Annotated in this window: 48 protein-coding genes and 2 tRNA genes (2 of these 50 cut by a window edge); 21 read left to right on the top strand and 29 right to left on the bottom strand. The window is 33.6% G+C overall.

Features of this window, described 5'->3' with window-relative positions; genetic code table 11:
- A protein-coding gene (locus TD18_RS11935; RefSeq protein ID WP_040252843.1) for a toxin-antitoxin system YwqK family antitoxin crosses the window boundary here: on the bottom strand, window positions 1-584 show its 5' portion. 505 nt of this gene lie to the left of the window's left edge; the window shows 584 of its 1089 coding nt (coding positions 1-584); it begins with the start codon at window positions 582-584; its stop codon lies off the left edge, out of view.
- A 355-nt stretch (window positions 585-939) separates the two neighbouring features.
- Between TD18_RS11935 and gltX the strand changes: the two genes are divergently transcribed.
- Window positions 940-2451, top strand: a complete 1512-nt coding sequence (gltX, locus tag TD18_RS11930) for a glutamate--tRNA ligase (RefSeq protein ID WP_040252842.1) — start codon at window positions 940-942, stop codon at window positions 2449-2451.
- A gap of 113 nt (window positions 2452-2564) precedes the next feature.
- Here the strand turns inward: gltX and TD18_RS11925 are convergent, their stop codons facing one another.
- Window positions 2565-3245: a porin family protein gene (locus TD18_RS11925; protein WP_040252839.1), complete on the bottom strand. Its 681-nt coding sequence runs from the start codon at window positions 3243-3245 to the stop codon at window positions 2565-2567.
- A gap of 77 nt (window positions 3246-3322) precedes the next feature.
- Here TD18_RS11925 and TD18_RS11920 point away from each other — a divergent pair, with 77 nt between their 5' ends.
- On the top strand, window positions 3323-4249 hold the full coding sequence (locus TD18_RS11920; protein ID WP_040252836.1) for an SPFH domain-containing protein: 927 nt from the start codon (window positions 3323-3325) through the stop codon (window positions 4247-4249).
- A 52-nt stretch (window positions 4250-4301) separates the two neighbouring features.
- On the opposite strand, the gene TD18_RS11915 is transcribed toward TD18_RS11920, so the two are convergent.
- The 4 genes from TD18_RS11915 to TD18_RS11900 form a co-directional block, all read right to left on the bottom strand.
- The gene (locus TD18_RS11915; protein ID WP_040252834.1) at window positions 4302-4505 is read right to left on the bottom strand and encodes a hypothetical protein; all 204 of its coding nucleotides are present in this window, start codon (window positions 4503-4505) and stop codon (window positions 4302-4304) included.
- An 85-nt stretch (window positions 4506-4590) separates the two neighbouring features.
- Complete coding sequence (locus TD18_RS11910; protein ID WP_040252831.1) at window positions 4591-5745, bottom strand: hypothetical protein; 1155 nt, start codon at window positions 5743-5745, stop codon at window positions 4591-4593.
- A gap of 67 nt (window positions 5746-5812) precedes the next feature.
- Window positions 5813-6301 carry a DUF1761 domain-containing protein gene (locus tag TD18_RS11905; protein WP_040252830.1) on the bottom strand — a complete coding sequence of 163 codons (489 nt, stop codon included), beginning with the start codon at window positions 6299-6301 and terminating at the stop codon, window positions 5813-5815.
- 92 nt (window positions 6302-6393) lie between these two features.
- Window positions 6394-8397, bottom strand: coding sequence for a glutamine--tRNA ligase/YqeY domain fusion protein (locus TD18_RS11900; RefSeq protein WP_040252828.1), 2004 nt, complete (start codon window positions 8395-8397; stop codon window positions 6394-6396).
- A gap of 65 nt (window positions 8398-8462) precedes the next feature.
- Here TD18_RS11900 and folB point away from each other — a divergent pair, with 65 nt between their 5' ends.
- Window positions 8463-8825: a dihydroneopterin aldolase gene (gene folB / locus TD18_RS11895; protein ID WP_040252826.1), complete on the top strand. Its 363-nt coding sequence runs from the start codon at window positions 8463-8465 to the stop codon at window positions 8823-8825.
- 69 nt (window positions 8826-8894) lie between these two features.
- Window positions 8895-8965, top strand: a tRNA-Cys gene (locus TD18_RS11890).
- Window positions 8966-9386: 421 nt separating this feature from the next.
- Here TD18_RS11890 and TD18_RS11885 read toward each other — a convergent pair.
- The 7 genes from TD18_RS11885 to TD18_RS16745 form a co-directional block, all read right to left on the bottom strand.
- The gene (locus tag TD18_RS11885) at window positions 9387-9737 is read right to left on the bottom strand and encodes a GIY-YIG nuclease family protein (RefSeq protein WP_040252824.1); all 351 of its coding nucleotides are present in this window, start codon (window positions 9735-9737) and stop codon (window positions 9387-9389) included.
- Between the two features lie 4 nt (window positions 9738-9741).
- Window positions 9742-10416: a LysE family translocator gene (locus TD18_RS11880; RefSeq protein WP_040252821.1), complete on the bottom strand. Its 675-nt coding sequence runs from the start codon at window positions 10414-10416 to the stop codon at window positions 9742-9744.
- A 67-nt stretch (window positions 10417-10483) separates the two neighbouring features.
- Window positions 10484-11158, bottom strand: a complete 675-nt coding sequence (locus TD18_RS11875; RefSeq protein ID WP_040252819.1) for a head GIN domain-containing protein — start codon at window positions 11156-11158, stop codon at window positions 10484-10486.
- Between the two features lie 90 nt (window positions 11159-11248).
- The gene (locus TD18_RS11870) at window positions 11249-11545 is read right to left on the bottom strand and encodes a YbjQ family protein (protein ID WP_040252817.1); all 297 of its coding nucleotides are present in this window, start codon (window positions 11543-11545) and stop codon (window positions 11249-11251) included.
- A gap of 204 nt (window positions 11546-11749) precedes the next feature.
- A complete protein-coding gene (gene rnr / locus TD18_RS11865; RefSeq protein WP_040252815.1) occupies window positions 11750-13984 on the bottom strand; it encodes a ribonuclease R in 2235 nt (744 codons plus the stop codon).
- Between the two features lie 238 nt (window positions 13985-14222).
- Complete coding sequence (locus TD18_RS11860) at window positions 14223-15896, bottom strand: T9SS type A sorting domain-containing protein (protein ID WP_040252813.1); 1674 nt, start codon at window positions 15894-15896, stop codon at window positions 14223-14225.
- A 36-nt stretch (window positions 15897-15932) separates the two neighbouring features.
- Window positions 15933-17765 (bottom strand): leucine-rich repeat domain-containing protein, encoded by a 1833-nt coding sequence (locus TD18_RS16745; RefSeq protein WP_084205913.1) that lies wholly within the window; start codon window positions 17763-17765, stop codon window positions 15933-15935.
- A 611-nt stretch (window positions 17766-18376) separates the two neighbouring features.
- On the opposite strand from TD18_RS16745, the gene rpiB reads away from it, so the two are divergent.
- The 3 genes from rpiB to TD18_RS11840 all read left to right on the top strand — a co-directional run bounded on the left by rpiB (window position 18377) and on the right by TD18_RS11840 (window position 20262).
- Window positions 18377-18811 (top strand): ribose 5-phosphate isomerase B, encoded by a 435-nt coding sequence (gene rpiB, locus TD18_RS11850; protein ID WP_040252811.1) that lies wholly within the window; start codon window positions 18377-18379, stop codon window positions 18809-18811.
- Window positions 18812-19729, top strand: a complete 918-nt coding sequence (locus tag TD18_RS11845) for a cation diffusion facilitator family transporter (protein ID WP_040252808.1) — start codon at window positions 18812-18814, stop codon at window positions 19727-19729. It abuts the gene before it with no gap.
- An 89-nt stretch (window positions 19730-19818) separates the two neighbouring features.
- Window positions 19819-20262 (top strand): GNAT family N-acetyltransferase, encoded by a 444-nt coding sequence (locus TD18_RS11840; protein ID WP_040252806.1) that lies wholly within the window; start codon window positions 19819-19821, stop codon window positions 20260-20262.
- Here TD18_RS11840 and TD18_RS11835 read toward each other — a convergent pair.
- From TD18_RS11835 to TD18_RS11805, 7 genes are all read right to left on the bottom strand, one after another.
- Window positions 20259-21107, bottom strand: coding sequence for an OmpA family protein (locus TD18_RS11835; protein WP_040252803.1), 849 nt, complete (start codon window positions 21105-21107; stop codon window positions 20259-20261). The genes TD18_RS11840 and TD18_RS11835 overlap by 4 nt on opposite strands.
- A 66-nt stretch (window positions 21108-21173) precedes the next feature.
- Window positions 21174-22811 (bottom strand): S41 family peptidase, encoded by a 1638-nt coding sequence (locus TD18_RS11830; RefSeq protein ID WP_040253037.1) that lies wholly within the window; start codon window positions 22809-22811, stop codon window positions 21174-21176.
- A gap of 12 nt (window positions 22812-22823) precedes the next feature.
- Window positions 22824-23201, bottom strand: coding sequence for a ribonuclease P protein component (gene rnpA, locus TD18_RS11825; RefSeq protein ID WP_040252801.1), 378 nt, complete (start codon window positions 23199-23201; stop codon window positions 22824-22826).
- Entirely contained in the window at window positions 23202-24002 is an 801-nt protein-coding gene (locus TD18_RS11820) for an XRE family transcriptional regulator (RefSeq protein ID WP_040252800.1), read from the bottom strand. It lies immediately after the preceding gene.
- A 101-nt stretch (window positions 24003-24103) separates the two neighbouring features.
- Window positions 24104-25966: a M1 family metallopeptidase gene (locus TD18_RS11815; RefSeq protein ID WP_040252797.1), complete on the bottom strand. Its 1863-nt coding sequence runs from the start codon at window positions 25964-25966 to the stop codon at window positions 24104-24106.
- 25 nt (window positions 25967-25991) lie between these two features.
- The gene (locus TD18_RS11810; protein WP_040253035.1) at window positions 25992-27602 is read right to left on the bottom strand and encodes a S8 family peptidase; all 1611 of its coding nucleotides are present in this window, start codon (window positions 27600-27602) and stop codon (window positions 25992-25994) included.
- A gap of 1 nt (window position 27603) precedes the next feature.
- Window positions 27604-28464, bottom strand: a complete 861-nt coding sequence (locus TD18_RS11805; RefSeq protein WP_040252792.1) for an MBL fold metallo-hydrolase — start codon at window positions 28462-28464, stop codon at window positions 27604-27606.
- Window positions 28465-28603: 139 nt separating this feature from the next.
- Between TD18_RS11805 and TD18_RS11800 the strand changes: the two genes are divergently transcribed.
- From TD18_RS11800 to TD18_RS11790, 3 genes are all read left to right on the top strand, one after another.
- Complete coding sequence (locus TD18_RS11800) at window positions 28604-28936, top strand: DUF202 domain-containing protein (protein ID WP_316931629.1); 333 nt, start codon at window positions 28604-28606, stop codon at window positions 28934-28936.
- Window positions 28937-28970: 34 nt separating this feature from the next.
- Window positions 28971-30749 carry an SLC13 family permease gene (locus TD18_RS11795; protein ID WP_040252790.1) on the top strand — a complete coding sequence of 593 codons (1779 nt, stop codon included), beginning with the start codon at window positions 28971-28973 and terminating at the stop codon, window positions 30747-30749.
- Window positions 30750-30865: 116 nt separating this feature from the next.
- Window positions 30866-32722, top strand: a complete 1857-nt coding sequence (locus tag TD18_RS11790) for a cation:proton antiporter (protein WP_040252788.1) — start codon at window positions 30866-30868, stop codon at window positions 32720-32722.
- Window positions 32723-32886: 164 nt separating this feature from the next.
- Here TD18_RS11790 and lepA read toward each other — a convergent pair whose 3' ends face one another.
- Window positions 32887-34683, bottom strand: a complete 1797-nt coding sequence (lepA, locus tag TD18_RS11785) for a translation elongation factor 4 (RefSeq protein WP_040252786.1) — start codon at window positions 34681-34683, stop codon at window positions 32887-32889.
- Window positions 34684-34836: 153 nt separating this feature from the next.
- Between lepA and TD18_RS11780 the strand changes: the two genes are divergently transcribed.
- Complete coding sequence (locus TD18_RS11780) at window positions 34837-37251, top strand: TonB-dependent receptor domain-containing protein (protein ID WP_040252783.1); 2415 nt, start codon at window positions 34837-34839, stop codon at window positions 37249-37251.
- Between the two features lie 187 nt (window positions 37252-37438).
- Here the strand turns inward: TD18_RS11780 and TD18_RS11775 are convergent, their stop codons facing one another.
- Complete coding sequence (locus TD18_RS11775; protein ID WP_040252782.1) at window positions 37439-38551, bottom strand: TolB family protein; 1113 nt, start codon at window positions 38549-38551, stop codon at window positions 37439-37441.
- A gap of 42 nt (window positions 38552-38593) precedes the next feature.
- Between TD18_RS11775 and TD18_RS11770 the strand changes: the two genes are divergently transcribed.
- Genes TD18_RS11770 through dusB form a run of 3 tightly spaced genes read left to right on the top strand, consistent with a single transcriptional unit; the run spans window position 38594 to window position 41264 of the window.
- Window positions 38594-39829: a M28 family peptidase gene (locus TD18_RS11770; protein WP_040252780.1), complete on the top strand. Its 1236-nt coding sequence runs from the start codon at window positions 38594-38596 to the stop codon at window positions 39827-39829.
- A gap of 9 nt (window positions 39830-39838) precedes the next feature.
- Window positions 39839-40225, top strand: a complete 387-nt coding sequence (locus TD18_RS11765) for a DUF4345 domain-containing protein (protein ID WP_040252778.1) — start codon at window positions 39839-39841, stop codon at window positions 40223-40225.
- Between the two features lie 43 nt (window positions 40226-40268).
- Window positions 40269-41264 (top strand): tRNA dihydrouridine synthase DusB, encoded by a 996-nt coding sequence (gene dusB / locus TD18_RS11760; protein WP_040252776.1) that lies wholly within the window; start codon window positions 40269-40271, stop codon window positions 41262-41264.
- Between the two features lie 130 nt (window positions 41265-41394).
- Here dusB and TD18_RS11755 read toward each other — a convergent pair whose 3' ends face one another.
- Window positions 41395-42600 (bottom strand): ABC transporter permease, encoded by a 1206-nt coding sequence (locus TD18_RS11755; protein WP_040252773.1) that lies wholly within the window; start codon window positions 42598-42600, stop codon window positions 41395-41397.
- 24 nt (window positions 42601-42624) lie between these two features.
- Window positions 42625-43023 carry a 30S ribosome-binding factor RbfA gene (rbfA, locus tag TD18_RS11750; RefSeq protein WP_040252771.1) on the bottom strand — a complete coding sequence of 133 codons (399 nt, stop codon included), beginning with the start codon at window positions 43021-43023 and terminating at the stop codon, window positions 42625-42627.
- A 122-nt stretch (window positions 43024-43145) separates the two neighbouring features.
- Here rbfA and mce point away from each other — a divergent pair, with 122 nt between their 5' ends.
- The 6 genes from mce (at window position 43146) to TD18_RS11720 (ending at window position 50927) form a co-directional block, all read left to right on the top strand.
- Window positions 43146-43550 (top strand): methylmalonyl-CoA epimerase, encoded by a 405-nt coding sequence (gene mce / locus TD18_RS11745; RefSeq protein WP_040252769.1) that lies wholly within the window; start codon window positions 43146-43148, stop codon window positions 43548-43550.
- A gap of 85 nt (window positions 43551-43635) precedes the next feature.
- Window positions 43636-43709, top strand: a tRNA-Ile gene (locus TD18_RS11740).
- A gap of 205 nt (window positions 43710-43914) precedes the next feature.
- Window positions 43915-45252, top strand: coding sequence for a DUF58 domain-containing protein (locus TD18_RS11735; protein ID WP_152611368.1), 1338 nt, complete (start codon window positions 43915-43917; stop codon window positions 45250-45252).
- A complete protein-coding gene (locus TD18_RS11730) occupies window positions 45249-47909 on the top strand; it encodes a transglutaminase domain-containing protein (protein ID WP_040252763.1) in 2661 nt (886 codons plus the stop codon). Before TD18_RS11735 ends, TD18_RS11730 begins: the two co-directional genes overlap by 4 nt.
- A 9-nt stretch (window positions 47910-47918) precedes the next feature.
- Complete coding sequence (locus TD18_RS11725) at window positions 47919-48950, top strand: AAA family ATPase (RefSeq protein ID WP_084205912.1); 1032 nt, start codon at window positions 47919-47921, stop codon at window positions 48948-48950.
- A gap of 3 nt (window positions 48951-48953) precedes the next feature.
- Window positions 48954-50927, top strand: coding sequence for a hypothetical protein (locus tag TD18_RS11720; protein WP_040252760.1), 1974 nt, complete (start codon window positions 48954-48956; stop codon window positions 50925-50927).
- A gap of 33 nt (window positions 50928-50960) precedes the next feature.
- On the opposite strand, the gene TD18_RS11715 is transcribed toward TD18_RS11720, so the two are convergent.
- The 5 genes from TD18_RS11715 to TD18_RS11695 all read right to left on the bottom strand — a co-directional run bounded on the left by TD18_RS11715 (window position 50961) and on the right by TD18_RS11695 (window position 57206).
- Entirely contained in the window at window positions 50961-51170 is a 210-nt protein-coding gene (locus tag TD18_RS11715; RefSeq protein WP_040252758.1) for a YgaP family membrane protein, read from the bottom strand.
- Window positions 51171-51191: 21 nt separating this feature from the next.
- Complete coding sequence (locus tag TD18_RS11710) at window positions 51192-51497, bottom strand: hypothetical protein (RefSeq protein WP_040252756.1); 306 nt, start codon at window positions 51495-51497, stop codon at window positions 51192-51194.
- Between the two features lie 11 nt (window positions 51498-51508).
- Window positions 51509-54703: an efflux RND transporter permease subunit gene (locus tag TD18_RS11705; protein WP_040252754.1), complete on the bottom strand. Its 3195-nt coding sequence runs from the start codon at window positions 54701-54703 to the stop codon at window positions 51509-51511.
- A 110-nt stretch (window positions 54704-54813) separates the two neighbouring features.
- Window positions 54814-55893 carry an efflux RND transporter periplasmic adaptor subunit gene (locus TD18_RS11700; RefSeq protein WP_040252752.1) on the bottom strand — a complete coding sequence of 360 codons (1080 nt, stop codon included), beginning with the start codon at window positions 55891-55893 and terminating at the stop codon, window positions 54814-54816.
- Between the two features lie 11 nt (window positions 55894-55904).
- Window positions 55905-57206, bottom strand: coding sequence for a TolC family protein (locus tag TD18_RS11695; protein WP_040252750.1), 1302 nt, complete (start codon window positions 57204-57206; stop codon window positions 55905-55907).
- Window positions 57207-57437: 231 nt separating this feature from the next.
- Here TD18_RS11695 and TD18_RS11690 point away from each other — a divergent pair, with 231 nt between their 5' ends.
- Window positions 57438-57671 carry the start of an SH3 domain-containing protein gene (locus TD18_RS11690; protein WP_040252749.1) on the top strand. It continues 495 nt past the right edge of the window, so the window shows 234 of its 729 coding nt (coding positions 1-234); the start codon lies at window positions 57438-57440; its stop codon lies off the right edge, out of view.

The raw sequence follows: 57671 nt of genomic DNA, 5'->3' as shown, positions 1-57671 counted from the left end.
ACTCCATGATATTCACCATCTAAAAGACTATAGCTCGAAGTAACTTGATTCTTTACATTTTTATCATATGTAATAAAATCACCGCTTATTTTATTATTTTTTACTGTATAACTGGAAGTGGATTTTGGATAACCATTTCTATAATGCACCTCTAGCACGTTTACTTCTTTATTGTTATCAAAATATGCTTTAGCTTCAATTTGGTTATTTTCATAATAATTTTGAAAATTCGGTAACATTTCTCCTTTATCAAACCTATAAATAAACTTCAATTGACCTGAATTATAAAACTCTTTTATCACTCCATCGGGTTTTCCATTGTTATAATTTGCAATGTGAATTACTTTTCCATCAGTGTTATATTCAATAAATTTTCCTTGAACTTTTTTGTTTTTAATTTCAATTAAAAATTGCAATTCACCATTGGGATGAAGTAATTTAAGCTCTCCATTCTTAATCTTTTTAATTTGCTTATCAAATCTTTTGTGTGCATTATTATTAAACTCTTTAATAAATTGTTCTTTTGTTTGAGATAAAGAGTTTAAACTAAAAAAAAGAGATAAAACAATAAATAATGTTTTCATAATAAAATAATATTCTAAAATTTAAAAAACCGAATATAATTAAAATGCTATGATAAAAAATCATAACCTATAGAAAGATTTTGATCCTAAATTTATAATTATTTTATTCTTTCTTCCCTCTCGCTAGCTCTTACTCTGAGACGTATGACGAGAACATTAATCAATAAAGATTAAATGCGGTAATTAAGTTATAGTATTTAAATTAATTATATATGATTATTTCATTCTCATAAGGTCAATCGTCGAAAAAGTAATAGCGGAAGAAATGGTTTATGAGTCGTTTTTTAGTCTCTACTTTATTTTCTTTGTTCTTCTTCTACTCTATTCTATCTTTGCAGTCATTAAAATAAAACTCATGACCAAACTCGTTAGAGTGCGTTTTGCACCAAGCCCAACAGGACCTTTACATATTGGAGGTGTTAGAACAGCGCTTTTCAACTATTTATTCGCAAAAAAATACAACGGAACTTTTATTCTTCGAATAGAAGATACTGATCAAACACGTTATGTTGAAGGTGCTGAAGATTATATCGTAAAGTCATTAGATTGGTGCAATATTCCTTTTGACGAAGGTCCGAACAGAAACGAAAAATTTGGTCCTTACAGACAAAGTGAACGTAAACATTTATACAAACAATATGCAGATGAGCTTATTGAAAAAGGTCATGCATATTATGCTTTTGATACTGCTGAAACCTTAGATTTTCACAGAAAAGATCATGAGGCAAAAGGAAAAACCTTTATTTACAACTGGCATAACCGATTAAAATTAAGCAATTCATTATCACTTTCTCAAGACGAAGTAAACGCTAAACTAAAAGCTGGAGACGACTATGTCATTCGGTTTAAATCGCCTCAAGACGAAACGTTACATCTTAAAGATATTATTCGTGGAGATATAAAAATTGACACTAACATTCTTGATGACAAGGTGCTCTTTAAAAGTGATGGTATGCCAACCTATCACTTGGCAAATATTGTTGATGATCATTTAATGGAAATCTCTCACGTGATTCGAGGTGAAGAATGGTTGCCAAGTTTGGCTTTACATTATCAGTTATACTCTGCTTTTGGTTGGGAAGCTCCAGAATTTGCACACTTGCCCTTGATTTTAAAACCAACTGGAAAAGGAAAATTAAGTAAACGTGATGGCGATAAATTAGGATTTCCTGTATTTCCTTTAGAGTGGACAGACCCGAAAACAGGAGATGTTTCAAGAGGTTATAAAGAAGATGGCTATTTTGCTGATGCGATGGTTAACTTCTTATCGTTTTTAGGATGGAATCCAGGTACAGAGCAAGAAATTTTTAGTTTAGAGGAGCTTGTTGCGGCTTTTGAATTAGAGCGCGTTAACAAAGCTGGAGCACGTTTTGATCCAGATAAAATCAAGTGGTTTAATCATCACTACATGCAAGTGCAGGACATTCATGGTTTAGCTCTTTCGTTTCAAAATTTAAGAACTGAATTAAAAGAGATTGATTCTCAATATATCGAAATGGTAGTGGCTTTAATTAAAGAGCGTGCTACGTTTGTAAGTGATTTTTGGGATTTAAGTCATTTCTTCTTTGTTGCGCCTTCTGAATATGATGAGAAAGCATCTAAAAAAGCAGTTAAAGAGGACACTGCAGATATTTTAACTCAGGTTAAAACACTGGTTGATGGTGTAGAAGATTTTACGGTGGAAAACCTTCAAAATACCATTAAAGGATGGATTACATCTAATGATATTGGCTTCGGAAAAGTGATGATGCCATTACGATTAGCATTAGTTGGAGCTTTACAAGGTCCTGATGTTTTTGATATCATCTATATGATTGGAAAAGCGGAAACGTTGAAGCGAATTGATAATTTAATAGCTAATTCTTAAACAATTAAGGTCATTCAGAAGTTGCTCTGAAAGTTTTCAAACAAACTAAAACGTTTAGTTTAATAATATATCTGAGATTCTTCGCTTACGCTCTGAATTGCAATCTTGTCAATTTAAAAAGTTATCATTAAAGCAAAAGCCAGCATGGTCTGGTTGCCTTCAAAACGATCGGAATTATTAAGATTATAATCGTTATCGTTAAGTTTTTTCAAAATATTTGTAAATCCGTAACTATACGTCGCTCTTAATCTAAAATTCGCTATTCCTGCTGAAGCGCCTACGACACCATTGACATTAAATGGTGAGATTTCACTAATATCTTTTGCTTTTAATACATCGTAACCATTAATTATAAAATCTTCCTGATTACTGTTTTTGAGATCTAACTGACCGTTGTATTGTAATTGCGGACCAAGATCTAAAGTAAGGTTATCACTTAATAGTTTCACGTGGAGCATAAAGGCTAATTGAACAGCCATTAAATCATATTCCAATTGTTCAACCTGAAGCGGATTTGCTAAAGAACGACCTTCAATTTCAATAGAATTCTGAGAAAATTGTAATCCGTAACTTACTGTGTACCATTTGTGAGGAATATCAACAGTAGCAATCATTCCTCCAAGAAAACCAGAGCCACTTGTCGTTTTGAAATTATCAGTTATAATATCATATTGAGTAAGACCACCGACAACTCCTATTCCGTTTTTTATTGTGTAGCGCGTATGTTGAGCTGAAACTAATGTAACAAAAGCCATACAAAAGGCTACTAATAAAATAAACTGCTTTTTTTGCATCTCTAAAATGTGTGATTTGAGCAAATATAACTTAATTTAGTAACTGATTATTTCATTTAAACATTAAAAACACTGTTATGGGTTCATTCATTTTTATACCAATTCTATTTTTCGGCTTAATTATTTTGATTTCGTCATTCTTTGTAGTCAAACAACAAACCTCTGCTATTATTGAGCGTTTTGGAAAGTTTCAGAGTATTAGGCACTCAGGATTACAGCTTAAAATTCCACTAGTAGATCGTATTGCTGGAAAATTAAGTTTAAAAATTCAGCAACTGGATGTGATTATTGAAACCAAAACCTTAGACGATGTATTCGTACGTTTAAAAGTATCGGTTCAGTATAAGGTCATTAGAAATAAAGTTTATGATGCTTTCTATATGCTTGATTATCCACATGATCAAATCACTTCATATGTATTTGATGTGGTTCGTGCGGAAGTACCAAAAATGAAACTGGATGATGTTTTCGTTAAAAAAGATGATATTGCCTTGGCTGTTAAAGCAGAATTAAATGATGCCATGATGGAATACGGTTATGACATTATCAAAACCTTAGTCACAGATATTGATCCGGATGCCCAAGTTAAAGCAGCCATGAATAGAATTAATGCTGCAGACAGAGAAAAAACCGCAGCTCAATTTGAAGGTGATGCCGCTCGTATTTTAATTGTTGAAAAAGCAAAAGCAGAAGCTGAAAGCAAACGTTTACAAGGACAAGGAATTGCTGATCAGCGTCGTGAGATCGCACGTGGTTTAGAAGAGTCTGTTGAAGTGTTGAATCGTGTTGGTATTAATTCACAAGAAGCTTCGGCTCTTATTGTGGTAACACAGCATTATGACACCTTACAATCTTTAGGTGAAGAAACGAATAGTAATCTCATTTTGCTACCAAATGCGCCACAAGCGGGAAGTAACATGCTTAACGATATGGTGGCAAGTTTTGCAGCAAGCAACCAAATTGGAGAAGCAATGAAAAACGCTAAAAAGAAAAAAGAAGAGTAATTATATTAGTCTCTGAAATAACTTAAGGCCTCAAATCGTATTTGGGGCTTTTTTAATGTCCTTCTTTATATTTCTTTACCATTTCCTTTAGACCTGTCAAATAATCTTGAAGGTCTTGATTCATGGAATCATCGCTATAGGATTTAGGCAATGTGCTTCGAGTTTCATCTAGATACTTTTGAAGTTCAGGATAATTTTCTTGAATGTCACGAGTTATGTTAGAAATTTCGGTAAGTATTTGACTTGAGTTCTCCATTTATTACGTGTTTTTACCGTAATAAAGTACTTAAAAAAGACGATTTTACAAAGGCATTTTGTTGATTTAACGTTGCTTTCACACTCTAAAATGGATGCCTTTCATCCCAATCTCTTACTGGATTTGCATATTTAACTACTAATTTTAACAGCATATTGGCCATAAAATTATTGGTGTGTTTTAAATAAATATACATGTCGAAAGGTCTGGCTCCAATTGAGCTTTTAATTTCCATCGCTGTTCTGGCAAAAACGACTTCTTTGTATTGATGCTGAATTCCGAAAGATGCCATATCAAACAACATATTTAAATACATTTGATACTGGTGTTGTAATTCTTGATTATAGCCCAAAAAATAAGTCTCAAGTTTGTCATAGTTTTTGATGAATGAGTAGAATCCAATCAAATTTTCATTTAAAAAATATCCATAAATTTTAAAATTATCTTGGAGTTGTTGTTTTAGTTGGTAGAAATGGTTGTGATGTAGTTTAAAAGAATTGACGCCTGCATTATCTGATACATTTTCGTATAAATTATAAATCGCATCAGAAAAGTTTTCGATGTCATCAAGGCAAAACTCCTTGCATATAATATCTTGACTTTTTTTTCGAGCCGTTTTATAACGTCTTCTGTACTTTTTATTAAAATCTGCTATGTAGTGTTCAGGTGAAGTCCAAGTTGTTCTAACTTGAAAAATCATATTCGGTTGCACTCGTGCTTTAAAAAGGTTTTCATTTTTAAAAAACGCTTGATTCATATGAATTGAGTCGTTTTCAAAGTAGTCTTTAAAACCTATAATTCTTATTTTTTTGTTGAATTTATCTTTGATTACTTTTTTAAGAGCATCTAATCCTTGAGAAATTTGATGTAGATAAACCTCTTCTGAGATATATTCGGTATTACAATACAAGCCATGCTGACCAGTATGCATGAGATTTCCAACGATTAAGGCATTTCCTTTAACAATCTTTGAAATAAGAAACTTTCCAAAGCGTTTGAAAAATTGGTGAGAGGTTTTTCTAAAGACATCATCTAAATACATTTCGACGCGCTGAATAATTGCAATCCCAACCAAAGTTTCCGAAGAAAAAACACCCAAGAAATAGGTTGAAATATTAGCAGGACTAGACTGTTCTAAAGCTCTTAAGAAAGACGTTTTTAAAAAGATATCCTGAACGGGAAGTGTATCCCAAGATTCTGGTAAGTCTGCTGTAGAATGATATAATTTAAAGTGTGTCAAAAGAATTAATTAAAAAAGACTGAAAACTTATGTCATCAGTCTTTTATCAGTTGTTTATGTTACAACATTACACCCAACCACAAACGATGGCTCCCATAATTGTTAGGCATACTGTCCAATACAAGGAATTAATGATGATATATTTCCAGCTTTTACGTTCAAACATGGCATTAATCGCAATGACAGGCATAAACAAAAATATTCCAGCTATTGCACCATGTAATGCGCCATGCTTAAAAGTTCTAAACGCATTTCCATAGTCGTCCATAAAAACCTGATAAGAAGGTAAAACACCTTCTGCCATTGGGTCTCCTCCAATCATACCTAAAGCACCAAATTGATGAATAGTTAACATTTGAATAAAAAAAGCAAGAATAAATGATAATAGTAAAGAGACTAAAAAAATAACAGGCATATTACCACTTTTCATTTTTTCTTCAGTCATTTCGGCTTCACGAGCCCAAGCTGTTCCGAATGTTTTAGGATTATACCAAACAAACCCAAGAACAATTGGTACGATTGCTGCAACTAAAATTGCTAAAAAATTAAATTCCATGATGTAAATTGATTATAGTTAGTGTGCTAAATGTACAAAAAAACCTCAAAGAGGGCATTTTGAGGTTTTGAAAAGAATTGTTTATTTAAAAACTATAATGCTCTAGCTTCTGCTAACAAGAGTTCATTATCATCTTCTAACGCTTTAGCTATAAATGCACTGATATCGTCATTTCTTTCGAGTCCGTTTTTCAACAATACACGTAAAGCAATCATGGTTGCTATACGAGTACCTACTTTTTTAGCAGCTGTATTGAAAAGCGGTTGTAAATCTTCATAACTAATCTGTTCTGCTAATTTTAAAATTTCGGCTTTAGATTTTGCTTGTTTAGCTTCAGGAAGATTGGTATATTTTTTACCTAATTGCTTAATGACTTCAATGGCAGGACGCTTTTGTTGTGCTTGTTGCGACTTATTCTGAGCCTGCTGTGGTTTTGGCTTTTGTTTTGCCCAAGAATCTCTCAACCCAACTGTTTTATTGAAGACTAAATGCTCTGAAGTAGAATCATCATCAACATTAAAATATCCAATTCTCTGAAATTGAAAACGGTCTCCCGGTTTCGCATTTGCAAGGCTCGGTTCAACGTAAGCTTCAATAATTTTTAAAGAATCTGGATTAATAAAATCCATAAAATCTTTATCCTGATGGCTATCTGGTGCTTCATCTAAAAAGAGTCGGTCGTACTCTCTTACTTCTGCTTTTATGGCATGTTTTATAGATACCCAATGCAAAGTTCCTTTGACTCTCTTTTCGGTATCTGTTGAATAGGTGCAATGGATTTCAGTAATGTTACCTTGAGTATCTTTAACAACACTTTCTCCTTTGATGATATACGCATTTTTTAAGCGCACTTCACCACCTAATGTTAATCTGAAGAATTTATTACCTGCTGCTTCTTTAAAATCTTCTCGTTCAATATAAAGCTCTTTAGAAAACGGAACTTTTCTAAATCCAGCCCTATCATCTTCAGGGTTGTTTTCGGCTTCTAACCATTCTTCTTTACCTTCAGGATAGTTAGTGATAACCAATTTCACAGGATCTAAAACTGCCATCACTCTTGGTGCTGTTTGATTTAAATCTTCACGAACACAAAATTCTAAAAGAGACACATCAATGACGTTTTCACGTTTAGCAACACCAACTTTTTCAATAAACTGACGAATAGAATTTGGCGTATAACCACGACGACGTAATCCTGAAATGGTTGGCATTCTAGGATCGTCCCAACCTGAAACGTGACCTTCTTCAACCAATTTAAGTAATTTACGTTTACTCATGATGGTATAACTTAAATTCAAACGTGCAAACTCACGCTGTTTAGGAAGCATTGGAAGCGTTTCAGAGGCATAATCGTAAACGTGTTCCTTAAACCAGTCGTAAAGCTCTCTATGAGGCTTAAATTCAAGCGAACATAGTGAATGTGAAATTTGTTCGATGTAGTCGCTTTCACCATGCGTCCAATCGTACATTGGATAAATGCACCACTCATTTCCTGTTCTGTGATGGTGTTTCTTTAAAATACGATACATGATTGGATCACGCATGAGCATATTGGGATGCTGCATATCGATTTTAGCACGAAGAATGTGTTCGCCTTCATCAAACTCACCATTTTTCATACGCTCAAACAAGTCGAGGTTTTCTTCTACACTTCTGTTGCGATATGGACCATCAACACCAGGTTGCGTTGGCGTGCCTTTTTGTTCGGCCATCGCTTCACTGGACTGAGAATCGACATAAGCCTTTCCATCTTTAATTAGTTTAACAGCCCATTCATAGAGTTTATGAAAGTAATCTGAAGAATACAATTCATTTGCCCATTTATAACCTAACCATTCAATATCCCGTTTAATCGCATCAACGTATTCCTGTTCTTCTTTTGCTGGATTGGTATCATCAAAACGAAGGTTGACAGGTGCATTATACGCTTCACCCAAACCAAAACTAATTCCGATGGCTTTGGTATGACCAATATGCAGATATCCATTAGGTTCAGGAGGGAAACGAAAACGAAGTTTATCTTTTGATAAACCGTTTGCTAAATCTTCTTCTATAATGTGCTCAATAAAATTAAGCGATTTTGTTTCTTCAGACATGTTTTTAAAATAATGGACAAAGTTATTAAATATTTGCGTCATATATTTGCTAAAAATAGAATGCTTTGGGAATAATTAAAGTTGAAAACATACGTGTTTATGCCTTTCATGGCTGCTTAAAAGAAGAAACCAAAATTGGTAGTGATTATCGGGTTGATTTGGAAGTTAAAGCCGATTTGCAAGACTCTGCGCTATCTGATGAATTAAAAGATACCGTTGACTATGTATTGTTGAATAACATCGTTAAAGAAGAAATGCAACAACCCTCAAAATTACTGGAAACAGTTGCAAAGCGTATTTTAACCCGTATTTTTAATGAAGATTCTCTGGTTAGAAAAGCTTCGGTTAGTGTGAGTAAACTCAATCCACCCATAGGTGGAGATGTTGAAATGGTAACGATAAAAATGACCGAAAGACGAAAAAAGTAAGGGTTAATAGTGTAAAATGGTAATTTTTTTTACATTTGCTGACTCGCTAGGAATAACGAGATTTATATTGGCGTCTTGGCCGAGTGGCTAGGCAGAGGTCTGCAAAACCTTCTACAGCGGTTCGAATCCGCTAGACGCCTCGAAGGAGCCTTCAACTGTTGTTGAAGGTTTTTTTTGTTTTAATTTTTATAAAAAATTAATTAAATATTGTCAGCGATTCGAATCCGCTAGGCGCATCATGAACCTTTAAATAAGGCTTGAAAGTGTTTTTTTATTGATTTTATGATATTTTAACGTGTGTTCGATATAAATGTTCATATTGTTAATTGGAATTAGAAGTTTATAAAATATGTCAGGTTGAGCGCAGTCGAAACCTAATTATAACTCTGGGGTTTTAAGAATCTTTAAATATTAACTTGAAGAGCTGCTTTATTTAGTTAAGCATACGTTTTGTTATTTTAATTTGGTTTTGGTTTGCGACCAATAAAGAAATATATATCGTCTTAAAGTAAGATGCTGAAACCAGTTCAGCATGACGATGTAGAAAATTGTTACTGATATTTAATTAAACCAAACAGCATAGCGCTGTCTTCGCAACTCCAAGGCTAGAGTTTCTTCCATTTTTAAAGCTTCAGCTCTTGTTGTTAAAGGTGGAATATGATTATACAAACTTGGCCTTAGATACGATCCGTATTTTTCAACAATAGATGACGACAGCTTGTAACCCTTATTGTTTCTATAACCTGTTTTATGTTGTTGAAAACGTTCTTTTGGCGATTTACTTGTCATACCAACATACAGGCATTCTAAAACACCATTAAATTGCGGATTAGCCTCTCTAAACTTACTATTTTGAGTAAATACTCTTTTAGAGAGTTCAACGACATAAATACGATATTCTGTTTTAGCCATAATATTACAAACGATTTTCGATTTGCTCTTGAATTTTTTCTTTGCCAGCAGGAAATAAACCCTGAACAAGAAGCAGCACACCAAAACCTAGAATAACTAAAGCAATTATTTTTTTTGTTTTGTAAATCAATCGAGGTGTCAATTTATTTTTCAATCGCTTAGCAACCGCTATTTTGACTAAATCTGTTAAAAAGTAAACCGTTAGCATCGTAATGATAAAAATGGTGACTCCATTTTCAGATTCTGTGATTGAGCTTCCTATAACTATAAAGCCTAACCATCCCAAAAGCACACCAATATTGATAAAATTCAATAAAAAACCTTTAACGAATAACTTTCCGAAGTCATTTTTTTGCATTTCAACCTTATGATATTCCCTCACAATTGATCGAAACGATTTTGAAGTTTTCGTAAATGAAATGATACCATAAACCACAAGCAAAACACCTCCAAAGATTAAGAAATTAGGATCGTCTTTTATTTTATCAATAAGTTTATTGGTACTATAAAATGCCAGAAGAATAAAAACAATATCAGCAAAAATAACGCCTAAGTCAAAAATAAGAGCGCTTTTAAATCCTTTGGTAGCACTAGTTTCGAGCAGTACAAAAAATACTGGACCAATCGTAAAGGCAAGGATAATTCCGAAGGGAATTGCTGCTAAAATATCATCAAACATGTTAGGTGCATCTCTTTCCTACAAAGCTAATAAAAAAAGACGCTTCATCAACTGAATAGCTTGAGGATTAGTTCATGCGCTTAACACGACCACCAAGGGTTGTTTTTTCCTGAATATTTTCTGGATTACCATAAATAAACACATCACCTCCAGCAAGTACTTTGGCGTTCACCACTTTAGATGCATGAACATCGGCTTCACCAGCTGCTTTAATGTTTACAGATGTATTTTGGGTTTCAAAAGATTTACCTTCATAAATGCCACCTGTGTTTAAGGTAATATCTTGTGAAATAGCTTTACCTCTGGTTTCGATAATGCCACCAGTAACAGCTCTTATATCTACTTTATCGACATCTAAACCAATTTTAAGACGTGCGCCTTCTTGCGCTCTAAGCTCGATATAATCTTGTGTGATTAATTCGTTTGAAGAAATAAAAGCACCTTCATTACCATCAATTATATTTAGCTTGGTATAATATACAGCTACAAATGTTTTTTCGCCATTGAAGATTTTGTCTAACTTCATTCGTATTTTGAGCTTGCCATTTTTATTGATGACTTCAACATCTTCAATATCTTCACCAGTAATTTCTACGCTATTGGTGTCAGATTTAATTAAATTGACTTCTATTAGGTCGTAAACTTTAACTTCGGAAAAATCGCCAACACCTTTTTCTTTAGGGTTTTGAGCAGTTAATACAGAAGTTACGACTAGCAATGCAATGGTTAAAATAGTTTTCATTTGAATATGTATTTATGAGATTCATCTTTGATTCTGTTATTAAAGAGCAAACAAAAATCAAATTGTTACAGTTTTAGAAAAAAATCAGAATTAAGCCACTGAAACTGCTGTTCCAGTAACCGAAACCATTGCAGTATTACTCGTGGTTAATTCTATTTCTACTTTAATACCTACAACAGCATTAGCGCCAAGTTTTTTTGCATTTTGAGTAAGCGTTTGGAATGCTTTTTCTTTTGTTGTATCAATACTCTCTTGAATAGATTTAAGATATTTTGACATACTAAATCCCATGGCAATCTTTCCATCAAATAAGGAAACACCTGTGACAATACCTTTATAATCTGATATTTTAAAGCCTTCGATTGAATTGGTTGTGGTTAGAATCATGATAAATTGTTTACTAATTGGTATTTATTTTACATGTAATGTTACAGAATCAAATTTAAGAGATTCCTCCTCATACTTCGTTCGGAATGACAGCTTTATTATTGTATATATGATAAATTGCGTTAAGGATAGCAGTGGTATCCTTTTGGTTTTTTTACCAAAAGATTTAACGGATAGCCTGACCTTTAGGTAACGCCAAACTCATTAATCTTCGACGTGTTTTCCTATCAATGTAAAATCTAAATGCTTTTTAACTAAATCGGTATTTTTCACTTTAACAACGACCTCATCACCAAGCTGATACATGATTTTTGAGTTTTTACCGATGAGCGCATAATGATCTTCATCAAAGGCGTAATGATCATCTTTCATATCTCTAACACTCACCATACCTTCACATTTATTTTCGATGATTTCAACATAAATTCCCCAATCTGTAACACCTGAAATCACACCAACAAAATTTTCGTTTTTATGGTCTTCCATAAAGCGAATCTGCATGTATTTTATAGAATCACGTTCTGCTTTAGTGGCCAGATTTTCCATATTACTAGAGTGGTTACACTTGTCTTCGTAAATGTCTTCGTTTGGAGATTTCCCACCATCGAGATAGTGCTGTAACAAGCGATGTACCATCACATCTGGATAACGACGAATTGGCGATGTAAAATGCGTATAGTAATCAAATGCGAGTCCGTAATGTCCAATATTATGTGTGGTATATTCGGCTTTACTCATGGTACGAATGGTAAGCGTATCGACTAAATTTTGCTCCTTTTTACCAACAACTTCAGATAATAAATTATTTAACGATGCAGCAACACTTTTACGATCTTTAAAATTGAGTTTATAACCGAAACGCCCGACTACATTTTGCAAGGCAGCCAGTTTGCTATCGTCTGGTTCGTCGTGAACACGATAGACAAAGGTCTTTTTTGGATTCTGTTTACCAATGAATTCTGCTACTTTTTTATTGGCTAAAAGCATAAATTCTTCAATCAATTTATTAGCATCTTTACTGGTTTTAAAAAACACACCAACTGGATTAGCCTCTTCATCTAAATTGAATTTTACTTCGACTTTATCAAAAGAAATCGCTCCTTGGCTCATACGTTTACGACGCATGATTTTAGCGAGTTTATCCATTTTTAACACAGCAAATGCAATGTCTTTTGGTGTTTGGTATTCTTTTCCTGATAGTGAAACTTCAACTGGAATTGTGGTATTAATCTGAGACGTCTCGACTGCGCTCGACGTGACATTATTTTCTATGATAGCTTGTGCTTCTTCGTAGGCAAAACGCGCATCAGAATAGGTCACTGTTCTTCCGAACCACTGGTCTTTAATTTCAGCTTTATCGTTCATTTTGAACACCGCAGAAAAGGTATATTTTTCTTCATGTGGACGTAAGGAACACGCGCCATTTGATAAGATTTCAGGCAACATTGGTACGACTCGATCTACCAAATATACCGAAGTTGCGCGTTCGTAAGCTTCGTCATCTAAGATGGTGTTTTCCTGTAAGTAATGCGAGACATCTGCGATGTGAATTCCGATTTCAAACAAGCCGTTGTCTAAGACTTTAAACGATAAGGCATCGTCAAAATCCTTTGCATCTTTAGGATCAATGGTAAAGGTTAAATCTTTACGCATATCACGACGTTTTGCAATTTCTTCTTTAGTAATTGACGTGTTAATTTTGTTCGCAAACTCCTCGACATCGTGAGGAAATTCGAGAGGTAAGCCATATTCGGCTAAAATAGCATGGATTTCGGTATTGTGTTCTCCTGGTTTCCCGAGTACTTTGAGAACGCGTCCGTGAGGTGAATCGGCTTTTTCTGGCCAGTCTTCTAAAGACACTAATACTTTATCACCATCTTCAGCTTTATTAATTTTGTTGATTGGTACAAAAATATCAGTGTACATTTTGTTTCCATCAGGAATCACGAATGCAAAATTTTTCTTATCATGGATTTGAATCACACCAACATATTCGCTTTTCGCGCGTTTGATAATGCTTGTGATTTCTCCTTCAAGCTTGCCTCTTTTTCTGCGTTTGTAGGCATAAAATTCGACCTCATCTCCATGAAGGGCTTTGTTCATATTGTTTGAGGCAATGTACACATCATCTTCAAAATCGTCACTAATGATATAACCAGACCCACGAGAAGCCATATCTACGCGTCCTGTATGGTATTCGGTATTAACGATGGCTTTAAATTTACCGCGATCTATTTCTTCAATCTCTTTCTTAGCTTTGAGTTCGGCGAGTTTTTTTATAATTTGATTTCTACTACTGGCATCGTTAACACCAAGAATAGCAGCAATTTGTTTATAGTTAAAAGTTTTAGTTCTTTCTTTTTTTAAAATACTAAGAATGGTATTTGTAAGGTTGGAAATCTTATTATGTGAAGGTTTCCTTTTTTTCTTTTTTGTCATTTAATTTGTAATCTAATTGTGCGTCATTCAGAGTGGAACGAAGCATCTCATTTTTAAAAGAGATTGCCACGCTTTGCTCGCAATGACAATTATTATTCAACTTAATTTTAGAGAAGAGAAGTCATTAAGTTTCTGCAAATCTACGGTTTAATTATTTAATAGTGTTTCGATACTGTTAAATTAATAAAAAAGACCTGTTAAATTAACAGGTCTTTATAAAAATAATATACTTTGATTTTTATTCAATAATGAGATTTTTAGACGCTTTTCCATTATTGGTTGTGATTTCTACAATATATGATCCTGAAGTTAAGGTTGAGGTATCAACAATGGTATTTTTTGAAGTTAATACTTCCTGACCTAAAGTGTTGTAAATGGTTACTTTTTCTAAACTTAGTGAGGTAGTGAACTGGATTGTAAATTGATTTTTTGCTGGATTAGGATAGAGTTTAAATACTGAAAGTGAATTCTCTTCTAAACTTAAGGAGTCATTAACAGCATCAATTACAGCTTGAATTTCTGCAGCTGTTGGATTGTAAGGATCTGCATAAGTTGCATTTTGTAAAGCTGTTGTATAATTAACACCATCAATTGCTCCTGAAACGCCTTCTATATTGTTGAGTTGTCTTGCAGATATATTGTCTCCATTAGAATTACCAAAAATATCATCTACAACTTCTAATAGTGCTAATTCTGAAGCATAACTAAAAGTTAAAACATGACCTATTAAATTAGTACCATCATAATATCGTGGTGCGCCAACCACAATTTTTTCACCATTTTGATTAATTCCTACACTAGCTCCAAATTCACTAGCATTACTTTGTCCAAAAATATCATTACCAACCTGAATCCAATCATTATTAATATTTTTATAAATTCTAATTAGACCTTGTGTACTTGGCGTAGGATCCCAATTACCTTCAGAACCTATTGCAAGAATTGAACCATCAGATGATAGTGCAACACCACTACCACAATTACTTTGTAAATTATCTCCAATTATAGTATTGCCAATTTGAGTCCAAGTGTTATTTATATTTTCAAAAACTTTTACATGACCAGAAGCTGTTTGATTATCATCATTATAAGGAGCTCCTATAGCAATAATAGTTCCATCTGATGATATACTTATTTCTCTTCCAAATTGATCTCCTATACTATCACCATTAATTACATCACCAACTTGTACCCAAGTATCATTAATATTTTCAAAAACAACCACGTACCCTGCTTCAGAAAAATTACCTTTAGTTGCACCTATTGCTATTTTTGAACCATCTGATGATAAGGCAACGCTTGCGCCAAAATTAGCATCATAATAAGTATCTAAATCATTAATATTTTGACCAATTAAAGTCCAGTCATTATTAACTAATCTATAAACGCTAACTATACCTCCACCAGGAAATGCATCAATTGCTCCTATAGCTAGTGTATTTCCATCATCAGATAGAGATACACTAGAACCAAACTTACTATAGATTTGATTATTTCCAATTACATCTGAACCTAATTGAGTAAGTGTTCCATTTTCATTCTTATAGACACGTACTAAACCTGCATAACTTTGAGTATATTGACTACCTGGAGCGCCAACAGCAATAATACTACCATCACTAGATAAAGCTACACTTTCTCCAAAAAGATCACCATTATAACCTCCGTGAATAGCACTACTTACTGGTGTCCATAAATCATTAGAAATTTCATAAACCTCAATATAACCAGAAGCCCCAGAAGGAGCACCTAAACCAGGTGTACTAATAACTACAGTATTACCATCATGAGATAAAGCAATACTAGTTGCAAAATAATAATTATTAGGAGTTCCTAATATTTCTTGATGGATTTGAGTTTGACCTAGTCCTAACAAAGGCATAATAAAAAAAAGGAATAATAATTTTTTCATAATAATATTTGGTTTATAGCTAATAAAAATAGAGAGCTATTCAATAATGAGTTTTTTAGACGCTTTTCCGTTATTAGTTGTGATTTCAACAATATATGATCCTGAAGCTAATGTTGAAATATCAACAATGGTGTCTTTTAAAATTAATACTTCTTGACCTAAAGTGTTGTAAATGATAACTTGTTCTAAACTTGATGCATCATTTAACTGAATGGTAAATTGGTTTTTTGCTGGGTTTGGGTAGAGTTTTATTACTGAAAGTGAATTCTCTTCTAAACTCAAGAAATTATTAACAGCATCAATAACAGCTTGTATTTCTGCTGCTGTTGGATTATTTGGGTCTGCATAAGTACCGTTTTGTAAGGCTGTTGTATAGTTAACGCCATCAATTGCTCCTGAAACGCCTTCTATAGCGTTGAGCTGTGTTGCTGTAATTTCAAAACAATTTGTATTACCTAATATATCATCAACAACTTCTATTAAACCTAATTCTGCTTCTGATAATTGCTCTAAAATTGGATTAAAATTTTCCCACTCAGGACTTGTTTGATAATCTGTTACAGTACCAATTGGTACATATAGTGTTACGTTTTCTACAGGTACTAAATTAAAAACAGAACTGTTTATTGTTAATGGTGTTTCATTGTTTACAGTAACACTTTCTAAACTATGACAATCAAAGAAAGAGAAACCTCCAATATTGGTAAGTGATGCTGGAAGATTTATATTAGTTAATGCTTCACAATCTCCAAAAGTTGCAAGAGTAATATTAGAAAGTGATGCTGGTAAGTTTATATTTATTAAACCTGTACAAGCTTGAAAAGTACCATTACCTAATTCAGTAATTGAATCTGGAAGCGTAATACATTCTAATCCTGTACATTGTAAAAATGTTTGATTTCCAATCGTTGTTAGAGATTCTGGTAAATCTATACTAGTTAATCCTGAACAACCCCTAAAGGTATAATCCCCTATACTAGTAAGAGATTCTGGTAAATTTATGCTTGTTAACCCTGTACAAACTTCAAAAACATGATCACCTACACTTGTTAAAGAGTTTGGAATAGTTATACTTGTTAATCCTATACAACCAAAAAAAGAATAATCTCCTATGCTAGTTAGAGAATTGGGTAATACTATATTCGTTAATCCCTCGCAATAAGTGAATGTACCATAACCTATACTAGAGAGAGATTCTGGTAAATCTACACTTGTTAATCCTGTACAAAAATCAAAAACATAATCACCTATGCTTGAGAGAGAGTCTGGTAAATTTACACTTGTTAATCCTGTACAACCTGAAAATGTAGAATCTCCTATAGTAATTAATGAGTCTGGTAAATCAATATTTGATAAGCTTGTACAATTATAAAATGTAGAATTTCCTATACTAATTAATGAGTCTGGTAAATTAATATTTGATAAACTTGTACAATTTGAAAACATAGCATCTCCTAAACTTAATAAAGGAGAACTTGGTAAAGTAACATTAACTAAATTTGTACAATTCTTAAAAATATTAAAACCTAATGTAGTTAATGAGTCAGGTAAAACTAAACTTGTTAATCCTGTACAGCTATAAAAAGCCCAATTATTAATAGAAGTCAGTGAGTTAGGTAAAATAATGCTTGTTAATCCAGTACAATCATAAAATGCAAACTCAGAAATACTAGTAACAGTATAAGTTACCCCATTATTAATAACTGTTTCTTCAATTATTACATCACCTGTTGGGCATACATCATTAAATCTATTGACAGATACATTAAGACCATCTGTAACCGTATATTCTAAAACGCCATCATTAAAAGTTTGACCTAATCCTAAAAAAGGTGTTAAAATTAAAAGTAGTAGTAATTTTTTCATCATCGATTATTTTCTTTAAAAGTAAGTTAATTTAATAATCCAACAAAAAAATTACTTATCAACACATATAACACTATCATCTTTTTTCTTTTAAAATTTAAAAAAATAAATGATGATTATTATAGGGTGTTAATAACGGTATAACTTTAGTTTAATTTATTTTGATTAATGATTTATAGAATTCGATTAATAGGAAGTTAACAATTTATAAATCTTTAAATAACTCATTTATAATACTTTTTTGAAAGCTATTAACAGCTGTTCATAACCTATGTTGACAACTCATATTTAATAAATAATTAAATTTTTAGTGTTTGTATGTAATGATTTTGATACTGATAACTTCGCTAAAAAAAATGATTAACTTTTTAGGTCATTTCATTTAAGTTTTGGTTTGTAAAAATTATCAGATAATCCTAACAAAAGTTTTAAATACTTAAGATAAGATATCAACAAGTAATGAGTTGTAAAAGACTTAGATGTTAACATGCTGTAATACTCAGGTCTCGAACATAAATTTCAAACCTAAGTATTATGAATAACTAACGTTAATATCCTTCGGATTATTTGTAAGCAATTATTAACTTTATACTTTTAAACAACACCTCATAACCATGACTATTTCTATAGGTAACGATCACGCAGGAACCGAGTATAAACAGGCAATTGTAAAGCATTTAAAAGCAAAAGGCTATACTGTTAATAACTACGGAACAGATTCAAATGATAGTGTAGATTATCCTGATTTTGTCCATCCAGTAGCACAAGATGTCGAAGCAAAAAAAGTTGATTTTGGAATTATTGTTTGTGGAAGCGGAAATGGCGCCAATATGACTGCTAATAAACATCAAGGTGTGCGATCTGCTTTATGTTGGACTAAAGAAATTACAGCTTTAGCAAGACAACACAATAACGCAAATGTTTTAAGTATTCCGGCGCGTTTTACAGCAGAACAACAAGTTATTGAAATGGTTGATACTTTTTTAAATACTGCATTTGAAGGTGGTCGTCATCAAAATCGAATAGATAAGATTCCTATGTCATGTTAAATGGGTCATTCACATTCTCATAATCACTCACATTCTCACAGCGATTTTAAAGGTAGAAATCTTTTAATTTCTATCGCTTTAAATATAGTCATTACAGCTGCTCAAGTGATTGGTGGATTGCTTTCAGGAAGCTTAGCCTTACTAAGTGATGCTCTTCATAATTTTAGTGATGTCATTTCTTTGGTTGTAAGTTATATAGCTTCCAAATTATCTCGACAAAAAGCCTCTATTCATAGAACGTTTGGTTATAAACGTGCTGAAATTTTAGCCGCATTTATTAATGCATCGACTTTAGTTATCGTAGCTGTTTTATTAATTATAGAAGCTGTAAAACGCTTTAAAAATCCCGAAGAAATTGAATCTACTTTAGTGATTTGGCTCTCACTTATTGCCATTATAGGTAATGGTGCGAGTGTACTTTTGTTAAAAAAAGACGCGAATTCTAATCTCAATATGCGTTCTGCCTATTTACACTTATTAACAGATATGATGGCAAGTGTCGCAGTATTAATAGGTGGTTTATTAATGAAGTATTATCAATTGTTTTGGGTCGATAGTGTCTTAACATTTTTAATTGCGCTCTATCTCATTTGGGTAGGTTATGATCTTCTGAAGAAATCGACTAAAATTCTAATGCTTTTTACACCAGAACAAATTAATGTCAAAGAGCTCGTTAGAGTTGTTAATCAATTACCAGAAGTTAGTAAATTACACCATGTTCACGTCTGGTGTCTCAATGATGATGAATTGCACTTAGAAGCACATTTAGATTTAAAAGAGAATATTACTATTACTGAATTTGATAAGGTATTACATGACATTGAATCCTTATTACACGATACATTTGAAATCAATCATGTTACGATTCAGCCAGAATTTAATAAAGCGGATTCTAAAGATGTTATTGTGCAGGATTAACCAATGTGAAACTGTCATTCTAAAATTGATGTAGAATCCAAAATAATGAGATCCTGAAATAAGTTCAGGATGACAAACCATTCGAAATAATGCTAAAAATAAAAGTCAAAATCTATCAGGAATTGACAACTCAGGAGTTATATGATTTGCTTCAACTAAGAAGTGAAGTCTTTGTTGTTGAACAAGATTGTGTGTATCAGGATATCGACGGAAAAGATCAAAATGCACTTCATGTACTTGGTTATAAAAATGAAAAATTAGTCGCTTACACAAGAGTTTTTAAACCAGGTGATTATTTCAAAGAAGCCAGTATTGGTAGAGTAGTGGTTAGAGCCTCAGAACGTCAACATCAATATGGATATGAGATTATGAAAGCTTCAGTTGAAGCGATAAAAACACATTTTAATGTAACGACTATTAAAATTTCTGCTCAAACGTATTTGAAACGTTTTTATAACACTTTAGAATTTTTTGAAGTAGGAGAGGAGTATCTTGAAGATGGTATTCCACATATTGGAATGCTTAAACATTAATCGCGCTGACTAGCAGTACCAACATAAGTCACTAAAATTTCGACACGACGATCAAACTTTGGTTCACCTCCTAAGGGAAATTTACGCCGCATACCAACATATTTCATGCGTCGTTTATCAACACCTTTTTTTGCCAGATAATCGTAAATAAATTTAGCTCTGGCAACAGACAGATTCCTTTTTTTGGTTTGACGATCTATCGCATCTCTACTATTTTGCGTACAACACACATGACCTTGAATGGTAAAATAGATATCTTTTCGTTCTAATAATGCTTGTGCTAAACTTTCTAGTGTTGATTTTGATTCTGGTAGTAATTTACTATAACCTGTTTTAAACAAAATATTATCTAGGGTGAATTTATCACCAGCTTTTAATTCGCCTTTTATAATATCTTCTACTTTTCGTTTTTCAGCGACAACTTTTTTAACTCGAGGCGGACTGTAAGGTTCTACAATAATTTCGACTTTTCGGTTAAGGCCTCTAATTTTATGAATATCTTCTTCTTTTACCAATTTTAAAAGAATCTCACCTTTTCCATCAACATTAGTTATAATTGATTCATCGAACTCATTATTTGAAAAAATAGTTTTTATAGAATTTGCTCTATTTTGCGATAGTACAAGGTTATACGAGTCGCTTCCACGATCATCAGTAAATCCGTAAATAGACACCTTTTTTATGTCAAGTCCTTCAATTTCAGATAGAAATAACAGTAATCTGTAGTGTTCTGTAGGAGGTATTTCAAACTGATCAGTTTCAAAATAAACTTCATGCGTCTTGATTTCTGTTTGAGCAAACATAAATGACGTAAAAAGTAATATGATGAGTTGTATTTTTTTCATGGTGTAAATAAAACAGTGTTTCTAATATAATCTATTTTCATTCTTATATCAAAAACCCTTTGATTTTTAATCTAAATACCCGTTGTAATTTGAGCTAGAATTTAGTATTTCTTTTCCTTTCTGAATTTCTGGATTTGTAGCTTTATAATAGGTGTAAAGTCCTTCTCTGTAAAAGTAACGTTTTACAATTTCATCAGATAATAAGGCTAAAATTTCAGTTTTGTTGGCATCAATAGCCTGGTTTTTATAGGAATTTAAAGCGTTCAATAAATCTTCATAATCTGAATCAATTGCTGTTCCTATTTTTTCCTCTTTTGCAATTAAAAATGCTTCAGCAAAGGCTTTTTCAGCTTTGGTTTCAAAATTAAAATTGTTACTTCTCAGGAAGTTTTTAAAACTATTAAATTCAGCATCAGTTAATTCAAATTGAGTAATATCTGCAGGCTCAGGATGATTGTAATAATAATCTGTTGCGTACTTAAAAATTAAGTTTTCAGCTAAAATAGCATTCGTTATCGGACTCTGTTTTGAAGCTTCTAATTCTAAATCTGGTTGAATGCCTCCACCATCGTAAACGGTTCTTCCTTTTTTAGTTTTAAAAGCGTTATAATTTTCTCGCTTGGTTCGAGTGGCTTTTCCGTTTTCATCTCTGTTCCAGTAATCTAAAGCTTGAATACATCTTCCTGAAGGTGTGTAATAGCGTGAGATTGTCACTTTTATTTGTGTTCCGTAGATCAACGGTTTCGGACGCTGTACCAAGCCTTTTCCGAAGCTTCGTGCTCCAATTACAACAGCGCGATCTAAATCCTGAAGTGCTCCTGAAACAATTTCACTGGCTGATGCACTACTTCCATCGATAAGAACCACCACAGGAATTTCGGTATCTACAGGATCTTTTTGAGTGTAATAGGTTTTGTTATACTTTTTAACTTTCGATTTAGTAGTCACTACCAACTGGTTTTTAGGGACAAAAATATTAGTCACATTTACTGCTTCTGTTAATAAACCGCCTGGATTTCCTCTCAGATCTAATATAAGTTGTTTGGCACCTTGATTTTTTAAGGCTCTTACTGCACTTATGGTTTCAGAAGAGGCTTTACGTGTAAACTTTCGAAGAACAATATAGCCTGTTTCGTCATCAATCATTGAAAAATGTGGGACAGCATTTATTTCTACGGCTTCTCTTTTAATTGTTGCAGTATCTGTTTTTCCCTGTCTTACATAAGTCACAGTAACTTCAGAACCTGCACCACCTTGAAGAAGATTACCTGCATCATCTTTAAAATCGGCAACCACCACGTTATCAACTTTTATAATTTCGTCTCCAGCTTTTAAACCTGCCTTATCAGCAGCATAGCCTTTATATGGTTCAACAATGACTAATTTATCCTTAAGTGTTAAAACGTTGGCACCAATTCCTGTGTAATCTCCAGAGTTATTAATTCTCGAAGCTTCAACATCTTGTTCGTTGTAATAGTTGGTATAAGGATCAAGATCATTTAACATGCTTTTAATCGCAGTATCCATTAAATCTCCTGGATTAGTATCATCAACATAGTTCATGTTGAGTTCCTTAAACACAGTTGTGAAGATTTCAATTTGTTTTGCAATTTCAAAAAACTCACTTTTAAAAGCAGTTCCTCCAAAAAATATAGCAACTGCTAAAACAGGAATAAGCAGTCGTTTATGTAATCGTTTTTTCATCTTTTTCAGCATTTAGTTTTGGGACACTTTTTTAGAAAAAGCATCTAGAAGTTGTTTCATTTTCGTTTCTACAGCGTCAAAATCTGTTCCATCTTTACTAATGTACAAAATCATTAACGCATAAGACCCAGAAATGTTGTTAAAATATGGAGTTTTGTTAAGTCTGTAAGCTTCTCTAAGCAAGCGTTTGATATGGTTTCTATCGACTGCTTTTTTGAAATTTCGTTTGCTGGTAGAAACACCAGTTTTAAATTGAGTGTCATCATCAAACTCTGTTTTCAGATAAACCATTCGAAGCGGAAACGCAGAAACAGATTTTCCTTCAGAAAATAGTTGTTCTATTAATTTCTGACTTTTCAGTTTTTCTTTTTTTGGGTAGGAAAACGACATTTAATGCTTTTGAATTTTACTTTCGATATTAAAGATTTTACTTTCAAGTTCCTGAAGTTTATCAAAGACATCAATGGGTTTTGGAATTTGACCTGAGGCATACATAACCACTTGCCAGACTTCCATTATATCTTCGGAAGAAATTTCATAATTTGGAAAATTTCCATCTTGGTTATCACTTTTCAGAATGAGTTTTTGTTGGTCTTCTGAATGATTAATAACGCGTTTTAAAACGACACCATCATTTTTGCTAATCACAATATAGACCTCATTATTTTTAATATCTGAAAGGGCTTCTACGTATTTTCCGAAGACCAAATCTCCATTGTAAAATGTTTGTACCATAGAATTTCCCTGAACTTCAAAACATCGGAAAGTTCCATTGGTTAACAAAGGCATTTTAAACGACGGAAGCGTTTCAATAAAATCGGGATCACCATAACCATTTAAATATCCAGCTCTTGCCTTGGTAGATATGAAAACCACATTTTCATGACCTTCAGTTGTTGCTGAAATCACATGAGGCATTCCAGAATATGTTGGAATGGATTTAATTTCAGAGTTTAACATCACATCACTTTTTCCGAAGAGGTAATCAGGATTAATATCAAAAGCGTCTATGATTGCCAAAAGCACATCGTAACCTGGTTTGGTTTTTTTACGAGAGCCATCATTTTGTGGACGACCATTAACAATGCTATCTATGGTAGTTCCTGTAACACCTATACGTTTTGAAAATGCATAGTTGTTGAGGTTAAACCGATGAATTATAGCTGTTATTTTTTCATCTATTTGAAGCATATCGCACTGAATTATCTCTTATTTGGATGTTAGAGCAAGATACTAAAAGTGTAGCAATACCAAACATTTGTTATAATTAATTACAACGTTGGTTTTATTCTTTATTTTAAAGATAGCCTGTTATTTTTACTATTTACATCTGCCATTAAACCTGAAGAATCAATTTGAACAGATCTAATTTTTTTAGAGGTCTCAAAACTATAGGTAGGTAGCACCCAAGTCCAATCTTTTAGAATGGTTGCAGAGGTAGGTTTATCGCCTAGCATTTCTCGTAAAGGAATGTAAAAATCTTCAGTGGCACCATCTGTATAAGTTACCTGAATGTCTAATGGCATTGCCATTTTTCCGATACGCTCTAGTATCACCTCGTTTTTGTTAATACTTTTAACTGCATAATCTATGGTATTTGTAGTTTGAGCAAAATCGATTAGATACCAGTCGAGTTCAATTCCGGAAACTTTTTCAGCAGTACGAATAATGTCTAAAGGTTTAGGATGTTTAAACACAAATTCGTTGTAATAGGTTTTAATGGTCTTATCTAAATTGTGTTCTCCAATGATATAACCTAATTGCGCTAAAAACACACAGCCTTTATGATAAGCTGCTGTACTATATGAACGATTTAATTCATAGCGATCTGCATAGGTTGTAAGCGGTTGTTCTAAACCAGACTGCGCTAATTCGATATATCGATTATAGGATTTTTCCCAAGGGTTTAATTTGTTTTCATCGTAGAAAACATCCATAGCTTTGTATTCTGCATAGGTTGCAAAGCCTTCATCCATCCATTCGTGTTTTGCTTCATTTGAAGCCAGTAAAAACTGAAACCAGGTGTGCGCCATTTCGTGAGATACAGTACTTCTTAACATACTTTCGAGTTCAACTTCACCTCGAATAAACGTACACATGCCATATTCCATGCCTGAATCACCTGCTTGAATTATAGAGTATTGTTTGTATGGATATGGTCCGATTAAATTGCTAAAGTAGGTCATTAGATTAGCAGCTTTTGGTTGTAGTTCTTTCCAGTTTTTCAATTGTTCTTCGGACATCGTGTTTTTATAGAAGAAGTGTAGCAATGGACCATTTTCTACTTGTAAGGTATCGTGCTTATAATTTGGATCTGCAGCCCAAGTAAAGTCATGAATATTTGGAGCAATAAAATGCCAGGTTAGCTTTTCACCTTCAGTTTTAACTGTTTTTTGAGCATAACCATGTCCAATGGTTTCTGGGTTTTGCAAATAACCAGTACCTCCAATAGTATAGTCTTTATCGATTGTGATTTTAACGTCATAATTTCCCCAAACACTGTAAAATTCTCTAGCGATGTAAGAGTAAGCATGCCATCCTTCCTCATCGTATTCGGCTAATTTTGGATACCATTGCGCCATTGACAAGGCAACACCTTCTTTGTTGTTTCTTCCAGAACGTCGAATTTGAATAGGTACCTGACCTGTAAAAACCATATCAAAATTTACTTGTTCTCCTGGTTGAATGGCTTGATTTAATTGAACTTCAAGAAGCGTTCCTTCAACTTTGTAATTAACCGATTTTCCATTTTGAAGAAGTGATTTTACTTTGATATATCCTATCTCATCAGGTTGTAATCCTGCTATTTTACTTTCATAAACAGGATCTTCCTTAGTTCCTGTATTATGAGATAAACGCCGACTAGGATCTGAAATAGTTTGTGCTCTTATATCCATATCACTGCCTGGTTGAAAGGCATTAAAGTATAAATGATAAAACACTTTATTTAGAACATCAGGAGAATTGTTAGTATAAACAATGTTTTGTTGTCCTTCAAACTGATACGATGTCACATCCATATCAATTTCCATGGTATAATTGGCTTGTTGCTGCCAGTAATTATCTGTTTTGTAAACCATTTGAGGAACTTGAGCAACAGTTATAGAAGTACTGAAACAGGTATAACACAATAGAAAAACAATAAGCTGTTTCATAAGTAGGGTTTAATTTTAGAGATGTTTAATTCTTTATTTGAGCAGCCATAATCAAAGCGTTGTAGGCATTTGCAATTTTGCCAGATTTTGAAATTTCAGTTAGATTTTTAATCTCACGAGATTCTCCGACCACAACTTTAGTCTCAATAGGCAATCCCGAATCCATAATAATTTGTTTCACCTGGGAAGCTGTTAACTTTGGGTATTGGGATCGAATTAATGCAGCAACACCAGTAACATTTGGTGCAGACATCGATGTTCCGTTTTGTAATTTGTATTTATTTTCAGGTATTGCGGAATAAATTTCAGATCCAGGAGCAAATATATCAACATTCACTTTTCCGTAGTTCGAATAGTAGGCTACCATTCCAGAGCCATATCTGGGAGTTAAAGCGCCAACAGTAATGAAATTATCAGCTACTTCATTTCCGTTTCCAGTGGCATCATTAGGAAAATTTTTATGTATGTCAATATCGTGACCATCATTTCCAGAACCATGCACAATAAGGACATCTTTAGTTGCGGCATAGGCAATAGCCTCTTTAACCCAATCACTGTGAGGAGAAAACGCCTTGCCAAAACTCATGTTTATTATATGTGCACCATTATCGGCAGCATATCGAATTGCTAAAGCGACATCTTTATCATATTCATCACCATTTGGTGTAGAACGGATTGCCATAAGTTTTGCATTATTAGCAACGCCTTTGATCCCTGTATTGTTATCGCGTTCAGCTAAAATAATTCCACTGACGTGAGTGCCATGGCTTTCGTTTTCTTCAGTAGGTCTCGGATTATTATTACCATAACCAACGTCATAAATATCGTTTGGATTATCACCAGTTTTTCTACCTTTAAAATTTTTGTTTAAGTGATAATCTAATCGCGTATTGATATTTACCAAATCACCTTCAACAGCAGCTTTAAATGCGGTAACAGAACCATAATCTAAACTAAAGATATAATTTATGAGCGCAACAGATTCACTTAACGCTTTATCTTCGGTTTTGATAGCAGCAACCTCCTTCTTAGTATAATCTTTCTTTTTTAAGAAGTCTGAAACAGCATTATCCGAACTAATGACGTCTTGCAATAGTTTGTTAGAATTAATTTTGAGCTGCGAGTATTTTTGAAATTCAAGATTGTATTTTTCTTCAGCTTCAGCATATCTTGGATGACTTTTATCACCAGATGCTAATAATCTAACATATTCAAACTGTTCGTAATACGTTTCTCCTATAAAATTCCAACCATGAATATCGTCGATGTAACCATTATTATCGTCGTCTTTTCCGTTATTAGGAATTTCGTCTTCGTTAACCCAGAGTACATCATCTAAATCCTCATGATCTATATCAGTTGCCGAATCGATGACAGCGACTATAACTGTTTTTCCTTTTTTGTTTTTTATAACTTCTGAATACGCTTTTTCAACACTCATTCCTGGAATCGTGTCTTTTACCAAATCTAAATGCGACCAAGTATGTCGTTCATTTTCGGTTAAAGGAGACACTTTTAAAGGAGAACTATCAATGTTTTCGACAGGTGTCGAAATAATTCCGGAAGAACTTCCGCAACCAAAAAGCAGAAACGATAAACAAACTAGTAGAGAAAACGATTTTAGGGAGTAGTGCATTTTAATTAAAAACAACATTTGTAGTATAAACTTCTTTAAGTCTGACACCTTTTTCTGTGTGCTGAACCGTAATAATTTCGTTGTGTGCATCATGCTCTAAAAACAAATAAAAATTTTGATCTGCAGCAAGATTTAAGAATTTTTCTTTCTCATCCAATGTGAGCAGAGGTCTTGTATCGTAACCCATTACAAATGGAAGTGGTAAATGACCAGCAGTAGGCAATAAATCTGCCATAAAACAAATGGTTTTATCGTTATACCGTATCATTGGAATCATTTGCTTATCGGTATGACCATTAGCAAAAAAGATATCAAAACCAAGTTCAGAATTTTTTAAGATATCTATTTCAGGAAGCGAAGTAAATTTCAATTGACCACTTTCTTCCATTGGTAAAATATTTTCTTTTAGAAATGATGCTTTTTCACGATTGTTTGGTTGAGTGGCCCATTTCCAATGCTCTTTATTGCTCCAAAACTGCGCATTTTTGAAAGCAGGCTCATAACCTGTTCGGTCTTTGTTCCATTGAATACTGCCTCCACAATGATCAAAATGTAGATGCGTCATAAACACATCGGTTATATCATCACGATGAAAACCATGAGCTTTAAGCGAACTATCAATGGTATCATTTCCCCAGAGAAAGTAGTATCCATAAAACTTGTCGCTTTGTTTGTTTCCCATACCAGTATCAATTAAAATTAATCGTTTGCCATCTTCAATTAACAAACAACGTGCTGCGATATCAATCATGTTATTGGCATCGGCAGGATTAGTTCTTGACCAAATTGATTTAGGAACAACGCCAAACATGGCACCACCATCAAGTTTAAAATTTCCAGCGTTTATAGGATATAAATTCATATGAGAAGATAATTGACATGCAAATTACTAAAAGCATTAAACATTATTTCATTTAAGTACCATTTATTGAGGGATTTTTAACATTTTTAATAAATTATTTATCTAAAGTATTTACTTATATTAATGAAAATTTTACCGAATGAAAACAACTCCCAAAATTAAAAAAATGAAATTGTTGAGGTTTGGTCGTGACTTTAATCCAGACGAACAAGTTATTTTGCGAGACTACTTAGCTATTGAGCGAACCAGATTGGCTAATGAGCGTACGTTGCTATCTTATATTAGATCATCACTTTATTTGCTTTTAGGAGGTATTGCGTTTTTTCAACTCAAAGAGTTCACAAATTTTAAGTATTTGGCTTTACTATCATTAATTTTTAGTGGTGTTTTTTTTGTCATTGGAATCTATAGATTTACCTTACTTAAGAAGAGTTTGAAAAGGGTATATTACAAATCTGAAGAAAAACAATAACGCCATTAATCTGAACTATTATATGTAGTCTATTATGGATTTACTAATAACATTTGCTATTATTTTAGTTGGTGTTTTTCTCTTTGTGAAAGACTATTTTTCTATTGACACAACATCCATATTAATTATGGCAATGTTTATTGTCGCAGGAATACTGAGTCCTGAGGAAGGTTTCTCAGGGTTTAATCATCCTGCCACTATTACCTTGGGTTGTATTTTTGTTGTTAGTGGAGGTGTTTTTAGCTCAGGCATATTAGACGGACTCAGTTTTAAAATTATTAAACTTGCTAAAATTCATTACAGTATTGCACTCGTTGTTTGTTGCTGTATTTCTGGTTTATTTTCAGCGTTTATTAATGATACAGCAGTCGTTGCGCTATTACTTCCCATTGCCTTAACAGTTTGTAGAGAAACGAATATTAGACCTAGTATGTTGCTCATGCCAATTTCGTTCGCTGCATTATTTGGTGGTACATGTACTTTAATTGGTACCTCAACAAATATACTAGTAAGTAGTTACGCTAAAAAGTATGGTGTTGAAGAGTTTGGAATGTTTGAATTTAGCGGAGCAGCATTATGCCTTTTAGCCATTGGATTTGCTTATATTTTTATATTTGGTCCGTTACTATTGCCAAAAAACAGAGGAGAAAACAACGAGTTTACAAAAAAGGCAGAAACATATATTACAGAACTTTATGTTGAAGATCACTGTGAAGATATAAATTCATATTTGGGAAAATCTCAATTGGTACAAGACTACAATGTCAATGTGCTTTCGATTCTCAGAAATGATGTTTTAAAGCATAATTTTGGCTTAGATACCAGAATACTGAAAGGTGATATTTTAAAAATTATTGCACCTCCAGAAACCTTATCGAGACTTTTAGATATGAAAGGCTACAGTATTAAGGGTTCAAATCGTATGAAGGTCGCAGAGGAGAAGTTCAAATCCTTCAATCTTTACGAAGTAATTATTCCTTATGGCTCAAGTTTATCGGGTGTATCATTGAAAGAAATCAATTTCAGAAAACAATATAATTCGTCTGTAATAGCGATACGACACAGAGGTCAAAATAAATACGATAAATTAAGTCATATCGCATTAAAAGAGGGCGATATGTTACTGATTTTAGGTCAAGAAGAGGATGTCAATAATTTAGAATCAAGTAAGACAATTGTTAGACTCTCAGAATACGTAAAAAAACAAACCAACTATAAAAAAGCCATACCAGCTGTATTAATTGGTATTGCCGTTGTATTAGCAGCATCGCTAAATATTACATCAATATTAATTAGCGCAATGATAGGTGCATTACTGATGGTGTTGACAGGTATTTTAAAGCCCATGGAGGCATACAAAGCCGTAGAATGGAAAGTGATTTTTATGATGGCAGGTGTTCTTTCTATGGGAACAGCACTTGAAAAAGTTGGAGGTGCAAGCTTAATAGCAAACTATATCATGGAAACACTTGGTCAATATAACGCCCAAATCACCTTAAGTTTAATTTATTTAGTCACTTTTATTTGTACCAATTTAATTTCGAGTAAAGCAACAGCAGCTTTGATGGCTCCAATAGTTATAAGTTTGTCTGAGGCTATGCAAATTAGTAATCGTCCATTTTTGGTAGCTGTCATGTTTGCGTGCTCGCTCACATTTATGACACCAATGAGTTATCCAACAAACACTATGGTTTATGCTCCGGGAAATTATAAATTCAATGATTTTTTAAAAATGGGTACACCACTTAACCTCTTAATTTGGATAGCAGCATCGTTTATTATACCTTATTTTTTCCCTTTTAATTTGAATTAATTGATTTTTGAATAACGATTTTTAGGCTTACTAATAGATTATACAGATTAGCCCGTAATTGTTAATTTTTAAGTTATTAAAATTGATTTATCTTTAGCTTTCAAAAAAATGAATACATGTTAGAATTAGCGGGAATTATTATTTTAGGAATATTAGCGCAATGGGTTGCTTGGAAATTTAAAATTCCTGCAATTTTACCGTTGATTTTAATCGGACTTCTAGTAGGTCCAATTGCTGCTGAATATTTATCCCATGATGGAACAAAATGGATTGAACCCATTTGGAATGACGAAGAAGGCTTGTTTCCTGGCGAAAGCTTATTTTACTTTGTGTCGTTAGCAATTAGTATCATTCTGTTTGAAGGTGGTCTTACCCTAAAATTAAGTGAAATAAAAAATGTTGGTCCCGTAATTACCAAACTCATCACTATAGGCTCATTAGTTACCTTTTTTGGTGCAGCTGTAGCGGCCCATTTTATTTTTGATTTAAGCTGGGAAATTTCATTCTTGTTCTCTGGTTTAATCATCGTTACTGGTCCAACAGTTATTACACCTATTTTAAGAAATATTCCATTAAAAAAAGACATATCAGCAGTTTTAAAATGGGAAGGGATTCTTATCGATCCTATTGGAGCTTTGGTTGCAGTATTGGTTTATGAGTTTATTAGTGTTGATGCTGGTGGTGAGTTTACAAAAACAGCACTTATAGAGTTTGGTAAAATTGTACTTTTTGGGACCACATTTGGTTTTACATTTGCTCATGGACTCAACTTTATACTAAATAAAAAACTAGTCCCTCATTATTTAATAAATGTCTTTTCGCTTGCTGCTGTATTAGGCGTTTTTGTCTTATCAGATGTATTTGCACACGAGTCGGGATTATTAGCAGTTGTTGTTATGGGAATGGTTCTTGGCAATTCTAACTCTCCTTATTTAAAAGACATTCTTTACTTTAAAGAATCACTTAGCGTATTATTAATTTCTATTTTATTTATCCTCCTAGCAGCCAATATTAATTTTGACGAACTTCTGCTTATTTATAATTGGAAAACTGCAATACTTTTTGCCGTTATTGTCTTTTTGATTAGACCATTAGGCGTCTTTTTAAGCACTATAGGATCTACTCTTAAATTAAATGAAAAATTATTCATTAGTTGGGTAGGACCAAGAGGTATTGTTGCAGCAGGTATTGCATCTTTATTCGGACTTAAACTTGCAAGCTTAGGAGTTGTTGATGCAAAATATATTACTCCATTAGTATTTGTAATTGTATTAGGTACGGTTTTATTAAATGCAACAACTGCACGATTATTTGCTAAATTAGTGGGAGTATTTTTAACAAAATCAGAAGGAATATTAATCGTTGGCGCTTCAAAATTTTCCCGACTTATTGGTCTTTATTTAGAAGAAAATAACAGAAGTGTTGTTATGATAGATAGCAATCAGAATAATATTAGTAGAGCTAAAGAGTTAGGATTAGATGCAATAAACACGAATATTTACTCAGATACATTGTCAGACAATATTGAACTTAATGATGTTGGATACTTAATGGCAATGACCGGTAATTCAGATATTAATTCATATACCATTAACCGGTTCGGCAAAATTTTTGGTGAACATGGAAGCTTCAGATTAGTTTCTGCCGAAGAAATGAATGATGATAAAAACAACCCTGTAGAAGGCTTATTTTCTCATACAGACGATTATATTAGACTTACAGAAGTCGCTCGAAATTATCCGGCAATTCATGAAATAGACATACACGACAAGGAACACTATGATTCTTTGATAGACATGGCTAATAAAGACAAAAATGTCATTCCGCTTTTTATTAAGAGTGATGCAGGTGATTTAGAAATTATTTCATCCTTTAGCAAAGACATTGATGCTATTAGAGAAGGTTATAAACTCGTATATCTTGGAAAACATTTCGACATTGAAGATCTTCAAAACAAAGAGGTTTCTACCTAATTAAAAGCAATGTTATTGAAATCCAATTCCCAATTCCTCTAGTGTTATTCATTTCTTTTAAATAACTAAATAATCACTATCGCCGTAGTCTTTTATAAAAAAATAAGCTTAAAAAAACCGAAGTGAAATACTTCGGTTTATATCATTAAGACAGGTTTGTAAGATTAATCATTCAATTTTAACACAGCCATAAATGCTTGTTGCGGAATTTCAACATTACCAACTTGTCTCATACGTTTTTTACCTTTTTTCTGTTTTTCTAAAAGCTTACGTTTACGCGAAATATCTCCACCATAACATTTTGCTGTTACATCTTTACGTAACGCTTTAATGGTTTCTCTGGAAATAATTTTTGCACCAATTGCAGCCTGAATTGGAATATCAAATTGCTGTCTTGGAATAAGCTCTTTAAGTTTTTCACACATTTTTTTACCAATGTGTTGCGCGTTATCAGCATGAATTAAAGCAGAAAGCGCATCTACTGGTTGTGCGTTAAGTAAAATATCTAAACGAACCAGTTTTGAAACTTTCATTCCAATAGGAGAATAATCAAAAGACGCATAACCTTTTGAGACTGTTTTTAAGCGATCGTAAAAATCGAAAACAATTTCTGCTAATGGCATTTCAAAAGTTAATTCAACACGCTCAGGTGTTAAATAGGTTTGATTTAAAACCATACCTCGTTTTTCAATACAAAGCGACATGACATTACCAACAAAATCAGATTTGGTGATAATCGTTGCTTTTATAAACGGTTCTTCAACACGGTTTACAGTCGTTGGCTCAGGTAAATCTGACGGATTATTGACAATAAAAGCTTCGTCTGGATTTTTATTGGTGAAAGCGTGATACGACACGTTAGGAACTGTTGTAATCACAGTCATATCAAATTCACGTTCTAAACGTTCCTGTATAATTTCCATGTGAAGCATTCCTAAAAACCCACAACGGAAACCAAAACCTAAGGCTGCTGAACTTTCAGGTTGAAATACCAAAGAGGCATCATTTAACTGTAATTTTTCCATGGAGTTACGAAGCTCTTCGTAATCTTCAGTATCTACAGGATAAATTCCAGCAAAAACCATAGGTTTTACATCTTCAAAACCTTCAACAATATTAGTTGTCGGATTGGCGAAGTCTGTAATTGTATCACCTACTTTAACTTCCTTAGCCGTTTTTATTCCTGTAATTAAATAACCAACATCACCTGCTTTAACACTTTTTTTCGGAACCTGATGTAGTTTTAAAGTACCAACCTCATCAGCATAATATTCTTTATCTGTAGCGACAAATTTGATTTTTTGTCCTTTTTTAATTTCGCCATTGAAGACTCTAAAATAAGTTTCAATTCCTCTAAATGTATTGTAAACTGAATCAAAAATTAAAGCCTGAAGAGGTGCTTCAGGATCTCCTTTTGGTGCAGGAACTCGTTCGATAATTGCTTTTAAAATATTATCAACACCAAAGCCTGTTTTTCCACTGGCATGAATCACTTCTTCAGGATCACACCCTAAAAGATCAACGATGTCATCTGTAACTTCTTCCGGATTAGCGCTTGGCAAATCTACTTTGTTAAGTACAGGAATAATTTCTAAATCATTTTCTAAAGCCAGATAGAGATTAGAAATAGTTTGGGCTTGAATACTTTGAGCAGCATCAACAATTAATAATGCACCTTCACAAGCCGCAATGGAACGCGACACTTCGTATGAAAAATCAACGTGTCCTGGCGTATCAATCAGGTTAAGTACATAGTCTTGACCTTCATAATGATAATCCATTTGAATAGCATGCGATTTGATAGTAATGCCACGCTCACGCTCCAGATCCATACTGTCTAAAAGCTGGTCTTGTTTTTCACGAGCAGTAACAGAACCTGTAAAATCGAGCAAACGATCGGCCAATGTACTTTTTCCGTGATCAATATGTGCAATAATGCAAAAATTCCTGATGTTCTTCATAAATCAAATCTTCTTTAAAAGATGCTGCAAATATAATTGATTTCTTACGCATAAAATCATATTATTGTTTACAAAAAGCCTAACATATGAGCAAAAACCGTAAATAGTATTTAAAAACAAATGTTATATTGCGATGCAAAACCCTAATTAAATTTGAAATCCCTACTCAATTTTATAGTCTTGATGCTATGCTCATTAACGAGCTATGGCCAGAGTTTTTCTGTTTCAGGAACTGTAATTGATGCTGATAATATCTCCATTGAATTTGCAAATATCATTCTGTTAAGTGAAGATGAGAGCGAGGTCTTAAAGGGAACATCTACGGACGACAATGGGTTTTTCAGTATTCTTAATTTGGAAGAAGCTACTTACGTTTTAAAAATCAGCTATATAGGTTTTGAAAGTTTTAATCAAAAGATTATTCTAAGAGGTAATTTAGATTTGCAAACGATTCAACTGAATGAAGCTTCAGAGCGTTTAGACGAAGTTAGTATTATTGCGAAGAAGCCAACCATTAAGAGAGAGGCAGATCGATTGGTTTTTAACATAGAACAGACAGCTTTAGTAGAAGGAAATATGCTTCAGGTGCTAAAAAGCACTCCTGGCGTTTTGGTGATAGGAGATGAGATAACGGTTAAAAATTCTAATCCTACAGTTTATATCAATAACAGAAAAGTTAATTTATCTTCTGAAGATTTAAATCAGTTGCTTGAAGGATCGTCTGCAAATTCTATAAAATCAGTTGAGGTCATCACAAATCCATCTGCAAGATATGATGCAGAAAGTGGAGTCGTCATTAATATCATTATGACTAAAAATCTGGTTACAGGTTACAGAGGAAGTGTTTTTACAAATTACACACAAGGTGTTTTTCCGAGGTATAATGCAGGAACAAGTCATTTTTTTAAAAATGAAGACATCAGCTTAAATGTGAATTACAGCTATTCTAAAGATAAAATTAACAGAGAAGGAGACGACACTGTAAATTTCTTAGATAATTCAAATAATCTTGATCAAAGCTGGCGTTCGTTTACCAATAGAAATACCTGGTCTGAAACACACAACTTAAATACTAATTTCGATTATTTTATTAATGATAAGAACACCTTAAGTCTGTCATCAAATGTTTTGTATTTGCCATATTTTAAGTACAAAATAGCCAATAACACAATGATTACTGATGACAATGGTAATTTTTTATCACGATTTACAGCAGATAATTTATCGAGAGACAACAAGTACAATTTAGCGTTTGATATAGATTTCAATCATAAATTTACCAAAGGAGAATTGGTTGTAAATGCACACTACACAACATATAATTATGAGAGAAATCAAGGAGTGATTAGTAACTTTTTTGATGCGAATAATACCTTCCAAAATGCGAGTGCTTTTAACACTAATAATAACCAGGACACCAATATTTTTGCAGGAAAGATAGACTATAACTTACCAATTAATGAATCTTCAAATTTTGAAACAGGACTAAAATTTTCAAGCACCAATACCGAAAGTGATATTACTCAGTTTGATGTAGATCTTAATACTGGAAACGAAACCGTTGATGTTTTAAACTCTGATGCTTTTAACTATGATGAACGCATTTTCGCAGGCTATATCAATTACGATTTAAACACTGAAAAGTGGAGCATAAATGCAGGATTACGTGCTGAACAAACTAATATTGAAGGTGTTTCACCATCAACAAATATTACAAATTCTCAAGACTATTTAGAATGGTTTCCAAATGCAAGTCTGCAATACAACATTTCTGATAATTATAATGCATATATAAACTATAAACGAAGCATAGCACGACCAAGTTATGCGGCTTTAAATCCGTTTCAGTTTTTCTTAAATGATAATTATGTCGTAACTGGTAATCCGTTTTTAGTGCCAACGTTTACCGACCATTTTGTAGTAGGAACAAATATTACAGATTACTTTACATTTGAAGCCTACTATAAAAATTATGATGGTGCCATTTCTGAAATTCCCAGACAAAATAATGCAACCAATGTTATTGAATATATTTCAGTAAACTTCGATAAAACAGTTGAGTTTGGATTTGATTTTATCACCAATTTTAATGTCACAAACAGATGGTCTGTGTACGCTGTGACCTCTTTTTATAATTTTGAAGAACAAACCAATTTCGGATTGGGCTTTGTTAAACAAGATCAATGGTCTAATTATTCAGAATTGCAAAACAGTGTGACCTTGTTGAAGGATAATAGTTTAAATATTAGCTGTGCTTTGACTTGGGTTGGAAAAAATCTACAAGGGTTTCAAATTGTAGAAAACCGATTCTTTTCAGAACTCGCTATTTCAAAAACAATCTTAAAGAAACAAGGAACACTTTCACTTTCTGTAAGCGATATCTTTAATCAACATGATTTTGATTTGTCAACAAAATATCAAAACCAGTTCAACACACAGTTTGTTGATGTTGATGATCGCTATGTAAGATTAGGTTTCAGATATAAATTCGGAAACACTAAATTAAATAGCAATGTTCGCGCTATTGATACTGAAGAACGAGATCGATTAGAAAAGAAAGGCAATTAATTCGAGTTTATTTGTCATTCCGACTGAAATGGAGGAATCTTATTAAGTTTATTTGAGATTTAGCTACGCTGAACCTTACTGTTTCTCGGCTGGCTCAAAATGACAACATCATGTGACTTTTTGTCTTCACTACGTTCTGAATGACAAAGTCTTCTCGGATGTCATTCAGAGCAAAGCGAAGAATCTCTTAATCTTGCCATTCTGCAATAAATAGATTCGTATCTCTTCCACCTCCATTATTTCTGTTGGATGAAAATGCTAAATATTTTCCATCATTAGAAAACACAGGAAAGGCATCAAAGGTTTCACTATGAGTGACACGCTCCAGGTTTTTACCATCAATATCGATTAAGTATAAATTAAAAGGGAAACCACGTTCAGCTTCAAAGTTAGAAGAGAATAAAACTTTCTTTCCCGAAGGATGAAAAAACGGACTCCAATTAGCGTTTCCTAAATCGGTTAATTGGCGCAAATCACTGCCATCAGCATTGCAAATATATAATTCCATTTCGGTTGGCTCAACTAAACCTTCAGCCAGTAAATCTTTATATTCTTTAATCTCTTGTTCTGTTTTTGGTCGTGATGAACGGAAAATTAATTTGGTGCCATCAGGCGAAAAGAATGCACCTCCATCATAACCCAATTCGTTGGTGATTTGTTTGACGTCACTTCCGTCGATATTCATAGTATATAATTCTAAATCACCACTTCTTGTAGAGGTAAATACAATTTTATCACCTTTAGGAGAAACCGTTGGTTCGGCATCATAACCCTCTTCATTTGTTAATTGCTTTACAATATTGCCTTCTAAATCAGCCACAAAAATGTCGTAGCTGTCATAAATTGGCCAGATGTATTTTCCGTTTTTGCGTAAAGGCGTTTCGGGACATTCGTCTTGTTTTAAATGCGTAGACGCATAAATGATGTGTTTATTGTCTGGTAAGAAATACGCACACGTTGTGCGTCCATTTCCAGTACTAACCATAGGAGGCATATTGCCCTTAAAGGTTTCGTCAGCATTCATTAAGAACATCTGATCACAACCAACATTCCATGCTTTATTATTAGATTGAAACACTAATTGCTTGTCATCAAAACTCCAATAAGCTTCAGCATTATCTCCACCAAAAGTAACCTGACGAATCGATTTAAAGTGTTTTTCACCAGGATAAATCAATGAATCTTTTAAAACGTCAGTCATTTCAGGTTGTGTGTCCTTTACTGTTTCTGATGTAGATTTTGGGTCGTTTTTGCAACTTAAAAAAGCCGATACCAATATGACAAAGTATGTGTGTTTCATCCTATAATTAACTAAATTTGTTCAAAATTAAGACTTCATAAGATGAAAAACATATTATTTATACTTTTTTTGTTGGTGTTGATAGCCTGTAAAACAGATTCTAACAAAAAAATGAAGGACATCACCATTAAAGAGGATGTTGCTTTTTTGGCTGATGACAAGCTTGAAGGCAGACAAACAGGAAGCGATGGTGAATTAGCAGCAGCAGATTATATAGCAGAACGTTTTGAAGCGCTCGGACTTTCAACTAAAGGTCCAGATGGTTATTTTCAGACGTTTACCTTTAAACCTAAAACTGATCCACATCAAGAGGTTAATTATACGGTTAAGGATGGTGACAGTACAATTACAGGAACAAATGTGATTGGATTTCTTGATAATAATGCAGAAAACACCATCATTATTGGTGCACACTACGATCATTTAGGTTATGGCGCTGAAGGATCTTTATATAGAGGAGAATCGCAAGAAATTCATAATGGTGCAGACGACAATGCTAGCGGAATTGCAGTACTATTAAATTTAGCTCAGAAATTAAAAAAGAAGAATAAAGGTAATAACTACTTGTTTATTGCATTTTCGGGAGAAGAAATGGGATTATTAGGTTCAAATTATTTTACCAAACATTCAACTATTGATTTATCGAAAGCTAATTATATGCTGAATATGGACATGGTTGGTCGTTTAAAAAAAGACAGTACGTTAGCCGTTTACGGTGTTGGGACCTCTCCAATTTTGAAACAAGTGGTCAAAGCCAATAATTCTAAATTCAAAATTATTGAAAACGAATCTGGAGTGGGTCCAAGTGATCATACTTCATTTTATAACAGTGAAATCCCAGTATTACACTTTTTTACTGGTCAGCACGAAGATTATCACAAACCAGGAGATGACATTGAAAAGCTCAATTATAAAGGTATGGAGACTATTTCAACCTATATTTTTGATATCATTTCTGATCTTGATGATAACGGAAAACTTCCTTTTAGAAAAACCAAAAATGAAAGTGAAGATGTGCCAAGATTTAAAGTTGGATTAGGCGTAATTCCAGACTATTTGTACGACGGAAAAGGCATGCGAATCGATGGTGTTAGCGAAGACAAACCAGCTCAAAAAGCCGGACTTCAAAAAGGTGACATCGTTGTGAAACTTGGTGATAGTTTAGTTACAGATATGATGAGTTATATGCGAGCTTTGTCGGCTTTTGATACAGGTGATAAGACTAAAGTAGTTGTGAAACGTGGAGCTGATGAGGTTGAAGCAGAGATTGAATTTTAGATTTTGTAGGTGTTAAAATCTAAAGACGATATCATCACCAAAATCCATCTTATCATTTCAATATGTGTGGTAATTCCTGTAGCTTTTGTTTATGGTTTAAAACCAGAGTTATGTTTTGATATGTTTTTGGAGACTATTGATGAGCACAATTTTTACAAAGCCATCATGGGTCTGTATTTAGGTTTTGCAATATTGTGGATAATAGGTGTTTTTAAATCTACCTACTTAAAATTAGCCATCATTACTAATATTATTTTTATGCTTGGTTTGGGGTCAGGAAGAGTATTGAGTTTGCTTTTTGATGGTGTGCCAACCTTAGGTTATGTTTTCGGAACTGTAGCAGAATTATTTTTGGGAATTTATGGTATTTGGGTTTTGAAAAGAGTAGCCCCTTGAATACAATATAAAAAACTGTAATTTTGCGCAAAATAAATTGACTTTGGTAAAAATTGGAAACATAGAACTTCCTTATTTTCCGTTGCTTCTGGCACCAATGGAAGATGTTAGTGATCCTCCGTTTCGTGCATTGTGTAAGGAGCAAGGAGCAGATGTAGTATACACTGAATTTGTATCTAGCGAAGGCTTGATTCGTAACGCTTCTAAAAGTGTTATGAAGCTCGATATATATGAAAAGGAGCGTCCTGTTGGGATTCAGATTTTTGGAGCCAATATGGAAAGCATGTTGCAAACCATTGATATTGTTGAGAAATCAAATCCAGATATCATAGACATCAATTTTGGCTGTCCAGTTAAGAAAGTTGTGAGTAAAGGTGCAGGTGCAGGAATTCTGAAAGACATTTGTCTGATGGAACAGTTAACTGCTGAAATGGTTAAACGCACCAATTTACCAGTAACTGTAAAAACCCGATTGGGTTGGGATCACGATTCGATAAAAATTGTTGAGGTTGCTGAACGTTTACAAGATGTAGGTTGCAAAGCGATTTCAATCCACGGAAGAACACGTGCTCAAATGTATAAAGGGGAAGCCGATTGGAAACCTATTGCTGCGGTAAAAAACAATCCGAGAATGCACATTCCTGTCTTTGGAAATGGTGATGTTGATACTCCGGAAAAAGCCATGTTAATGCGAGATAGTTTCGGTTTAGATGGCGCAATGATTGGTCGTGCAACAATTGGCAACCCTTGGTTTTTTAAACAAGTCAAACACTTTTTTGAAACTGGAGAGCATTTAGCTCCAATTTCAATGGAAGAACGTGTGGATGCAGCCAGGCGTCATTTGCAAATGTCGATTGACTGGAAAGGTGAAAAACTAGGTGTATTTGAAACCAGACGACATTATACTAATTATTTTAAAGGGATTCCAAACTTCAAGGAATACCGAATGAAAATGGTAACAAGCGATGATTCAAAAGATGTGTTTGCTGCTTTTGATGAGGTGTTAGATAAGTTTTCAGGTTACCAGTTTGCTACTTAGTAGGTTTTGCAAGAAGGATGGAGCACTTCGACTGCGCTCAGTGCAGGCGATATGTTTGAGCTCTCTAGACGTTTTTGTCTAGAAGCGAGTTGCGAGAGCCTGTTTGCCTGAGCAACTTGCCCCAATAATCTTAATTAGATTTCACTAAATGTTTTGTAATTCGCTGTGATGCCAATTTTGACGCCAGCAAGCCAAGTATGGTGATGGTTACCAACACAAGAATGAAGTTTATGGTTTTTAAGACCACAGGATAAGGCTCTGAAGGAATAATCATAACCAACGAAAATTGCTGTTGCAGAAAGACAATGACGAACCCTAAAATGAGTCCGATAAGTCCACCAAGAATCGTCATTAAACTTCCTTGAAGAAAGAATATACGTCTGATGTCTTTTGTGGTTGCGCCTAAATTGAAAAGGGTGTGTAGCGATTCTTTTTTGTCGAGAATCATCATGATTAAAGCACCAATTACATTAAATAACGCAATGATTATCACTAAGGTGAATATAAGATAGACAGCTACGTTTTCAGTATTAAGCATTTTGTAGAGCGCATCGTTAAGCTGACTGCGATTTTTGATTTGAATGTTAGTTCCTAAAATAGTCTGTAATGCTTCGCTAACTTGAGTTTTATCTGCATTAGGTTGCAATTTAAATTCTAATGCAGATACCTGATTGTCGTTATAGTTGAGAAGTTGCTTTACAGTTTCAATATCGGCATAAATGTAGTCGTAGTTTAGGGCTTCGTTGATGTTAAAAACACCAATATTAAACACCTTAATTGTGTTGAAAGCACCTTTAACAGAGGTAATTTGTCCTTTTCCAGGTTTAGGTACAGAAATGGTAAGGCTCTTTGTCATATCAAGCACACCAAAAGATAAAGCATTTGAAATTCCGCCTCCAGATACAATTTGAGAAGTACCGTTTTCTAACCAACGTCCGTACATGATCATAGAATCTATTGACGTTACTTTTTTGTAGTTCGCATCGACACCTTTTAAGGTAATGATTTGTTGTTTTTGATCAAATTGTACAATGGCGCGTTCTTCAATAATTTTAGAATACGACGCAATAGCATCGATGTTGTTTAGAGCTTCTAATTGTTTTTCGCTAAGAGATAATGATTTACCCTGAAAAGGAACAGCTTTCAAATCGGGATCGACCAAAGAAGAAAACCTGAGGCTAAACTCTTTTAAACCAGCAAAACCTGAAAGCACGACAAATAAAGCTGCAGAAGCAATTATGGTTCCTGAGGCTGCAATAATGGTCATGATATTGATAGCATTATTACTGCTTTTTGAAAACAAGTAACGTTTTGCTATGTACAATGAGAAGTTCATTTTTAAGTGTTGTAAAACAGACGCTTAAGATTTTTTACGTCTTCCCAAAAGGTCTTCATCTTTTATTGGATTTTCTTCACCTTTAAGTGATCTTTCAATACCATCAATATACTCCAGAGAATCATCAATAAAAAACTCTAAATTAGGCATACGTCGCAGTTGATTTTTGGTACGTTGCGCCATTTCATGACGAATTAAAGGTGTGTTTGAGCGAATACCTTCAATTAATTCCTTTCCTTTATTATTAGGAAACACACTGAGATACACTTTAGCAACCGATAAATCTGTTGTAACATTCACCTTGCTTACTGAAATAATAACGCCTCGCATTCCGCCATCCTTAGCTGCTTTTTGTAATATATCTGCAAGATCTTTTTGTAAAAGTCCGCCAATTTTTTTCTGTCGTTGAGTTAATTCTTCCATAGTTACTAGTATACATAATCCTTTGCAAAAGTAGAGGATATTTAAGTATTATCTTGTTTTTGATAGCAAAATTCATACCTTAGAATAAGAATTTGGTTTAAACATAAACTTAAATACCTAAAATGAAAAAAATTGAGCATATAGGCATTGCAGTCAAAGACATAGAAGCCTCTAATGATTTATTTGGAAAATTGTTTAATAAGAACCATTACAAGACAGAAACGGTCGAGAGTGAAGGTGTCATGACATCTTTTTTTAAAGTTGGTCCAAACAAAATAGAACTACTTCAGGCAACACATGACGAGAGTCCGATAGCGAAATTTATAGAAAAAAAAGGAGAAGGCATACATCATATTGCGTTTGCGGTTGAAGATATTGTGTCGGAAATTGAACGACTAAAAGGAGAAGGTTTCAGAATGATTCATGAAAAACCCAAGAAAGGTGCTGATAATAAGTTGATTGCTTTCTTGCATCCAAAAGCTACAAATGGCGTTCTCATTGAGTTGTGTCAGGATATTGATAAATAAATTGATGCTATTTTCTTTGTGGAGTTTTAAAATATGTAGTAATATTGCACACTCTTTAGTCATAAAGATATTGACAAATGTCAATGGTCCCATAGCTCAGTTGGTTAGAGCACCTGACTCATAATCAGGTGGTCCTTGGTTCGAGCCCAAGTGGGACCACAAATTAAAAACAAGCCTTACAAAGATGTAGGGCTTTTTTTATGGCTAAGCCTAAGGAAAGGTTAAATATTATGTGTCGTTCGAAAAATTATTTTGTGATGTCGCACACTTGTGTATTTTTGTAGTTTAAGCAAATCTAAAATTTGATTAATCTTAAAAATAGTTAGGCGCAACATTCGATGTTATTAATCAAATACAGTTCACTTTGAAAATTAATTTCAATAGAATTATTAGTTTTTTTCCTCTCAAACGGAATGCAATAATCTTTGCATTAGTATTATTAATTGTAGTTTATTTTATTAAAAATGAGTTCTTCGTAGAAGAGGATAGTATTAGGCTTTACCTTGAATTATTTGCTTGGTTAATAGGCTTTTTCATAATGATTCTTGTAGGTATTGGTTTCATTCACACATTGATATGTTATTTCCATTTTGTTACCAATAGAAAACATATTGAGCCGAAAATAGATATAGGACTCGAGGGCAATATTAAAGGTGAAGCTGGATTAGTACCTGTGATGATTTCCTTACCGAAAGCATTACTTCCATTACTAGGATATATTAAAATAAAAATTGAATTTGAAAACGGTAACCTTTCAGATACGATCGTCATCAACAAATTCTCAAAAGGTTTCGAAAAATTACTTCCAAAAGAAGGTTCTACACTGGTTTGGCTTCCGGATAGAAAACAATATCATGCGAAGGGATTTCTAATTAGTTTTATTGATTATTTACAATTTTTTCGATTTACCGTTTACAAGAAATCTCAAAATTCTTTTTATCTCCATTCAGCTGAAATCGATATTGATCTTCAGGAAATTAATCCTTCAAAAACGAAAGAAGAAGTAGAAAAAATAAAAACGTCTAGAAAAGTAGAAGGCGATTTTCTAAACTATAAGGATTTTGAAATGGGTGACGATGTACGAAGAATCGTCTGGAAAATTTTTGCAAAAAACAGAGAACTCGTCATAAGAACGCCTGAAGTTATCAATCCTTATGCCTCTCATATTAAATTCCATACAAGTTTTTATAATTTAATATCCAAAGACTTAACTTCAGTATATGCCATTAGCATGCTTAATTATTTCAAAGATGTCGTTTACAACATTTGCTTGAACATTAAAAAAATGGATAAGAAAGTAGAATTTAATATCGATCAAGCCGTTAATGAGTTTGTGAGTGTAAATGAAAAAGATCGTGTCGGATTTCAACTTAGTTCAGCAAATTGGCAAAATAATTATTCGGTTAATGAAATTAAGGCCTCAGGAGAATCGATAATATGTGTGTCTTCTTTAATTAGTTCAGAAGAATTATCAACGTTAATAGAAAAAGGGTCTTCAAACATCATTATTGTAAAAGTATCACGCCATTTAGACTATCAGAATTTGTTTAACTTCAAAAATTTATTTTTAAGGAAAGACCAAAAAAGCGAATTGAGCAAATTAAGTTGGTATATATCATCGACTCGAGGAAAGGTCAAAAGGAATGAAAAAGAAATTGAGAAATTAGTGTCTAACTCAAATTTTATAGGACAAATCTTATGAAAAACATCAACTATAAAGAGCTGGCATTTGGATTAATTTTCTTAATTCTGCCTACGATACTTATCATGTATCCCTTGCTGGACTTTTTAGCAGAATATTATTCATTACTATTTATAAATAAGCATTTCTTGGTTAGTGTTTTCGCTATTGGAATAGTTACCGCTTACTTACTACATACAACTAAAATTAGGTTCTTAATTATCTTTGGATTGCTGGTGTTAGTCATAAACATCCTTTATAATTCTATTAGTTCAGTTCCATTTAATGAATTTGATGCGTATTACGTTGCCAATAGATTCAAAATAAACACCATCATATTCGTTTTTGGTTGGTTTTCTGGGTTTGCAATATCCAGATGGAGATACTATTTAATCGTGTTTTCAATAGTACTTACAACAGTATCGGTATTTCTCATTTCAGATTTAGAAATGTCTAACGTCAATGAGATGATTTGGTTAATTGCACCAACAGTGCTTTTCCTCTTTTACGGACTTTTTGTGAAGGAGTTACTTAAAACGATAAAGCAGCAGGAAAACACAAATTACATAATGGTCGTATTGAGAATTCTGTTATTCGCATTGATTGCTTTTTTTCTGTTTTGGCTAACCATTCAACTTTTAGATACTAAGTTAGATCATATTCAAAATGAGATTACCAAATCAAAAAATGAAGGCGATGAAGACGGTTCAGGAGATGACGATAAAGATGGTAAAAATGATTCTGAAAAAGATAAAAACGGCTCTTCTGGCGCAAGATTTAATTTAGATGATTATTTAGGGTTGCGTGATCGCTTAAAAGTTTCTGATGAACTTCTTTTTTGTGCCAACATTGATAATTTTATAAATGAATCAACGCCTAATCCGCAATACATTACTTTATACCATCTTAACCAATATAATCCAACTTTAGAGCAATTTGAAATTGATCCAGATAGTATTGTTCGTGATTTATTCTTGCCGAATCCAACCAAAATACCACAATATTTTAGTCAGCAAAACGACTCGGTTCTGGTCTATGATAAGATGGAACGCGCCACAAAGCAAGTTAAAAGCACAATCTATATTGCTGGTCTTGATCCTGAAGTTTTTGTAGCGCCAAGTACAGCTTATGCATGTCAGCCTATTTCAATAGAAGAAGCATTTCAAGAGGAGTATAAATTTGCTTATAATGTCTATTCAGAAGTATCAGAATTAAATAGCGCCTACTTTGTTTACAACACGAATAACCAATCTATTATTGATTATCAGGAAAATCGATATCGCACCTTAAGACAAGCCAAGAATTACGATGATGAAGATGATGCTTTCATGAGCTATTACACTGAAATTCCTGAAGGTGATCTCTACAATCAAATAGGTCAGCTAGCCGATAGTCTCGCTCAAGATAATCAAACCACTATTGATAAAATCTTGAGTATTAGAAATTACTTTTTATCCGAAGATGAAAATGGTGAACCACTTTATACTTATACGTTAACTCCAGGAAAACCTACTGATCCCAATATTCCAAATGCAAGTATGTTAGGCGAATTTTTGTTTAACACACATGAGGGCTATTGTACGTATTATGCCACGTCTTCATTATTTATGCTCAGGTCTTTAGGTATTCCTTCAAGGGTCGCTGTAGGATTTATGACTGTCGATAGAAGTTATAAAACTCCAGGATGGTATTGGTTTTATGCAGATCAGGCTCACGCTTGGACGCAAGTTTATATTCCTGAATATGGTTGGTTAGATTTTGATATGACCGTAAGTAATCAGGAAGCAGAAGAAGGGCCTCAACCTGATGGAACACCTCCAACGCCTCCTACTAAAGAAACCTTTGTAGGTAAAGGTCTCATTACTGTGGTCGATACGATTAGCAAAAAAATGGAACTTCGGGTGGATCAAATGATTATAAACGACATTGGTATTTCTCTTGATAGTGCTTCTATTATGGAAATGGATTTTGATGTAAATCAGGCGAAAGTTTTCGCAGGCGAACAAGCTATTTCACTTCAAAATGTAAAGCTTGGCGATACTGCAGTAATGGTGTCATTTGATTACAAACTAGGAAGTATTCGACCTCAAAGAGAAAACGAAAGTATAGAAAACTATATGAAACTCTTTCCAGATCCTTTAACGATTATGGAAGTTCATGTTCCAAAACTTGAAGAAGAAACCTTAGGAGAAGAACCGAAAGAAGATGAGGAAAGTGTAATTGAAACTATAACCGACTGGTCTATTTACATTCTTGCAAGTATTCTTCTTATATTGTTGATATTGATGTGCTCACCAATCTGTTACTTTTGGTGGTTATCTAACAAGGCAAAAAATAACAAGTCGGCTTATGTAGTTTCAGAAGTAAATTATAAAAACGCACATTTTCTCCTCAATCAGATGGGAATTCCAAGAGGATCACAAACATCGATGGTTTATGCACGAGATGTTGTAGATCCTAAATTTGGGACATACTTCGAAGCCTTTATTAGCATTTATCAAAAGTTGAAATATAGTGGAGATAAACCTACCGACGATGAGGTTAAATTCATTCGCGGATTTCATTCAGATTTTAATAAAAAAGTCTTATCTCAATATAGTAAATCAGAACGCATTTTGAATTTTATTAAACCTAATAAATGGATTCATTACATGTTGAATCTTAATCTAAAAAAATAGCTTACAATTATGAACGAGAACATAGAAAACACAAATTCAGATCATCAACGATTTGCTCCACCATCAAGTATAGTTAGTTCTCCAGACTCTCCTGGATTTAAAATAGACCTGTTAATTGATAATATTGGTAAGGTTGTAAAAGGTCATAGAGAACAGATTATTCAAATTGTTACCTGCCTTATTGCTAAAGGACATATTTTATTAGAAGATAATCCAGGTTCTGGAAAAACCGTTATGGCTAAAACTCTGGCGTATTCGTTATCTGGAAAACATGGCCATTCCGATTTTAAAAGAATCCAGTTCACACCAGATTTATTGCCTATGGACTTAATTGGAACGCATTTGTATGATGAAGGCAACAAAGATTTTATATTCAAAAAAGGGCCACTGTTTTCAAATATTTTGTTGGCAGATGAAATTAACAGAGCTTCACCAAAGGTGCAGTCGGCTTTACTGGAATGTATGGCTGAAAACCAAATCTCTATTGGAGATAAAACCTATAAGCTTGAAGATTTATTCTTTGTCATTGCAACTCAAAACCCCATCGAGATGGAAGGGACTTATCCATTGCCAAATGCACAATTAGATCGATTTTTTATGAAAATTAATTTCGGTTATGTCACAAAGGAAATTGAGCTTGAAATTTATAAAAAACAATTAGAAATCCAGAGGTCACAAGACACCGTTGAGCCTGTATTAGACATGAAAGATATTCTTATGCTCAGAAGCAAAGCAGAAGAAGTGCATGTAGATGATGAAATTATTGTGAGTATCAATAACATTGTAAGACAAACCAGAGAGCATTCAGGAATCTTACTTGGCGCCTCTGTAAGATCAGGAATCATCCTTTTAAAATGTTTAAGAGCATACGCTGTAATTCATAAACGAAATTATGTGATAGAAGACGACTTGGCATCATTAGTAAAGCCTGTGCTTCAACATCGACTTTTATTTAAAAATCTTGGTGCCGAAAGTAATGCAATCCAAAGCATTGTCAAAACTGAAATTGATCGCTTGTCTAGGCTTAATTTAAAAAAGTAGCTCGTGAAAATCACTAACATAAATATTGTTATTTTATTTGGATTGTTCTTTTTAGGAGCGTTCAATGCACATGCACAACGCATTGAAATTGATCGACTTGAAAGAGAATTTAGAGGAAGTTACAGCGGACGTAAAGCTTATGAACTTTCTCAAAAAATGATTCAGTTAGACAGTACGTATTATGTTGGTCATTTTTTTGAAGCTAATTATCGTTATGAAAGAGCTTCAGATAAGAGAGGTTATGAAGCTGCAATAAAATCTCTTGAAAAAGCTGTTGCATTGCTTGAAAAAGATTTTCCTAGAAAATTAAGAAGAACCACAGAAATTCAAGCTTACATTGATAGCTATCAATATCAAAGAAAGTATGCGTTTCTGATTTATTTTTTAGCAAAATGCTATGAGTATGTCGATAAACCAAGTCAGGCCATAAAGGTGGTAAGACGACTTCAAAACCGTGATTTTGTATTTAATTTTGGAATAAGTCCTTATAGTCATATTTCATGGATTTATTTGCGTAATCGCATGTATAGTCCAGAAAAGTACGACTTTCTAAAACCTAATATTGAAGAAAATCTTGAAATAGCCTCCAGGTTTGCCGATTCTATTAAAACCAGCGACAAACATAATCAGTGGTTTTTAAATACCTATTGGCCAGATTTTTCAAATGATGCCTTATTGAGTTATTACCATTATAAAAACATCATTTACTCGCATCAGATTAAATTGGATTCAGCTGAATATTTTAGTGAGCAATTAAGACGATACGATAGGCTTTCTCATAATAATTATGGAAACCTTCAATTTATTCAGGCTAAATTTACAGAGGCTGAAGATAGTTATGAAACAGCGCGTCAAAATGATGACTATATCCAAAAAGACATCAAAGAATTTGATTACATGCAATCGGCTATAAAAATTTTTCAAAACGACTTGCCTTCTGCTAAATCTATCGTAGAAAACTCTATAAAAAACCTTGGCAATGCTCCAGGATTTGGCTGGAATAATATAGCACTCAGCAGAGCGTATTACTATTCTGGAGATTTAAAAAAGTCTAAAGAATTTCGAGACAAAGCCGCTAATTTTAAAGAAATTCATGTTGGTAGTACTTGGGGAGAAGTAGCTTATGATCGCAACACGCTGTTGTTTAAATATTTGTACCATAAGAAATCTATAAGTGACATCACCTTTAGAGATAAATCGTACTGGTATAAACCGAAAAAATTATACGACATCTCTAAACACCATTTTAAGCAAGAAAATGCTCATTTGCTTTTAACCAGTGAACTTTCCGCAGATCCAGAGCGATTTATAGGTTATTATAATTTATTTGCTTCTGAAAACAATATTTTTTTCGATGAGATCTGGGAACTTATAAAGTATTTTAATTCAGATTATTTCATCAAAATTTTCAAAGACAAATTACAGGAAGATGAACGTGAACGCGTTCATAAATACTTTAACTATTTTATCGCTCAATTTCATCTGGAAGATGGTGATTATGACCTAGCTATTAAAGAGTTTGAACGTGTTTTAGAAGATGATTATTTAGATGAAACTAACGAAAAATTACTCATAGCCAGAATACACGAAGGATTAAGCAAAGCTTATGAAGAAAAGGAAAACATGGTCGCTGCCAATGACAATCTCATGGCATTTTATATGAATTTTCCACAATTGCTTCCGTATTCAGACCTTAAAATGAAATTTAATTTCAAAGTTGCCAATAAAACTTTGACACCAGAACAAGAAAAAATTGTGGAAGACCTTAAAGATTGTAATATCGAATGGGTTGAAAACGATTTAAACTGGCCAACGTTAAGTATCAACTTTACAAAAAATGATAAAAACCAAGTCATAGACTATCAGGTAGAAGTCGCTAATGACATTAAGTTTGAAGGCAACTTAGATTTAGCAAACATTGAGGAGCATCCAGGACAACTCATAGCATTTAGGGCTTTCGGAATTGAACTGGAATAGATCAAAAATTAACGAGTTAGAATTTTCAAAAACTTAACACGTTTTACAATTACCTCCATCTTTCTTAACGCCCAATTTCACCAGAATAGTTTCCAATAAACACCATTTTGTGAAGGCAGATTGTATTAAATTAACACCAATAAATACGGTAAACCACATCCAGTTTGGATTCACATAAACGGTTAGAACTACGCTTAAAAGCACCATAAAACCAACGATGACTCTAAAATATGTATTTAACATTTTGATTAATTTTTTTTAAGGTTATATAAATTTTTCAATAGGAACAACAACAGCTTTAATAGGATTATTTGTTTCCAAATGTTCGTTGTAATCTTTAATTAAATGGAACAAATGGTCAATGTGTTCATCATCTGTAAAAGAGAAAAACAAATTGGATTCATTGCCACTTTTTTCTCCTGAAAACCAATTAGAAGCCATCAATATTGACGATCCATTTTTGTAGCCATCAATATCTGAACTGCTAAAATTATCAATATTTGCTTTTTTGAATAGTTTCAAAACATCCTTCTGAAACTCCTCGACTGCAGTAACTATGACTAATTTCATCTTTATGATTTTTATTTATAATTTTTCTTTTCAATCATGTAATACACTAATGGTACAACTAATAAGGTTAATACTGTAGAAACGATAGTTCCTCCCATTAAAGAGATGGCTAAACCTTGAAAGATGGGATCAAATAAGATCACAAATGCTCCAATAACAACGGTTCCTGCTGTTAATAAAATGGGTGTTGTACGCACTGCTCCAGCTTCAATTGCTGCCTGTTTTAAGGGCACACCTTCTGCGGTTCTTAGATTGATAAAGTCAATGAGTAGTACCGAATTTCGCACCATAATTCCAGCTAAAGCAATCATACCAATAAATGAAGTTGCAGTAAAAAAAGCGCCCATAATCCAGTGTCCTAAAATAATACCAATTAAAGACAATGGAATCGCAACCATCATTACTACTGGTGCTTTAAAGTTTTGAAACCATCCTACAATTAAGATATAAATCAAGATAATAGCGCCTAAAAAGGCAATCCCCAAGTCTCTAAACACCTCTAGTGTAATTTGCCATTCTCCATCCCATTTTACGGTGTAATTGTCTTCAAAGTCTGGCTGGCCTAAATACATTTCGTTAATCTCGTAACCTTTAGGTAGCGGAATTTCCTTCAGTTTTTCTTCCATTCCCAGAATTGCATAGGCAGGACTCTCTAGTTCACCAGCCATATCTGCCATAACATAAACGACACGTTTCTGATTTTTACGATAAATACTTTTAGCAGCAGTTGTTTCAGTAATGGTAACCAGATCTGCAATTGGTAACATATTACCTTGTTTCGATTTTACTTTCAATTGAGAAATATCTGTAACTGTTGATTTTTCTTTTTCATCAAGGGCTAATACCAATCCTACTTGGTTTGAAGCGTCTTCATCGTATAAATTTGTAATCGTCCTGTTAGACAATGCCATATTCATCGTATGTGCAATTTGCTGAGGCGCCACACCATATAACATTGCTTTTTCTTTATTGATTTCGAATTGAAACTCCTTCTGATCTGCTTCAACCATCCAATCAATATCTACGACATCAGTTGTGTTTTTTAAAATGTTCTGAATACTATTTGCAATTCTCATTTGTTCATCGTAATCAGGTCCATAAACCTCAGCAACAATAGTAGATAAAACAGGTGGTCCTGGTGGCACTTCCACTAGTTTTACATTTGCATTGTATTTGGAAGCAATTTTTTGAATATCTGGACGCAATAATTTTGCAATATCATGACTTTGTGCAGAGCGCTCTTCTTTATCTAATAAATTGACTTGAATATCTGCCATATTCGATCCACCACGTAAATCATAATGACGAACCAGGCCATTGAACGTTATAGGTGCAGACGTTCCGATGTAATTTTGGTAATTCACCACTTCTGGTCTGGTTGCTAAATACTGGGCGATTTCTTGTGCCACTACTCCCGTTCTTTCTAAGGTTGTCCCTTCGGGCATGTCTATGACCACTTGAAATTCATTTTTATTATCAAAAGGCAACATTTTTACGGCTACCGATTTGGTAAAAAATAAGATCATCGTTGCCATTAGCAAGATAAATGTTCCACCTAAGAACAACCAACGCTTCGTTTTACTTTCTAATAAAGGTCGTTCAAACTTATTGTAAACTCTGTAAATAAGTGTGTCTTCAACTGCTTTTTCAGGCTTCTCTTCTTGGCCTTTTTTATCTTTTTCTCTTAAGAAAATATAACCCAAATAAGGCGTAATAGTTAAGGCGACAAACAAGGATAAAATCATTGCGATAGAAGCTCCAATTGGCATTGGTGCCATATATGGTCCCATTAATCCAGAAACAAAAGCCATTGGTAACACTGAAGCTATGACAGTAAAAGTTGCCAAAATGGTAGGGTTTCCTACCTCATTAATCGCATATAAAGCTGCTTGCTTAAAAGGCAGGCGTTTCATTTTAAAATGCCTGTGCATATTTTCGGCTATGATGATAGAGTCGTCAACTACAATCCCAGTGACAAATACTAAAGCAAATAACGTGATTCGGTTTAAGGTATAATCCAACATGTAGTAACTCAAAAGCGTCAATGCAAAGGTAATAGGTACCGATAAAAACACGACCAATCCACCTCGCCAGCCCATGGCTAACATTACCACAATAGTAACCGCTATAATAGAGCCTATAAGATGCAATAACAATTCGGATACTTTATGTGACGCTGTTTCACCATAATTTCTAGTGATTTCTACATGAACATCATCTGGAATTAAAGTGGTACGTAAATGCTCAACTTTATCAATAATGACTTCTGCAATTTTCATAGCATCAGCACCTTTTCTTTTCGCTACCGAAATCGTCACTGCTGGATATTCCGATTTATATTCTGAAGCTTTTTCACTGCCTTTTCCAAAACCTAAGCTCACATAATTTTGTGGTACTTGTGGTCCGTCGATAATCTTGGCTACTTGCTTTAAATAAATAGGCTGATTTTGTTGCACACCAACGACTAAGTTTTCTACATCTGTTACCGATTCTAGAAACTTACCTGTATTCACCAAAAATTCAGTGTCGTTCTTATCAAAACTTCCGGAGCTTAACTGGCTGTTATTTGCCTTAATCATTTCAGAAACCGATAAGAAATCCAATCCACTTGCTGCCAGTTTATCCTTATCTAAAACCACGCGTAACTGACGGTCTCTACCACCAATTTTATGCGTAATTGCTACATCGTTTACTTTTTTAATTTCAGCCTCCAGTTCTTGCGCCATTTGACCCAATTGGTAATCGTTGTAGTTTTCACTCCATAAGGTTAAACCTAACATGGGCACATCATCAATTGCTCTGGTTTTCACCAATGGAAATGTCACACCAGCTGGCATCTGGTCCATGTGTTTATTAATTTCGTTGTATAATTTTACAAACGAACGCTCAATATCTTCACCAACATAAAACTGTACGATGACCATGCCTTGCTCTTTCATCGACGTAGAATACACGTATTCCACGCCTTTAATATTCGAAATTAATTGCTCCAGTGGTTTGATAACGCGTGATTCTACTTCCGTCGGACTTGCACCTGGATAACCCACAAAAATGTCTGCCATTGGCACATCTATTTGTGGCTCTTCCTCTCGTGGAATTAAAAATGAACTATACACACCAACCACCATAAACACAATCATTAACAAGACCGTTAACTTCGATTGCATAAAGACTTTGGCAATTTTACCTGCGATTCCTTCTTTCATTTTATACTTTTATTTTGGGCGTTTTAACAGGCTATCCGTTACAATCTTTTTTTGCCATATATGGCAGCAAAAAAAGGATTTCCACTGCTATCCTTAACGCGACTTTTTAGTTATTGAATTGAAATTTTAGCACCATTATATAGCTTTCCTTCCGCAGAAACTATGTAGGCTTCATCTGCATTTAAACCCGATAATACTTCTACCTGATCTCCAAAAGTTCGGCCCAAACGCAACCAACGCAACAATGCTGTATTACTCTGACTTACCGTGTAAACTCCAGATAATTGTCCGTTAATTACAATAGCATCCGTAGGAATTAAAACCAGTGATGTTGCTGCTTTTCGTTCTATTGGAAATTGCACTGTTGTAAACATTCCTGATAGGATGTTAGCCTTTGTTTCTTCCAGATTTATTTTTACTAAATATTGACCACCTGTTTGTTTAGCAGACGTGCTTACTTCTGAAACGGTTCCCTTTAACGTTTGGTCAATCGATTTGACTAAAACTGCAACGTTTGTTCCTGTTTGAATTGATGAAATTTCAGTTTCAGGTACCATAGCCATTACTTCAAATTCACCAGGAGTTTCCATGTATATTAATGGCACTCCAGGATTTGCCATGTTTCCTTCTTCGACATTTTTACCAGTTATAACTCCACTAAAAGGTGCAGTAATGTTACTGTATGCAAATTGTGCGTTAACCTCATTCTTCATTTGTTTTGCAGCTTCTAAACGCGCTTTTGCCATTTCAAAATTTGCCGTTATATCATCGAGTTCTTTTTGTGAAGCGCTGTTATCTGCAAATAAATTTTTAAAACGGTTATAATCTTTTTGTGCATTATTAAAAGCTGCTGTTGCTTCAGTAATTGCAGCATTTACCTGTGCTCTTTTAGCTTGTAAGTCAGCATTATTAATAGAAACAAGCAACTGTCCTTTCTTGACCTTGTCTCCAACATTAACGTGCACTTTATCTACGTAACCCATCATTCTGGTGCTTAAATCTGCACTGTTAGTAGATTGAATTTTCCCACTAACAGATAAAAACGGACTGTTATTATTGGCTTTTACCTGATTGACTGTTACCGCAATAGCAGGCGAGTTATCTACAACTGTTTTTTTGTCTTTATTACCACAACTCTCTAGGAATAGTAATGCTGTAATAAGAGTTATTAAGTATATGTATGTTTTCATTTTCATAGGTTTTATTCCTTGGTTAAAAATTGTAAATAAGCTTGCGCATAATTATATTCAAAAATGGTTTGATAATATTCGAGTTGCTTTTGTGCATACTGTGTTTCTGCGATTAATAAATCTGATGTCTTTTCTAAACCTTCTTTAAATCTGTTGGTACGTATCCTCAAAGATTCTTCCGATTGCTCTAAGGCTAGTGATGTGAGTTGAAGTGAATTTTCGGCATCTAAAAAGGCTCGTTTTGCTTTATTCAATTCTAAATTACTTTGTGACACGTATTGCTCATACTCTAGTTTGGACTGTTCAAATTCAGCTTTGCTTTTTTGTGCTTTTCCAAAACGTTTAGAGCCTTGAAATATATCCCAACTTAATTGTGCACCAAACAAATAGCCACTAGCATCTCCTTGAAACACCTGGTCATCATATAACTCATAACTTCCAAAAGCATTTAATCTTGGTAGAAAAGCCATTTTGTCAGCTTTATTCATGGCTTCATAAGCCTTAGAAGCGAATTCCATAGCTTTAATGTCTGAACGGTTTTCTGAAACTTTTCTGTCGTTTACCGTGAAAGTTGAAACCGATAATTTATCAGTAGGCGTGTAAAGCACATAGGTTTCATCATTCATTAAAAACGATAGGTAATTAGAGGCATTTTGTATATTACTTTTTGCCATTTGCAATTGGTTTTGTACTTCCGTAACACGAACGTCCACATTTAACACGTCAGCGCGTTGTAAATAACCTTGTTTAAAACTGTCATCTGCTAATTTTTTATTTGCATTTGCGGCTTCTAAAGCTTTTTCTAATACCTCAACAGCTTCATAGGCGAGTTGTAATTGCATGTAAGCTTTGTCAACTTCAAACTCCAAATAATCTTGTGTACGTTCTGTTTTGAGAGACATGGCTTCCATTTTAGATTTGGCAGCTTTTCTTTGATACACACCATCTAGATTAATTAATGGTTGCTGGATTTCAAGCTTAGTAGCATAGTTTTCAACTTGCGACGGATTATTGAGTAACGCAGGATTAAAATCATTTTGAGTTAGGATGCCTTGATTCAATTTTGATCCAAATGCCATTAAGGGATTTGTTGTGGCTATGGCTGTATGACTGGCTGTAATATTAGGCAGAAACACAGCGTTTGTTTGTCTGTAATCAGCTTGAGCTTGATTAAATTCTTCAACAGAAATCTTAATCGAAGTATTGTTTTCTGAAACTTTAGTTAATACTTCAGCCTTACTTATCGGTACTAATTCTTGAGATTGTACTAAAAAGGAGAAAAGTATAGGTAGTATGTAAATTAATGCTTTCATCTAAACGTTTTATTTGCTTACACAAAAATACATTCAGGATAGATGGAAGTCTGTAACCTAGGTTACCAAGCTTGTAACTTAGGTTACAATAGAAGTTTAGCACTTGCTTAACTCAAATCTTTACGAATTCTAAATCATTCTCAACGAATTCTAGAAGCGTCCAAATTTCACTCTAACATCAATATATCTTTGAAGTATCAAAAAAGTATAAACCCATTAAAACAAATTATTATGAAAACTTTAAAGAAGACTCAGGTAAACAAGACAAGCACAATCAACAGAATTTTTCAAACCTTACTAATTGCTGCAGTATTATTAATTGCGTCAGATGTTTTTTCACAAACGAAAGAAGTCGAATTTGATGTCTATACAACTTCAGCAACTAAAGCATCAAAGTATTTATTAGCCGATGATGTTGCACTTCGTGATTGTCCGTCAGTACAATGCGAACAATTAACAACAATC

The organism is Psychroserpens mesophilus, assembly GCF_000826645.1.
GTDB classification, from domain to species: Bacteria; Bacteroidota; Bacteroidia; order Flavobacteriales; family Flavobacteriaceae; genus Psychroserpens; species Psychroserpens mesophilus.
This window is presented reverse-complemented; position numbering and strand designations above follow the sequence as displayed.

Bases quoted from the DNA above. Each gene is read 5' to 3' on its own strand.
- gltX (WP_040252842.1), top strand. From the start codon at position 940: ATGACCAAACTCGTTAGAGTGCGTTTTGCACCAAGCCCAACAGGACCT.
- TD18_RS11925 (WP_040252839.1), bottom strand. From the start codon at position 3,245: ATGCAAAAAAAGCAGTTTATTTTATTAGTAGCCTTTTGTATGGCTTTT.
- TD18_RS11920 (WP_040252836.1), top strand. From the start codon at position 3,323: ATGGGTTCATTCATTTTTATACCAATTCTATTTTTCGGCTTAATTATT.
- TD18_RS11915 (WP_040252834.1), bottom strand. From the start codon at position 4,505: ATGGAGAACTCAAGTCAAATACTTACCGAAATTTCTAACATAACTCGT.
- TD18_RS11905 (WP_040252830.1), bottom strand. From the start codon at position 6,301: ATGGAATTTAATTTTTTAGCAATTTTAGTTGCAGCAATCGTACCAATT.
- TD18_RS11900 (WP_040252828.1), bottom strand. From the start codon at position 8,397: ATGTCTGAAGAAACAAAATCGCTTAATTTTATTGAGCACATTATAGAA.
- TD18_RS11885 (WP_040252824.1), bottom strand. From the start codon at position 9,737: ATGGCTAAAACAGAATATCGTATTTATGTCGTTGAACTCTCTAAAAGA.
- TD18_RS11880 (WP_040252821.1), bottom strand. From the start codon at position 10,416: ATGTTTGATGATATTTTAGCAGCAATTCCCTTCGGAATTATCCTTGCC.
- TD18_RS11875 (WP_040252819.1), bottom strand. From the start codon at position 11,158: ATGAAAACTATTTTAACCATTGCATTGCTAGTCGTAACTTCTGTATTA.
- TD18_RS11870 (WP_040252817.1), bottom strand. From the start codon at position 11,545: ATGATTCTAACCACAACCAATTCAATCGAAGGCTTTAAAATATCAGAT.
- rnr (WP_040252815.1), bottom strand. From the start codon at position 13,984: ATGACAAAAAAGAAAAAAAGGAAACCTTCACATAATAAGATTTCCAAC.
- TD18_RS11860 (WP_040252813.1), bottom strand. From the start codon at position 15,896: ATGAAAAAATTATTATTCCTTTTTTTTATTATGCCTTTGTTAGGACTA.
- TD18_RS16745 (WP_084205913.1), bottom strand. From the start codon at position 17,765: ATGATGAAAAAATTACTACTACTTTTAATTTTAACACCTTTTTTAGGA.
- rpiB (WP_040252811.1), top strand. From the start codon at position 18,377: ATGACTATTTCTATAGGTAACGATCACGCAGGAACCGAGTATAAACAG.
- TD18_RS11845 (WP_040252808.1), top strand. From the start codon at position 18,812: ATGGGTCATTCACATTCTCATAATCACTCACATTCTCACAGCGATTTT.
- TD18_RS11840 (WP_040252806.1), top strand. From the start codon at position 19,819: ATGCTAAAAATAAAAGTCAAAATCTATCAGGAATTGACAACTCAGGAG.
- TD18_RS11835 (WP_040252803.1), bottom strand. From the start codon at position 21,107: ATGAAAAAAATACAACTCATCATATTACTTTTTACGTCATTTATGTTT.
- TD18_RS11830 (WP_040253037.1), bottom strand. From the start codon at position 22,811: ATGAAAAAACGATTACATAAACGACTGCTTATTCCTGTTTTAGCAGTT.
- rnpA (WP_040252801.1), bottom strand. From the start codon at position 23,201: ATGTCGTTTTCCTACCCAAAAAAAGAAAAACTGAAAAGTCAGAAATTA.
- TD18_RS11820 (WP_040252800.1), bottom strand. From the start codon at position 24,002: ATGCTTCAAATAGATGAAAAAATAACAGCTATAATTCATCGGTTTAAC.
- TD18_RS11815 (WP_040252797.1), bottom strand. From the start codon at position 25,966: ATGAAACAGCTTATTGTTTTTCTATTGTGTTATACCTGTTTCAGTACT.
- TD18_RS11810 (WP_040253035.1), bottom strand. From the start codon at position 27,602: ATGCACTACTCCCTAAAATCGTTTTCTCTACTAGTTTGTTTATCGTTT.
- TD18_RS11805 (WP_040252792.1), bottom strand. From the start codon at position 28,464: ATGAATTTATATCCTATAAACGCTGGAAATTTTAAACTTGATGGTGGT.
- TD18_RS11800 (WP_316931629.1), top strand. From the start codon at position 28,604: ATGAAAACAACTCCCAAAATTAAAAAAATGAAATTGTTGAGGTTTGGT.
- TD18_RS11795 (WP_040252790.1), top strand. From the start codon at position 28,971: ATGGATTTACTAATAACATTTGCTATTATTTTAGTTGGTGTTTTTCTC.
- TD18_RS11790 (WP_040252788.1), top strand. From the start codon at position 30,866: ATGTTAGAATTAGCGGGAATTATTATTTTAGGAATATTAGCGCAATGG.
- lepA (WP_040252786.1), bottom strand. From the start codon at position 34,683: ATGAAGAACATCAGGAATTTTTGCATTATTGCACATATTGATCACGGA.
- TD18_RS11775 (WP_040252782.1), bottom strand. From the start codon at position 38,551: ATGAAACACACATACTTTGTCATATTGGTATCGGCTTTTTTAAGTTGC.
- TD18_RS11770 (WP_040252780.1), top strand. From the start codon at position 38,594: ATGAAAAACATATTATTTATACTTTTTTTGTTGGTGTTGATAGCCTGT.
- TD18_RS11755 (WP_040252773.1), bottom strand. From the start codon at position 42,600: ATGAACTTCTCATTGTACATAGCAAAACGTTACTTGTTTTCAAAAAGC.
- rbfA (WP_040252771.1), bottom strand. From the start codon at position 43,023: ATGGAAGAATTAACTCAACGACAGAAAAAAATTGGCGGACTTTTACAA.
- mce (WP_040252769.1), top strand. From the start codon at position 43,146: ATGAAAAAAATTGAGCATATAGGCATTGCAGTCAAAGACATAGAAGCC.
- TD18_RS11730 (WP_040252763.1), top strand. From the start codon at position 45,249: ATGAAAAACATCAACTATAAAGAGCTGGCATTTGGATTAATTTTCTTA.
- TD18_RS11725 (WP_084205912.1), top strand. From the start codon at position 47,919: ATGAACGAGAACATAGAAAACACAAATTCAGATCATCAACGATTTGCT.
- TD18_RS11715 (WP_040252758.1), bottom strand. From the start codon at position 51,170: ATGTTAAATACATATTTTAGAGTCATCGTTGGTTTTATGGTGCTTTTA.
- TD18_RS11710 (WP_040252756.1), bottom strand. From the start codon at position 51,497: ATGAAATTAGTCATAGTTACTGCAGTCGAGGAGTTTCAGAAGGATGTT.
- TD18_RS11705 (WP_040252754.1), bottom strand. From the start codon at position 54,703: ATGAAAGAAGGAATCGCAGGTAAAATTGCCAAAGTCTTTATGCAATCG.
- TD18_RS11700 (WP_040252752.1), bottom strand. From the start codon at position 55,893: ATGAAAACATACATATACTTAATAACTCTTATTACAGCATTACTATTC.
- TD18_RS11695 (WP_040252750.1), bottom strand. From the start codon at position 57,206: ATGAAAGCATTAATTTACATACTACCTATACTTTTCTCCTTTTTAGTA.